This window comes from Sphingomonas jinjuensis, assembly GCF_014197105.1.
GTDB classification, from domain to species: Bacteria; Pseudomonadota; Alphaproteobacteria; order Sphingomonadales; family Sphingomonadaceae; genus Sphingomonas; species Sphingomonas jinjuensis.
Window position 1 is genome coordinate 110,904 of the sequence record NZ_JACIEV010000002.1, and the last position, 54,006, is coordinate 164,909.

At 68.2% G+C, this 54,006-nt stretch carries 68 protein-coding genes, 1 tRNA gene and 1 pseudogene (2 of these 70 running past the window's edge); 17 read left to right on the forward strand and 53 right to left on the reverse strand.

Going from position 1 to position 54,006, the window contains the following annotated elements:
* A protein-coding gene (locus tag GGQ80_RS03815; protein WP_183982574.1) for an SOS response-associated peptidase family protein crosses the window boundary here: on the forward strand, positions 1-303 show its end. It extends 327 nt beyond the left edge of the window; the window shows 303 of its 630 coding nt (coding positions 328-630); the start codon falls outside the window, past its left edge; the stop codon is at positions 301-303.
* A gap of 64 nt (positions 304-367) precedes the next feature.
* Here GGQ80_RS03815 and GGQ80_RS03820 read toward each other — a convergent pair whose 3' ends face one another.
* Complete coding sequence (locus GGQ80_RS03820; protein ID WP_183982575.1) at positions 368-652, reverse strand: hypothetical protein; 285 nt, start codon at positions 650-652, stop codon at positions 368-370.
* Positions 652-1,494 (reverse strand): hypothetical protein, encoded by an 843-nt coding sequence (locus GGQ80_RS03825; RefSeq protein WP_183982576.1) that lies wholly within the window; start codon positions 1,492-1,494, stop codon positions 652-654. Before GGQ80_RS03825 ends, GGQ80_RS03820 begins: the two co-directional genes overlap by 1 nt.
* Positions 1,495-2,110: 616 nt before the next feature.
* On the opposite strand from GGQ80_RS03825, the gene GGQ80_RS03830 reads away from it, so the two are divergent.
* Both GGQ80_RS03830 and GGQ80_RS03835 read left to right on the forward strand, forming a co-directional pair.
* Positions 2,111-2,434 (forward strand): hypothetical protein, encoded by a 324-nt coding sequence (locus GGQ80_RS03830; RefSeq protein ID WP_183982577.1) that lies wholly within the window; start codon positions 2,111-2,113, stop codon positions 2,432-2,434.
* Between the two features lie 297 nt (positions 2,435-2,731).
* Positions 2,732-3,214 carry a helix-turn-helix transcriptional regulator gene (locus GGQ80_RS03835; RefSeq protein ID WP_183982578.1) on the forward strand — a complete coding sequence of 161 codons (483 nt, stop codon included), beginning with the start codon at positions 2,732-2,734 and terminating at the stop codon, positions 3,212-3,214.
* Positions 3,215-4,175: 961 nt separating this feature from the next.
* Here the strand turns inward: GGQ80_RS03835 and GGQ80_RS03840 are convergent.
* The 41 genes from GGQ80_RS03840 to GGQ80_RS04040 all read right to left on the reverse strand — a co-directional run bounded on the left by GGQ80_RS03840 (position 4,176) and on the right by GGQ80_RS04040 (position 34,644).
* Positions 4,176-4,589 carry a hypothetical protein gene (locus GGQ80_RS03840; RefSeq protein ID WP_183982579.1) on the reverse strand — a complete coding sequence of 138 codons (414 nt, stop codon included), beginning with the start codon at positions 4,587-4,589 and terminating at the stop codon, positions 4,176-4,178.
* Positions 4,589-4,969 (reverse strand): hypothetical protein, encoded by a 381-nt coding sequence (locus GGQ80_RS03845; RefSeq protein WP_183982580.1) that lies wholly within the window; start codon positions 4,967-4,969, stop codon positions 4,589-4,591. Before GGQ80_RS03845 ends, GGQ80_RS03840 begins: the two co-directional genes overlap by 1 nt.
* A gap of 118 nt (positions 4,970-5,087) precedes the next feature.
* Positions 5,088-5,450, reverse strand: coding sequence for a tlde1 domain-containing protein (locus tag GGQ80_RS03850; RefSeq protein ID WP_183982581.1), 363 nt, complete (start codon positions 5,448-5,450; stop codon positions 5,088-5,090).
* A gap of 153 nt (positions 5,451-5,603) precedes the next feature.
* Positions 5,604-5,864: a hypothetical protein gene (locus tag GGQ80_RS03855; protein ID WP_183982582.1), complete on the reverse strand. Its 261-nt coding sequence runs from the start codon at positions 5,862-5,864 to the stop codon at positions 5,604-5,606.
* A complete protein-coding gene (locus tag GGQ80_RS03860) occupies positions 5,864-7,180 on the reverse strand; it encodes an SGNH/GDSL hydrolase family protein (protein WP_183982583.1) in 1,317 nt (438 codons plus the stop codon). Before GGQ80_RS03860 ends, GGQ80_RS03855 begins: the two co-directional genes overlap by 1 nt.
* A 1-nt stretch (position 7,181) precedes the next feature.
* Entirely contained in the window at positions 7,182-7,595 is a 414-nt protein-coding gene (locus tag GGQ80_RS03865; RefSeq protein WP_183982584.1) for a hypothetical protein, read from the reverse strand.
* Positions 7,592-7,909: a hypothetical protein gene (locus GGQ80_RS03870; RefSeq protein ID WP_183982585.1), complete on the reverse strand. Its 318-nt coding sequence runs from the start codon at positions 7,907-7,909 to the stop codon at positions 7,592-7,594. The genes GGQ80_RS03865 and GGQ80_RS03870 overlap by 4 nt, the downstream gene beginning before the upstream one ends.
* An 11-nt stretch (positions 7,910-7,920) precedes the next feature.
* A complete protein-coding gene (locus GGQ80_RS03875) occupies positions 7,921-8,259 on the reverse strand; it encodes a hypothetical protein (RefSeq protein ID WP_183982586.1) in 339 nt (112 codons plus the stop codon).
* Positions 8,259-8,885 (reverse strand): hypothetical protein, encoded by a 627-nt coding sequence (locus GGQ80_RS03880; protein WP_183982587.1) that lies wholly within the window; start codon positions 8,883-8,885, stop codon positions 8,259-8,261. Before GGQ80_RS03880 ends, GGQ80_RS03875 begins: the two co-directional genes overlap by 1 nt.
* A 17-nt stretch (positions 8,886-8,902) precedes the next feature.
* Complete coding sequence (locus tag GGQ80_RS03885; protein ID WP_343050816.1) at positions 8,903-9,190, reverse strand: hypothetical protein; 288 nt, start codon at positions 9,188-9,190, stop codon at positions 8,903-8,905.
* Complete coding sequence (locus tag GGQ80_RS03890) at positions 9,187-9,741, reverse strand: DUF4376 domain-containing protein (RefSeq protein ID WP_183982588.1); 555 nt, start codon at positions 9,739-9,741, stop codon at positions 9,187-9,189. Before GGQ80_RS03890 ends, GGQ80_RS03885 begins: the two co-directional genes overlap by 4 nt.
* Positions 9,738-12,245 (reverse strand): hypothetical protein, encoded by a 2,508-nt coding sequence (locus tag GGQ80_RS03895; protein ID WP_221364183.1) that lies wholly within the window; start codon positions 12,243-12,245, stop codon positions 9,738-9,740. The genes GGQ80_RS03890 and GGQ80_RS03895 overlap by 4 nt, the downstream gene beginning before the upstream one ends.
* A 15-nt stretch (positions 12,246-12,260) precedes the next feature.
* Positions 12,261-13,889, reverse strand: coding sequence for a phage tail protein (locus tag GGQ80_RS03900; RefSeq protein WP_183982590.1), 1,629 nt, complete (start codon positions 13,887-13,889; stop codon positions 12,261-12,263).
* A complete protein-coding gene (locus tag GGQ80_RS03905; protein ID WP_183982591.1) occupies positions 13,886-14,287 on the reverse strand; it encodes a DUF6950 family protein in 402 nt (133 codons plus the stop codon). Before GGQ80_RS03905 ends, GGQ80_RS03900 begins: the two co-directional genes overlap by 4 nt.
* A complete protein-coding gene (locus GGQ80_RS03910; RefSeq protein ID WP_183982592.1) occupies positions 14,284-14,874 on the reverse strand; it encodes a hypothetical protein in 591 nt (196 codons plus the stop codon). The genes GGQ80_RS03905 and GGQ80_RS03910 overlap by 4 nt, the downstream gene beginning before the upstream one ends.
* Positions 14,871-15,491 carry a hypothetical protein gene (locus tag GGQ80_RS03915; RefSeq protein WP_221364184.1) on the reverse strand — a complete coding sequence of 207 codons (621 nt, stop codon included), beginning with the start codon at positions 15,489-15,491 and terminating at the stop codon, positions 14,871-14,873. Before GGQ80_RS03915 ends, GGQ80_RS03910 begins: the two co-directional genes overlap by 4 nt.
* Before the next feature lie 17 nt (positions 15,492-15,508).
* Positions 15,509-18,655 (reverse strand): D-alanyl-D-alanine carboxypeptidase family protein, encoded by a 3,147-nt coding sequence (locus GGQ80_RS18710; RefSeq protein WP_183982594.1) that lies wholly within the window; start codon positions 18,653-18,655, stop codon positions 15,509-15,511.
* 152 nt (positions 18,656-18,807) lie between these two features.
* The gene (locus GGQ80_RS03925; RefSeq protein ID WP_183982595.1) at positions 18,808-19,200 is read right to left on the reverse strand and encodes a hypothetical protein; all 393 of its coding nucleotides are present in this window, start codon (positions 19,198-19,200) and stop codon (positions 18,808-18,810) included.
* A gap of 2 nt (positions 19,201-19,202) precedes the next feature.
* Positions 19,203-19,622, reverse strand: a complete 420-nt coding sequence (locus GGQ80_RS03930) for a phage tail tube protein (RefSeq protein ID WP_183982596.1) — start codon at positions 19,620-19,622, stop codon at positions 19,203-19,205.
* Between the two features lie 10 nt (positions 19,623-19,632).
* The gene (locus GGQ80_RS03935) at positions 19,633-20,034 is read right to left on the reverse strand and encodes a hypothetical protein (protein ID WP_183982597.1); all 402 of its coding nucleotides are present in this window, start codon (positions 20,032-20,034) and stop codon (positions 19,633-19,635) included.
* On the reverse strand, positions 20,031-20,576 hold the full coding sequence (locus GGQ80_RS03940; RefSeq protein WP_183982598.1) for a hypothetical protein: 546 nt from the start codon (positions 20,574-20,576) through the stop codon (positions 20,031-20,033). Before GGQ80_RS03940 ends, GGQ80_RS03935 begins: the two co-directional genes overlap by 4 nt.
* Positions 20,573-20,914, reverse strand: coding sequence for a phage head closure protein (locus GGQ80_RS03945; RefSeq protein ID WP_183982599.1), 342 nt, complete (start codon positions 20,912-20,914; stop codon positions 20,573-20,575). Before GGQ80_RS03945 ends, GGQ80_RS03940 begins: the two co-directional genes overlap by 4 nt.
* Complete coding sequence (locus GGQ80_RS03950) at positions 20,911-21,435, reverse strand: head-tail connector protein (protein ID WP_183982600.1); 525 nt, start codon at positions 21,433-21,435, stop codon at positions 20,911-20,913. Before GGQ80_RS03950 ends, GGQ80_RS03945 begins: the two co-directional genes overlap by 4 nt.
* 1 nt (position 21,436) lies before the next feature.
* A complete protein-coding gene (locus GGQ80_RS03955; RefSeq protein WP_183982601.1) occupies positions 21,437-21,637 on the reverse strand; it encodes a hypothetical protein in 201 nt (66 codons plus the stop codon).
* A 79-nt stretch (positions 21,638-21,716) separates the two neighbouring features.
* Positions 21,717-23,000, reverse strand: a complete 1,284-nt coding sequence (locus tag GGQ80_RS03960) for a phage major capsid protein (RefSeq protein ID WP_183982602.1) — start codon at positions 22,998-23,000, stop codon at positions 21,717-21,719.
* A gap of 67 nt (positions 23,001-23,067) precedes the next feature.
* On the reverse strand, positions 23,068-23,685 hold the full coding sequence (locus GGQ80_RS03965) for an HK97 family phage prohead protease (protein WP_183982603.1): 618 nt from the start codon (positions 23,683-23,685) through the stop codon (positions 23,068-23,070).
* Positions 23,663-24,937: a phage portal protein gene (locus GGQ80_RS03970; protein ID WP_183982604.1), complete on the reverse strand. Its 1,275-nt coding sequence runs from the start codon at positions 24,935-24,937 to the stop codon at positions 23,663-23,665. Before GGQ80_RS03970 ends, GGQ80_RS03965 begins: the two co-directional genes overlap by 23 nt.
* Positions 24,934-26,712 (reverse strand): terminase large subunit, encoded by a 1,779-nt coding sequence (locus GGQ80_RS03975; RefSeq protein WP_343050817.1) that lies wholly within the window; start codon positions 26,710-26,712, stop codon positions 24,934-24,936. The genes GGQ80_RS03970 and GGQ80_RS03975 overlap by 4 nt, the downstream gene beginning before the upstream one ends.
* A gap of 2 nt (positions 26,713-26,714) precedes the next feature.
* Complete coding sequence (locus GGQ80_RS03980) at positions 26,715-27,206, reverse strand: P27 family phage terminase small subunit (RefSeq protein WP_183982605.1); 492 nt, start codon at positions 27,204-27,206, stop codon at positions 26,715-26,717.
* Between the two features lie 132 nt (positions 27,207-27,338).
* Positions 27,339-27,665, reverse strand: a complete 327-nt coding sequence (locus tag GGQ80_RS03985; protein ID WP_183982606.1) for an HNH endonuclease — start codon at positions 27,663-27,665, stop codon at positions 27,339-27,341.
* The gene (locus GGQ80_RS03990) at positions 27,665-28,186 is read right to left on the reverse strand and encodes a host-nuclease inhibitor Gam family protein (RefSeq protein ID WP_183982607.1); all 522 of its coding nucleotides are present in this window, start codon (positions 28,184-28,186) and stop codon (positions 27,665-27,667) included. The genes GGQ80_RS03985 and GGQ80_RS03990 overlap by 1 nt, the downstream gene beginning before the upstream one ends.
* Positions 28,183-28,338 (reverse strand): hypothetical protein, encoded by a 156-nt coding sequence (locus tag GGQ80_RS03995; protein ID WP_183982608.1) that lies wholly within the window; start codon positions 28,336-28,338, stop codon positions 28,183-28,185. Before GGQ80_RS03995 ends, GGQ80_RS03990 begins: the two co-directional genes overlap by 4 nt.
* A gap of 4 nt (positions 28,339-28,342) precedes the next feature.
* Positions 28,343-28,570 (reverse strand): hypothetical protein, encoded by a 228-nt coding sequence (locus tag GGQ80_RS04000; RefSeq protein ID WP_183982609.1) that lies wholly within the window; start codon positions 28,568-28,570, stop codon positions 28,343-28,345.
* A 135-nt stretch (positions 28,571-28,705) separates the two neighbouring features.
* A complete protein-coding gene (locus GGQ80_RS04005; RefSeq protein ID WP_183982610.1) occupies positions 28,706-29,356 on the reverse strand; it encodes a hypothetical protein in 651 nt (216 codons plus the stop codon).
* Complete coding sequence (locus GGQ80_RS04010; RefSeq protein WP_183982611.1) at positions 29,340-29,735, reverse strand: LexA family transcriptional regulator; 396 nt, start codon at positions 29,733-29,735, stop codon at positions 29,340-29,342. The genes GGQ80_RS04005 and GGQ80_RS04010 overlap by 17 nt, the downstream gene beginning before the upstream one ends.
* Before the next feature lie 72 nt (positions 29,736-29,807).
* Entirely contained in the window at positions 29,808-30,449 is a 642-nt protein-coding gene (locus GGQ80_RS18885; RefSeq protein ID WP_183982612.1) for a DUF6236 family protein, read from the reverse strand.
* 686 nt (positions 30,450-31,135) lie between these two features.
* On the reverse strand, positions 31,136-31,567 hold the full coding sequence (locus GGQ80_RS04020; RefSeq protein ID WP_183982613.1) for a hypothetical protein: 432 nt from the start codon (positions 31,565-31,567) through the stop codon (positions 31,136-31,138).
* The gene (locus tag GGQ80_RS04025; protein ID WP_183982936.1) at positions 31,564-31,977 is read right to left on the reverse strand and encodes a thermonuclease family protein; all 414 of its coding nucleotides are present in this window, start codon (positions 31,975-31,977) and stop codon (positions 31,564-31,566) included. Before GGQ80_RS04025 ends, GGQ80_RS04020 begins: the two co-directional genes overlap by 4 nt.
* Before the next feature lie 4 nt (positions 31,978-31,981).
* Positions 31,982-33,319: a hypothetical protein gene (locus GGQ80_RS04030; RefSeq protein WP_183982614.1), complete on the reverse strand. Its 1,338-nt coding sequence runs from the start codon at positions 33,317-33,319 to the stop codon at positions 31,982-31,984.
* A complete protein-coding gene (locus GGQ80_RS04035) occupies positions 33,316-34,020 on the reverse strand; it encodes a tetratricopeptide repeat protein (protein ID WP_183982615.1) in 705 nt (234 codons plus the stop codon). The genes GGQ80_RS04030 and GGQ80_RS04035 overlap by 4 nt, the downstream gene beginning before the upstream one ends.
* A gap of 123 nt (positions 34,021-34,143) precedes the next feature.
* On the reverse strand, positions 34,144-34,644 hold the full coding sequence (locus GGQ80_RS04040) for a helix-turn-helix domain-containing protein (RefSeq protein ID WP_183982616.1): 501 nt from the start codon (positions 34,642-34,644) through the stop codon (positions 34,144-34,146).
* Between the two features lie 84 nt (positions 34,645-34,728).
* On the opposite strand from GGQ80_RS04040, the gene GGQ80_RS04045 reads away from it, so the two are divergent.
* The 9 genes and pseudogenes from GGQ80_RS04045 to GGQ80_RS18715 all read left to right on the forward strand — a co-directional run.
* Positions 34,729-34,983, forward strand: coding sequence for a transcriptional regulator (locus GGQ80_RS04045; RefSeq protein ID WP_183982617.1), 255 nt, complete (start codon positions 34,729-34,731; stop codon positions 34,981-34,983).
* 220 nt (positions 34,984-35,203) lie between these two features.
* The gene (locus GGQ80_RS04050) at positions 35,204-35,686 is read left to right on the forward strand and encodes a hypothetical protein (protein ID WP_183982618.1); all 483 of its coding nucleotides are present in this window, start codon (positions 35,204-35,206) and stop codon (positions 35,684-35,686) included.
* A gap of 94 nt (positions 35,687-35,780) precedes the next feature.
* Entirely contained in the window at positions 35,781-36,008 is a 228-nt protein-coding gene (locus GGQ80_RS04055; RefSeq protein ID WP_183982619.1) for a hypothetical protein, read from the forward strand.
* Entirely contained in the window at positions 36,005-36,301 is a 297-nt protein-coding gene (locus GGQ80_RS04060; RefSeq protein ID WP_183982620.1) for a hypothetical protein, read from the forward strand. Before GGQ80_RS04055 ends, GGQ80_RS04060 begins: the two co-directional genes overlap by 4 nt.
* Positions 36,298-36,507 carry a hypothetical protein gene (locus GGQ80_RS04065; protein WP_183982621.1) on the forward strand — a complete coding sequence of 70 codons (210 nt, stop codon included), beginning with the start codon at positions 36,298-36,300 and terminating at the stop codon, positions 36,505-36,507. The genes GGQ80_RS04060 and GGQ80_RS04065 overlap by 4 nt, the downstream gene beginning before the upstream one ends.
* Positions 36,504-36,707: a hypothetical protein gene (locus GGQ80_RS04070; RefSeq protein ID WP_183982622.1), complete on the forward strand. Its 204-nt coding sequence runs from the start codon at positions 36,504-36,506 to the stop codon at positions 36,705-36,707. The genes GGQ80_RS04065 and GGQ80_RS04070 overlap by 4 nt, the downstream gene beginning before the upstream one ends.
* Positions 36,708-36,891: 184 nt before the next feature.
* Positions 36,892-38,430 carry a ParB/RepB/Spo0J family partition protein gene (locus tag GGQ80_RS04075; RefSeq protein WP_183982623.1) on the forward strand — a complete coding sequence of 513 codons (1,539 nt, stop codon included), beginning with the start codon at positions 36,892-36,894 and terminating at the stop codon, positions 38,428-38,430.
* Positions 38,427-38,693 (forward strand): hypothetical protein, encoded by a 267-nt coding sequence (locus GGQ80_RS04080; RefSeq protein ID WP_183982624.1) that lies wholly within the window; start codon positions 38,427-38,429, stop codon positions 38,691-38,693. Before GGQ80_RS04075 ends, GGQ80_RS04080 begins: the two co-directional genes overlap by 4 nt.
* A 106-nt stretch (positions 38,694-38,799) precedes the next feature.
* Positions 38,800-39,807: pseudogene (locus GGQ80_RS18715) on the forward strand (recombinase family protein); the annotation flags it as partial.
* Between the two features lie 162 nt (positions 39,808-39,969).
* Here the strand turns inward: GGQ80_RS18715 and GGQ80_RS18720 are convergent.
* The 5 genes from GGQ80_RS18720 to GGQ80_RS04105 all read right to left on the reverse strand — a co-directional run bounded on the left by GGQ80_RS18720 (position 39,970) and on the right by GGQ80_RS04105 (position 43,798).
* Entirely contained in the window at positions 39,970-40,266 is a 297-nt protein-coding gene (locus GGQ80_RS18720; RefSeq protein ID WP_343050823.1) for a hypothetical protein, read from the reverse strand.
* A gap of 118 nt (positions 40,267-40,384) precedes the next feature.
* Positions 40,385-40,461 (reverse strand) — tRNA-Met (locus tag GGQ80_RS04090).
* Between the two features lie 46 nt (positions 40,462-40,507).
* Positions 40,508-41,014 (reverse strand): 2'-5' RNA ligase family protein, encoded by a 507-nt coding sequence (locus GGQ80_RS04095; RefSeq protein WP_183982938.1) that lies wholly within the window; start codon positions 41,012-41,014, stop codon positions 40,508-40,510.
* Positions 41,011-42,909 (reverse strand): potassium transporter Kup, encoded by a 1,899-nt coding sequence (locus GGQ80_RS04100; RefSeq protein WP_183982939.1) that lies wholly within the window; start codon positions 42,907-42,909, stop codon positions 41,011-41,013. Before GGQ80_RS04100 ends, GGQ80_RS04095 begins: the two co-directional genes overlap by 4 nt.
* A gap of 445 nt (positions 42,910-43,354) precedes the next feature.
* Positions 43,355-43,798, reverse strand: a complete 444-nt coding sequence (locus tag GGQ80_RS04105) for an Lrp/AsnC family transcriptional regulator (RefSeq protein ID WP_183982625.1) — start codon at positions 43,796-43,798, stop codon at positions 43,355-43,357.
* Between the two features lie 126 nt (positions 43,799-43,924).
* Here GGQ80_RS04105 and ald point away from each other — a divergent pair, with 126 nt between their 5' ends.
* Together ald and GGQ80_RS04115 are read left to right on the forward strand one after the other, a co-directional pair.
* Positions 43,925-45,031: an alanine dehydrogenase gene (ald, locus tag GGQ80_RS04110; protein WP_183982626.1), complete on the forward strand. Its 1,107-nt coding sequence runs from the start codon at positions 43,925-43,927 to the stop codon at positions 45,029-45,031.
* Between the two features lie 43 nt (positions 45,032-45,074).
* Positions 45,075-45,296 (forward strand): DUF3072 domain-containing protein, encoded by a 222-nt coding sequence (locus tag GGQ80_RS04115; protein ID WP_183982627.1) that lies wholly within the window; start codon positions 45,075-45,077, stop codon positions 45,294-45,296.
* Between the two features lie 194 nt (positions 45,297-45,490).
* Here GGQ80_RS04115 and GGQ80_RS04120 read toward each other — a convergent pair whose 3' ends face one another.
* Positions 45,491-46,813, reverse strand: coding sequence for an AmpG family muropeptide MFS transporter (locus GGQ80_RS04120; protein WP_183982628.1), 1,323 nt, complete (start codon positions 46,811-46,813; stop codon positions 45,491-45,493).
* A gap of 62 nt (positions 46,814-46,875) precedes the next feature.
* On the reverse strand, positions 46,876-47,304 hold the full coding sequence (locus tag GGQ80_RS04125; protein WP_183982629.1) for a response regulator: 429 nt from the start codon (positions 47,302-47,304) through the stop codon (positions 46,876-46,878).
* Between the two features lie 106 nt (positions 47,305-47,410).
* On the opposite strand from GGQ80_RS04125, the gene GGQ80_RS04130 reads away from it, so the two are divergent.
* Positions 47,411-48,784 (forward strand): pseudouridine synthase, encoded by a 1,374-nt coding sequence (locus tag GGQ80_RS04130; RefSeq protein ID WP_246346849.1) that lies wholly within the window; start codon positions 47,411-47,413, stop codon positions 48,782-48,784.
* Entirely contained in the window at positions 48,781-49,317 is a 537-nt protein-coding gene (gene rsmD / locus GGQ80_RS04135; protein WP_183982630.1) for a 16S rRNA (guanine(966)-N(2))-methyltransferase RsmD, read from the forward strand. The genes GGQ80_RS04130 and rsmD overlap by 4 nt, the downstream gene beginning before the upstream one ends.
* 154 nt (positions 49,318-49,471) lie before the next feature.
* Here the strand turns inward: rsmD and GGQ80_RS04140 are convergent, their stop codons facing one another.
* From GGQ80_RS04140 to GGQ80_RS04150, 3 genes are all read right to left on the reverse strand, one after another.
* Complete coding sequence (locus tag GGQ80_RS04140; RefSeq protein ID WP_183982631.1) at positions 49,472-50,761, reverse strand: MFS transporter; 1,290 nt, start codon at positions 50,759-50,761, stop codon at positions 49,472-49,474.
* A gap of 349 nt (positions 50,762-51,110) precedes the next feature.
* Complete coding sequence (locus GGQ80_RS04145; RefSeq protein WP_425506014.1) at positions 51,111-51,509, reverse strand: GFA family protein; 399 nt, start codon at positions 51,507-51,509, stop codon at positions 51,111-51,113.
* A gap of 92 nt (positions 51,510-51,601) precedes the next feature.
* Positions 51,602-51,913, reverse strand: a complete 312-nt coding sequence (locus GGQ80_RS04150) for a UrcA family protein (RefSeq protein WP_183982633.1) — start codon at positions 51,911-51,913, stop codon at positions 51,602-51,604.
* A 193-nt stretch (positions 51,914-52,106) separates the two neighbouring features.
* On the opposite strand from GGQ80_RS04150, the gene GGQ80_RS04155 reads away from it, so the two are divergent.
* Positions 52,107-54,006, forward strand: partial view of an ATP-dependent helicase gene (locus tag GGQ80_RS04155; RefSeq protein ID WP_343050824.1) — the 5' portion only. It continues 371 nt past the right edge of the window; the window shows 1,900 of its 2,271 coding nt (coding positions 1-1,900); the start codon lies at positions 52,107-52,109; its stop codon lies off the right edge, out of view.

The following is a 54,006-nucleotide window of genomic DNA, read 5'->3' on the forward strand; positions in this document are numbered from 1 at the left end:
CTCGGCGACGGCAAAAAGCCGCTGAAGGGCGAGATGTGGTTCAGCGTGGTCGACCAGCCGGTCTTCGCCGTCGCCGGCTTCTGGCAGCGCACCGTCGCGGGCAACGGCTTCGCGATGGTCACCTGCGACGCCAACGAGCTGGTCGAGCCGATCCACCCCAAGGCGATGATCACGATCCTGCACCCCGACGACTGGTCTACCTGGCTGACGGGATCGTTCGACGAGGTGCGGCGACTGCAGTGTCCCTACCCGGCCGACCAGATGACGGTGCGCGGGCCGGTGTTTCCGACGCGGGGGCGGTGATCGGCACGTTGGCCACTAGGAACACCCTGCCCTAGTTCCGGGCCGCCTCAATTTCCGTCCGCGATCAGGCTTTCCGAAAGGCTGCTACCGCAACACCAGCTGGGAAACCTTGGACCAGCGCCTTGCCCCTGAAAAGAGCTTCGCTACCACCGGGACCGACCGCCGCTCCCGTCGGATCGACCCACAAGACGAACGATGAATCTGCGACTGTGCCGTCGTCGAAACTAACGATCGTTGCTGCGTCTTTCACCGCGATCGCCTTAGCCTCGTAACCGACAGCCTCTGTGTTCCTGATCTCTCGCTCCAGGCCGAACATTGTTAGCCGCTTGTTGAAAGGAATATCGGGCATCAGATCGTACTCCCCCACGGCTCGGCTTTCGCTGCAGCAATGATTGCATCGAGCTCCTTGTTTGAGCAAATGTCACTTACGAGCCTGTCTCGGATACGCTGCAGGACGTCCGCGGGGGTTCCAGTGACGTCTTTAACGCCGGCGATAGTCGCCAAACCGTCCAACTCAGTCCGCTTGTTCGCGGAAGCCAGACCTTTCGCGAAACGAAAAATCCGACTGTTTCCCGCGACGCGATCCTCCCCGGTCGAGCAGGCCTCCTTCGCGAGATTGTACGTCTTTTCTGCCTCGCTGCGTGTGCTCGAGGCAGCCGCTACCACCTCTCCGACCGCTACATCGATAGACGGCGTTATCTCAAGATCGCTGAGGTCGCTGAAGGCAGTCTGAAGTGGGTAATCCGCTGCCGACTTTTTAAGATTCTCTGCAATCCGAGTCTTTACCTTTAGGCGCGCGGTATCCATCGCTGCGACGATCGCTGGCAAGGTTTTCTCGAAGTAAAGGTTTTTGTCGACCGCAAACTTGGTGCCTGCAAACAACGCTGCCGCAGCAGACAGCCGGCTTGCGATCATCTTCTTCGCAATAGCAGCACCGGTCGTTAGACCAAGCACTGCAACATCAAAGCCAAAAGAGGATCCCCTGCCTTCGGACGAAAGCTGCGCTCGAAAGTCTGCGTAACGCGCATCAATTGCGCCCATGTTCGTCTGAACGACCATGTCACGATACTGACGCTGGTCCATCCCACCGCGCTCCGCGTCCTCATCCATAAAAATTGGGATGGTAGTCGCGGGACTGTATTGAGCAGCAAGCGCTACCGCGGTCTTCGTCGGAATGACCCGCTCAGGCACGCCTCGTACAGTTGCACAGCTGGCAAGCGGGACTGCCAACATGGCCAAGCATGCAGATAAAGGTTCCGACCGCATCCCCGATCCCCCGAGTCGCTTCCAGAACAGAGGACCACGCCAGCGGAAACTTAACAACCCAATTTTTTTGATTTGCCTGAAGCTGTGAAGACATCCGCAACTGGAGCACTGAAGAGCTGCAAATCGACAGACACTCGCCGCGTAATAAGCGACACCCGTTCGCCTGGTCAGTAATGTGCGATTGGCTCTATCAAGTTACCCCGCTGGCGGACACGGCGAGCCGGAGACACCCTCCGCCCTGGTCGAGCGAAAGGCGCAGATTTGCGTCGATCGGAGGAACGTCGGCCGGGGTTGATACCCCGACCGATACCCTCATCCGCTTGAGATAATCAGGTCGCGCGCGGCGGTCGCCTTGCTGCTGACGCGATAGCTGACGTCGACTTCCGTCTGGTTAAAGCGGGTGAAGACCGCGCGGATCTCCGGCATGCGCTGAACAACAGCGCGAAGCAGCTGCTGTTAAACAACATTATTTTTGGGAGCCGCGCTCGCCCGTCCGCGTCGCCGCCTCGCGAATTCGTTCTCATTGCGTTCTCAAGCGGTGATGGGTTATCGGCCGATTCGCACCATCGCTCAGGCGCATGAGCACGGCCTCTACGTCGAGGTGACGTGCGCGCGTTGCGGCCGGCGCGCGCTCTTCGATCCCTCTGGCTTCGTCCTGCTGCGCGGCATCTACCAGGCCGATGCCGAGATCGCGGGCTTTCGCTTCCGGTGCGCCGGCGGCGTCGGCGAGAAACCCGGCTGCGGCGGCAAGGGCGCCCGCATCCGCTTCGTCAGCTACCCCCCTGCCCAGCCCCGCGCGCCGAACCCCAAGCCGATCACGCCGACCGACGCCGGCGTACCCGCAGCGGTCGACCCCGCGGCTTGAGCGGCGGCTCACGATCGCGAGCGAAGGCGGCTGATCCATAAGGCTCGCGGATAAAATACGGCATTATGTCGTTTTTTGCTTGCGCGACACGGCGTATTACCGTATTTCAGTCTCACCGGGCCGGATCGTCCGGCCCGGATATTCCGGAGGCTGAAATGATCAACTGGATCATGAAGCGACTGAAAATCCGGATCAAGCTGAGGTTCCACCTCTCAGTGAAGATCGGGTGAGTTACCGGGGCGGGCTTCCAACCCCCGCCCCACCTCACACAGGCAAGAAAACGAGGCCGGAAGAAAGATGGACGCCGACGAATTGAAACGGCGGCGCAACGCGCTCGGTCTGACGCAAGCGGCGTTTGCCGAGCGCCTGGGCGTCCACCGCGACACGATCAACGCACTTGAGCGCAGCGCCCGGCCGATCACCGAACAGATGGCGCTGGCGATCGCCGCGCTCCGGCCGATGCCGCTCGATGCGAAACCCAAGTCCGAAAACGACCTCGAGCGGGTCATCGAGACCGCACTCATCGACGCCGGCATCCGCTACGTCGGCGACCGCGACGGGCAAAACCCTTCGGCGCTGGACTTCCGGCTGCTCGACTTCGATGTCGAGATCGAGGTGAAGCGTTTCTACACCGCCCGCACCGGCGAGCAGATGGCGCGGGCCAGTAACGTCATCGCCGTCCAGGGCGAGAAAGCGGTGCGCTTCTTGGCCGCGGCGATCCGCTCGGGCGACTTCCTAGACTTGGCGGCCGCACATCCGCGACCAGCCACCACGCGTTGATTGCGATATGCTGGTAGGACCAGGGAGCAGCCGATTCTGAACGGCTTCGACCTTTCAGCGTTACGCTATCTTATCGTTCACGTGCCCTATGTGCAGACACCCCTGCTGCGCTATCCATCACAACTCGACGGATGAAGGTACTATGTGACATTGAGTAGATTTAACGCATCACGTAGCCCTTTGGAATTGTTATAGGTTCACCACGCCGACGATCTACCCTGCCACATATCGTCGTATTGAAATCTTTTGCTGGACTCTGTGCAAGCAAGGTGCATAGTTGAATGACGTTTGCAACGGGAGTAGTGCAATGAGAAAGATTCTCCGCTGTGTCACCGCATGTATTGTGCTCGTCAGTGCGCAGTCAGCAACATCGCAGACCGCTCAAACGTGCGCACGGGCGGCTTGGCAACGCTATAATCTAGCACTGGCTAACGGAGCGACAGAAGAGGAGGCGATTGACGCCGGAGAAGAGGCTCGCCGCAATTGCGCGAGCGGTGGCCAGGGTGGTGGTGGCGGTGGCAGTGGCGACTTGAATTATGGAACATTTTGCCATCCTGGCGACTATGAGTGCCGAGCGCCTTTGCCACCTTGCAACGATCCGAAATACACAAAGGCCTGCGAGCCCGGCTGACGCCTGACAAGGTTCCTTCGAATAGATTGATATTACCTGCTTACGGCGGCACTTGAAGGCTAATGGCCTTCATAGTTTCTGCCTATGGCTATAATTTAGATAACAAGCTCGGCCGTCGCCGATTTATCTCGGCGGCGGCCGTGGTGTGTACGATGACTGATATTCATCAACTGCACCGTTCGTAGCCGAAATTTATTGATCCCCTAGCTGTCGATGCCGCGAACGAAGTACAATGTGTCCGCCGCCAACCGCCGCCGCGCATCGCACTTCGCGAGGTCCTCGCGTGCGTCGCGGATCGTTCCCTCAGTATCGGCCGCGGTCGCGGAGCCGTCAGCCTGGCGACGCGCCGGCGTCGGCTGGCACGCGATCATCGTTGCCGTCGGCGGCGTCAGGAAACGGAAAGAGGGATCGATCGAGCAGGTCGATCCCATGCAGGCGCTCAGCGCCAAGGCAGCGGGCAGCGCCCTCAGGTGTCGAAGCAAAGCGTTCCACCGTCGAATGCGAGTTGAGGATGATCGGCTTCAGCGCCGCGGCCCGTTCGGCGTAGGCGCCGATCGCCGCCGCGACACGACGCTCGCCGGCGATCGCCAGCTCGGCAGCCTTGGCCTGAGCCACGAGCTGGCGATCGCGGCCGTCGACCCGCTCCGCCAGCCGACCACGCTCCTCACAGGCGGCGCCGTAGACAAAGACGAGGAAGGCGGTGAGCGCGAAACCTCCCGCGCCCACCAGCAGCTTCCCCCACATCAGCCGATCGCCGCGGTGGTCGTCTTGCGCAGGACGAGGTTGATCAGCGCGACGGCGCCCATCACCCCGGCGACGACGCCGGCCTGGTCGAGATCGGCGGGCAGGCAGCCAAAGAAGGCGAGCACCGCGAAAACGGCGGCAACCACCTGGGTGACGATCGTCTTAGACTGGTACCATTCGATCACGCCGTCGTCGCCGGTGTGGAAGCGCGCGACCAGCGTCACCGCGTTGAGGACGAGCAGGCCGGTCGCGACGATCGCCGCCTGCGTGGCCTGATTAATCGACGCCGGCAGGACGCCGATGGCGGCGAGGGCCGCGCAGGCGAGCGCGACGAGCTGGGCAAGGCCGGTCCTGGTCTTGAGAAGCGCGAGAAAGTCCATGGGGATCTCCGAAGGACGCAGCGCCGCCGACCCGGCGTGAATGCGTCGGGGGTTTCAGGTCGGTGAAAGGTGGAGCGGCCGGATTCGACGAGGCGGCCCCATCGTGAAAAGTCGGCGGCTACGCGACGACGTCGAGCAGCCGGTCGCCCGAGCGCCAGATCTTCTCGCGCAGCGCGCGCGGCAGGATGATGCAGCCTTGGCTGGCGGTGCCGGGGTTGGCGATGCTGTCGCCGTGGATGCGGAACGCCGATCGGCCACGGGTGTCGGTGCCGGGCTCCGGCTCGACCACGATCGTGAAGGGACCGGTGTTGGCGCTGTCCTTCACGTCGGTCAGGCGCCAGCGTCCGCGCGGGATCGGCCCGACGCCCTTCGCATCCTGCATCGCCGGGTTGTTCCTGCCGCGGCCCTTGCCCGCATAGCCCTTGCCGACGAAGACGCCGTCACGCGTCATCTCGCCGGCGGATTGGTCCCACCTCAGCATCGTTCTTTCTCCCGGAGGCGCGCCGTCTCGGCCGCGCGGATCGTCAGCGCTGGCGGTTGCTGCGCTGGTGCCAGCGCCAGGCGCTGACGATGTCGTGGGCGGGCACGATGCACGCGATCAGCGCGCCGGCCGCCATCAGAATGACGCCGCCGGTCACTGGCCCGCCTTACGCGAGCGCTCGAGCAGCAGGTCGAGCTTGCCGTCGATCCGCGCCATCCGGACCTGGAGATCCTGCATCTGTCGATCGCGCTCGTCGACGCGCATCTTCAGCTCGGCGATGTCGCGTGCGTTGATCGCGACCTGGCTCAGCGTCCCGCCGCACGCGTAGATGATGCCGGCGATCGTGACGATCAGTGCGATCGTCGGCGTAAAGTCCCGCCACGACGGCGCGCGGGGTTCGCCCGCAGTCGCCATCAAAGCCTCGGCAGCTTGGCAGCGATCGCCTGCGCGGTACGCATCGCGAGGTAGCCATGCCCGGCGTCGGTCGGGTGCGTCGGGTCGGCGCCGTCGGCGCCGCCGGTCACCCAGTCGGCGTTGCCGTCGCCCTTAGTCGAGCCCGTCCGCCCGGTGCCCGTCACCCAGGCTTCGGCCAGGTTGTCGATGAAGACGACGTTGTTCGGATACAGCGCCGCCGCCGCCTTCTTGCCGTCGCGCGCCGCCAGCCGGTTGGCGTTCGGCGTCCCCGGCGTCATCGGCCCGGTCATGAAGATCAGCACATTGGGCAGCGCGCCGATCACCGCGTCGAGCCAGGCCGACACCGCCGCCTGCATCGTCGCCGCGCTGCCGCCGATCAGGTTCTCGTCGTTGATCCCGCCCATCTCGACGATGACGTCGGGCGCGCGCGCGATCACGTCGGCCTGGACGCGCTGGATGAAGGTGTTGCGCTGACCGCTGGCGTTGGCGACGAAGCCGGTGGCGCCGACGCCCGAGTTGATGCACCCCGGCTGGCCCAGCAGCAGCGCGATCTGCGACCCCACGCCGGGATACAGCGCCGCCGCGGTCGATCCGGTGCCGCCGACGAAGCTGTCGCCGTGAACGATGACGTTCAGGCCGTCGATCGGCGGCGCCGCGCACGGCGGATAGATCGCGGCCGACTTGACCCCGCCGAACTTGAACTGCGGCAGGCCCTCGATCTCGTAGACGCGCATCCGCCGGTTCGCCGCCGAGCCGTCGCCCCAGGTCAGCCGGATGAAGCTGCTCGCGCCGTTCGTCGCCGCATTCATGCCGAGCGAGCCCGTCTGGACATACTGGCCGTCGACACGCAGGCGAAAGCCTTGTGCATTGGCCTGGCCGGGCGCGTAGAAGCAAATCTCCAGGTCGGGCGCGGCCGACTGAAACCGCACGAGGCCGCCGGTGCCGTCGAACTTGTTGGCGCCCGTCCCGCCCGCCGTGCCGTCGCCATTGGTGACGGCATCGGGGATCGCCAGGCTGTATTGCGGATAGGTGGCGTTCACCGGCCGCCAGGTGCCGCGCATCAGCGTGAACTTGTCGAGATCGGTGGCGACGCCGGCGCTGTACGGCGCGAACAGCGTGCCGGTGATCGCCGAGGTGCCGGTCGGCGCGCCGATCGTCGGCGGCGCGGTCATTACCGGGGGCAGCGACAGCCCGGTGCGGCTGATCGAGCGACCCAGCCGGTTGAACAGCGAGGCGCGGACGGTTCGGCTGCGCGCCGTCGGGTCACCGCCGGCGGCCTCGATGTCGGCCGACGTCATTGCACTGGGATTGGGCATGTCATGCTCTCCGAAGAAGGATGCGCCCGTCGACCGGGCTGAGAAGCGCCCTGCCGTCGATCGGCGAAAGCAGGGTGTCGGGGGGCGGCGCGATCGTGACCGGCGCCGATCGCGCCGAGGTCGTGCCGGCACTGTTCGTCGCGGTGTTCTCGAACTCGTAGGATTTGGCGAGTTCGCCGGCCGAGAAGGTCGCCGTCGTCGCCACCGCCGTCGACGTGCCCGCCAGCAGCCAGGCGACAGCGCCGATCGGCGCCGTTGCAGTCCCGTTGACGCCGGTCAGCACCTCGCCGAGTTGCGGGGAGCCGCCGTGGCGGATCGTGGGGATGGTCAGGAACCTGGGCGCCGTCGCCTCGCCCTGGGGCAGGACGACCAGCTCGAACGTCCACCGATCGCGCAGCGTAAGCCTGGTCGTCATTGCGTTACGTCCTCGACGATCTGGATCCGCTGGGTGTCGGTCGACGTGCGTTCGTCGCCTTCGTCGAGCTGCACGTCCCACGCCGCAGCGCCAATCGCCCATCCGCCGAGGCTGGCGCGCAGCCGCTGGGCGGCGCCACCGCCTAAGGTCGCGGGCGTCACGGCGAAGCTGTGGACGATGCCGTCAGCGTCGCGCGCGTCGCTGGTGACGACGATGCCAAGCGCACTCAGATCGACCACATCGCCGGTGACGGCGTCGCGCACGACGAGATAGGCAAGCAGGGTGTCGCCCTGCTTGCGGACAAGATCCGCCAAGGTGGTGCTCCTCAGGTGTAGGTGACGGTGATGAAGCTGGTGCGCGGGCTGTTTGCGGCGTCGCCAAGCGTCTCGACGACAGCGAACGACTCGAGATAGCCTGGCTGCTTGCCGCTGCCGCTCGGGTTCATCACCATGAGAACGCCGCTCACGTCGTCGATCCGGTAGCTGGTGCTGCTCGATCCCTGCGCGGCGACGCCGCCGGGAGCCGACAGCGTCGATCCCGCGGATCGGTTGAGGATCGTAATGTTGCCGCCCCACGCGACGGGTACGCTCGCGCTACGGGCGAGCGATTGCAGGACGATCGGCACCCGCGCGCCCGCGCCGGCCAGCGCCATCCCCGGCAGCATCAGCCGATCGCCCTGGTCAGGCCAGTGACCTCGATGCGGTCGGTCGCCTTCACGACGAAGTAGAGGCAGTCGCGCGCGCCGGCCGCGCTCGACAGCGTGACGGTGGCGGTGTTGCGCCAGGCGCTGCCGAAGGCGAGCTGGCGACCGCCGGTGGCGTCCTGGACGAGCTCGATGAAGCCCGACTGGCCCGGCTTGGCGCGCGACGGATTGCGGAGCGTGCGGTTGCCGCCCAGCGTCACCACGCCGTTGATCATCGCGCCGAGGTCGACCGCGATCGTCGCCTGGTCGATCAGCGCCACCGGTGCCGCCGCGTCCCACACCGCGGTCGTCGTCAGCGCGCGGCTCGCGGTACCGGCGTGGAACTCGGCCGCCGTGGCGCCGGCGAGCAGCGCCGCCGTCCCCAGCCCCAGCGTCAGACGCAGCGCCGCGGCGTCGCCGATCCGGATCGTCAGCGTGTCACCGGCGCCGTCGACGGCGACGCCGAGGCCGCCCTCCCCGCGCAGCGCCGCGGCGATCGCGTCGCGTGCCTGCTCGTCGGAATAGACGCCGAGCTGCCCGCCCGCGGCGAGGAACGCGTCGAGCTGGCGAATGAGGCGCGCGAGCTTGCGCGAAGGGCTTTCGGCCACGGTGGTTCTCCCGAAGGTCAGGCGGTCGGCGCGCGGCCGGTGCATGCGGTTTCGACGTTGCGCCGGCAGTGACCCGGCGCGGCGCCGAGCAGAACGAACAGCCCGTCGATCGCCCAGGCGACCGGCCCCGCCCACCGCGCGCCGCGCTGCTGCCCGCGGCCGACGTAGCTCGAGATCGTTTCGTCGGCCGACGGCGGCAGCGGCGCGAGGCCAGCTGCGTAGAAGGCGCCGACGACCAGCACCTGCGCCAGCTGGTCGAGCGAAATGAGGATCTGGACGAGGACCTCGCCGACGCGCTCGATCACGCCGGCCACCCGCCGTCGACGTCGATCGCCTCGACCGCATCGACGCTGGTCGCCGCACGTACCGCAGTGACCAGCGCCTTGGCGTGGTTCCTCACGGCATTGATCCGGGCCGCGACCGCGATCCCGACACCCAGCGTGCCGGCCGCATCGAGCACCTCTTCCCTCTCCTCGTCGCCGTCGATGAAGGTGAACGCCTGGCGAAAGCCGGTCGCGTTGAAGCTGATCGACGTGAGCGCCAGGACGTGCGCGGCAATGATCAGCTCGCGCGAGCCGGCGTCGGTCTTCGCGCGTCCGCTCGGCGTGTCGGCGCCGGCCGCCGCGACCGCCGCGCTGCGCTGGTCGATCCGCGCCAGCGCCAGCGCCTGCGCCTCGGTCAGCAGCGCGGCCGGCTGCGGGCCGATGGCCGGGTCACCATCAACGTCAGCGGGCTCGCCGCCGTCGTTGAACAGGATCCGCCAGTCGTTGCCCCAGGGCACGACCGCGACGACGACGCGCGGGGCGGTGAAGGCGTCGGGCGACCAGAAGTCGCCGATCTCGGGCAGGTCGATCATGCTTCCTCCACGCCGAGGAGCGTCGTGCCGGCGGCGATCGTCATGGCGACGGTGCCGACGTTCTCGATCGCGAAGCGCACCACGTTGGTGACCCGGCAAATCCCGCTGGTGATGTAGAGGTCGGTCGCCGAGGGCTGTCGCGCCGGAAAATAGGTGCGGAACGTCATCCCCACCGTCGCGCCCGGGCAGGGCACGTCATGCGGTACCGCCTGGCCGGGCTGGATGACTTCCTGCTGATCGGACACGTAGGTCGCGACGACACCGCGCACCGGCGCGGGCGGATTGAAGTTGCCGGCGCTGGGCGGCTGGCCGTCGGGGAAGCGGTTGCCGCTCTTTTCGCTCCTCGGCGAGATCGTGCCGATCTGGTTGCCCATCGCGGCGAAGGCGGCGACGCGCTGATCGGGATCGCTGACCCGGTTGTCGTTGAGCCGCAGCTCGACGTCGCCCTTGCGCCCGATGACGAGGACGCTCGCCCGCGTCTGGCGCAGGCCGCAGTCGACCAGCTCGTTGCGGCTGAACGAGCAGTCGATCGTCGTGTCGTCGTGGAGTAGCACCGCGCCGGTCTCGAGCCCGCCGCGCAGCCAGCGGTTCTCGTCGATCGTGACGCGCCGGTTGGCGTAGCCCTCGAGGTTGCCGAGCAGGATCGCGTCGACATCCTGGTGCTGGTTGCCCCGGTAATCGAGCCCGCACGCGCCGCGCAGCCGCATCGGCTTGCTGACGCGGCGCAAGTGGTTGTCGCGGACGAGGATGTTGTGGTCGCTCTTTTCCGCGCCGATCGTCGCCGGCGTCACCCCGCCGTTGACGTCGAAGCCGAGCACGCCGTCCTCGATCGTGTTGCCCTGCATCAGCACGTCGAGCCCCGCCGAATAGTGGTCCGGCGGCCCGAGGTTCATCGTCATCGCCGAGCCGGTGAAGTCGCGGAAGCGGTTGAACAGCAGCTTGATTGCCGCCGCCTGGTCGCTGCCGGTCGTGCGTAGCGGCTCGACGTCGATCGGCCCCGGCATCCCGGGCAGCGTCATCCGGAGGAAGGTGCAGAACGCCACCCACATGCCCGCGATGCTCTCCGCCGAGATCGCGTTGCGGTTCTGCTTCAGGATGCCGTCGAACAGGCAGCCGACGACGCGCAGGTCGAAGTTCTGCGCCGTGTCGGTGGGCTTGAAGCCGTGCGCGTCGTAGATCGCGTCGCCCTGCCAGCCGTAGAAGCCGCAGTGGTCGAAGGTGAGCCCGGTCACCCCGGCGAAGGCGACCAGGTGGTTGTTTTCGGCGAAGCCAAGCGCCTCGACCGCACCGTAAAAGCCGACCCGCCGCGCGCCGATGTTGGTGAGGTTGTCCTTGGGATCGCCCGACAGGCTGTTGGCCATCAACGCGTAGCCGAGGCCGCGGTTGTAGATCCGGCTGACGCGTGGCCCGTCGCCCTCCAGGAACGTGTCGCTGCGCACGTTGCCGCGCGACGAGATCAGCGCATCGAAGCCGCCGGCCGCCGCCTCGGGGTTGGTCCAGGCGTTGCAAGCGAGGAGATAGTCGCCGCTCTTGTCGAGCCCGCCGAGCCGCGTCCCCGGCAGCCGGATGCGCCGGTAACCATCGTCCATCAGCGAGGCGAGCGCGTTGTTGTGGTCGTCGTCGTTCGACTGGCGCGCATCGTCGAGCGCGATCCCCTCGCGCAGCTTCTGCCGCGCGCTCTTGCCTATCGAAAAGAACAGCCGGTCGAGCCCCGTCGCGGGGTCGGCGCCGACCAGCTTGAAGCTGTGGACGGTCAGCACGTCGCCGGCGTCGGCGCCGACGGTGAGGACGATCGGCGCGGCGCCGCCGGGCGCGCTGAAGTCGATCGGGACCAGGCCCTGACCGTTCAATTCGATGACCGCAGCGTCGTCGTACGCGAAGCCGAACTGGCTGAAGTCGCCAACCGCGGGAAAGCGCGTCTGGCCCTGCGTCGCGGTGATGTCGATCCGGCCGGGGGGCGCCGCGTCCTGGCCACGCGGTCCGGCGCCCGGGCCGATCTGCACCGCCAGCGTTGCCGCGCCGATCTGGAACGTCGCCACCGCCGTGCCGAAGTCCGGCCTCGGCCGCGGCATCCCGCCGACGTCGCCACCTGCCGGTGCGCCGCCGGCGCCGGTCACCGCGGCGAGCACCCAGAACTCGCCCTCGAGCCATACCGCCTTTTCGCCGCCGACCGGCGTCACCTGAAGATCATAGGCGAGGACCGCGTCGCCGCCGATCTCCGCCGGTGCGCCGAGCCCGCGCATCGTCGCCTCGAGGACGCGGATCTGGACCGTCGTGCGAAAGCGCCTGCCCTCCGTCTCGACGCGCAGGATCGTGATCCCCTCGAGCGCGGCGCTGCCCACGGCCTGCAGATCGACTAGCGGCGCACCCGGGGCGCCCGGCGTCGCGCGCACCTGGAGCCGCATCGCCGCCCCGCTCAAGTCGGTCGGCCCGGTGAAGACGATCGTCTTCACCAGGTCCTGATAGCGCCGCCCGCCGAGCGGGAGACGCGCCACCTGGTCCATCGATGTGCTCCGGTTTTAGGGCTGCTGCTCTTCGAGCGCGTGGACGCGCTGGCGCAGGTCGTTGATCTCGGCGGCGTTGCCCTGGCTCGAGGCGCGCGAAGCGAAGGTGTCGAGGTAGGCGTCGTCGGGCGCCGCCTGCTGGACGACGACGGCGCCGTCGGTGCCCTCGTCGCCCGGGTTCCACGCGTAGACCTCGGGCGCGACCTGGCGGAGCGTGAAGGCGGTCTGCCACGACGCGTCGCCCTGGTACGCCTCGATCCGGAAGATCAGCCGCTGCCCCCGCGTTCGGCGCGCCGACGTGTAGGCGATCCAGTCGCCCTCCTCGAGTTCGCAGAACCGCGGCCCCAGCGAGAAGCCGCCGGTCGCGGTCAGCCGCCCCAGCCGCCGCGCGATCTCGGCGCAACGCTGCGCCTGGGTGCCGCTGGTCACGTAGTCGAGCGCCAGCTTGCGTTCGCGCGGGCGCCCATCCTCCAGGATGTCGGCGTGGACCCGGCGCACCGGCGCCGCGTGCTTCTTCCACTGCTGGGCCGGCTCGACGTAGGTGCCGACGACGGTGTTGCACCACTCCTCGTCCGATTCCGACCGGTAGAGGCTAAACGTCACCTTCTTGCCGACGAGGATGTCGTCGTCGGTGATCTCGGCGACGACCGCGCGCGCCTGGCCTGGCTCGATCTCGACCGAGCCCTCGGGCTGGGTGATGATGCCGCCGCACGCCGCGGCGAATTTCAGCTCGACGTCGACCGCGGCCTCGTCGCTGGCGATCGCCGCCGCGACCCGGTAGCGGCGCTCGCTCCCGCCCAGCTTCAGCGCGACCAGCTCGTCGCACAGGTTCGCCGGCGCGGCGACACGCTCGGGCGGTGCCTCGGCCGGGTTCAGCCCACGGCCGACGAGCAGCTGCTCGGGCCGGTCGACCTGGTCGCGCGCGAAGATCCCGCGCACCCAATTGTAGCGGCACACCGCGAGGTTGTCGGTCCAGGTCCAGGTCGCGGGATTGGCCCAGCGCTGCGGCCCCGCGCCGCCGGCGACGGTGTCGTCGAGCCGCGGGTCGTAACAGCGCTTGCCCTTCACCCGCCACTGGAACGACGGGCGCCCGCCCGGCCACACCGGATGCTCCGCCTCGGGATCGTCGGCCTTGTAGGCGACGACGACGTAGGCGACGCCGGCCAGGCGATCGGCCGCCGACCAGCTGCCGTGCGCGACCAGCGTCGGATCCGCCGCGGCGTTGGCGCTGCCGTCGTACCAGCGCACGACCAGCTGGCCGTTGTAGCCCGCGACCGGGCCGTTGCCGGCGAAGGGCACGTAGACGTCGCCGAGGTAGAAACCGACCAGCGCCTCGCAGCGGTGGTCGGCGATCGCGATCGGCAGGACTTCCCAGTCGGTGCCGAACTCGCCGCCGTAGTTGAACCCGTCGAGCAGCGAGCCGCCGACGACGACGTCGCCGAACACCGCCATCCGCGGCTGCTCGCCGAGCTGGAGGTTGGCCGACGACACCTGCCGGTCCTGCTTGGGACCGGTGCCGACGATCAGCTCGGTCGCCGCCGACAGCGTCAGCGACGCGCCGGCCGAGACCAGGAACGGGCTGCCGGTGACGGCGCCGGCGATGATCAGCGCGACGCCGATGACGCCGCGAACGACGGCGCTCATCCCGGCAGGATCGACCAGGCGGCGATCGCGGCGGATCGCGGCAGGCGCTTGAGGCCTCGCGGCCCCGGGCCGACCAGCGTCGCGCCCTCGACCAGCATCAGGCTGACGCCGAAGCGCGCGTCGGCGATGCCGGCAACGTCGCCGCGCGCCGCCAGCGCCGGCGCGATCCGCCGCAGCCGCTCGTCGAGCGCCCGCTCGAGCCCGCCGAGCCGGCCGATCACCACCGCCGCCTCGCGCTCGCTCGCCCAGGCGACCCCCGGCAGCGCGTCGCGCCCGGTCTGCGCGGCGATCGCCGCCAGCACCAGCCCGACGCAGTCGTTGGCGTCCCGCCCCCAGGCGAACGGCACCGCCAGCCGCGCGGCGAGCAGCCGGCCGAGTGCGTCGAGGTCGCGGATCACGACTGCAGCGCCGCGGTCGCCGTCGCGGGCGGCTTGCCGCCCCAGTAAAGCATCTTCTGGCCGGCGTAGGACACGTGCTTCATCCCCCCGTCGGACGGATCGATCAGCCGCTGGTCGGCGTCGCTGCGCTGGCGCGCGCCCCTGCGGCGAAGTCCGCGCGCGGCGCCCTCGATCATCGCTTTGATGACGGCGACGCCGCCGACTTCCTCTTCGGTCACCAGCTGGTCGAGCCGGCCGCGGCGGTGGACGTGGACGTCGAGCAGCCTGGTGCCCGAACCGTCGAAGATCAGCCGGCGCAGCACCACCGCGGCGTCGATCACCTCGTCGGCGTCGAGCAGCGGCAGCAGCGCCGGGTCGACGCCCGACAGCTCGAGCGTGTAGTTCTGCGCAGCGGCGCCGAGCCCCGCGCCGTAGAATTGCGCCTGGCCGCGATCGCCGACGCCGAGGTATTCGTGGCCGTCGATCGCGATCGGCCACGGCCCGCCCCAGACGCGCACCGCCGGCGTGCCGAGGATCTCGACCGCGCCGACGCAGATCGCCGTCCCCGCCTCGATCGCGGCCATCGCCGCGTCGCTGTAGCTCTTCACGCGATCACGTCCTGGATCGCGACGATCGTGCTGCCGCTGGCGTAGACGCCGATCGCCGAACCGGCGAGCTTGGTCTCGCCCGGCACCAGCCGCATCAGGCAGCCCGCGCGGGTGAGCGACACCGCGGCGCCATGCGGCACGATCGGCGGCACCGGCGGCTCCACGGCGAATTGGGCCGATCCGCCGACGCCTGCCTGGACCGTTTCCACCGCCCGCGTCAGCGCCAGGTGGCCTTCCCAGGCGAAACCGACGTAGTCGCCCATCGACACGATCTGCCCGGGCACCAGCCCGCCGAGCGTCAGCAGCGCGAGGCCCTCGCCGGTCACCGCCTGCGCCCAGCTCCCGGGGCGGGGATGGAACGGCCGGCCGCCGCGGTGAGCGAGCGGTAGCTGGCGATCGATGTCGAACGCGACGAACGGCCGCTGCGGCCCGCGCTGAACATCGAGGAAGGCGCGCCACTGCGCCGCTGCCTCCATTCGCATCGCGCTCAACGTGATCCGCATCGCCCAGCGCGGCAGGCCGGCCGAAATCGCGCCGAGCCGGCCACCGGCTTCGGGCGAGAGGTAATCGGTGCGATCGGGATCGAATTGAAGCCCGCTCGCTCCCACGGTCGGCATGATCCGGGGAAAGATAATCATGACGCAAGGTACATCCGGCTCTGCGCGTCCTGGACGGTCGAGACGATCGTCGCCGGCAGCGTCGCCTTCAGCTCCGCGATCGACGCGGCCAGCCGCGCCACCGCCGCCATGTCCGCCCCGCGCGCGTCGATCGAGACGCTGACCGGCGCCGACACCCCGCCGGCGCGCTGCAGGCGATCGGCGGGCGGAATGTCGCGCCAGGCGATCCGGCGACCGCCGACCAGCCCGCCGTCGGCAAACGTGGGCAGTCGGCCGGCGTTGATCGCCTCGACCAGCTCGGGGTGCCGCTGGTACGCCGCCGCGTTGATGACGAACTCGCCCGCCGACAGCCTGGCGAGCACCCGATCCTCGCGCGGACCGCCGGGACCCTCCACGCGGCCACCGCTGGCGTAGGCGACGCGCGCCCCGCCCTTCATCAGCTCGCGATAGGCCTCGGCAACGGTGCGGTTGGGGTTCGGATCGACCAGCGACGACTGGCGACCACCGCCGATCGCGCTGAAGATCGCACCGAAGTCACCGCCGCCGCTGCTGGCGCCAAGCGAGAACCCGCCACCGCCGCCGCCCGTGAACGCGCCGATCACCGACAGGATCAGCTTCTGCGCGGCGATCCGCGCGAGGTCCGCCAGGATCGACGCCGCCATCTTCTCGAAGGCGTCCGCGACGTTCTCGGTGCCCGACAGGACCCCGGTCAGGCCGTCCTCGACCGACTGCAGGCCATTCGCCGCGACGCCCTCGAGCGCCTGGTTCATGTCGCCGACGTTCTTCTGCAGCTGCTGCTGGTACTGGCCGACCGGCCCGGCGAACTGGCGATCGAGCTGCTGGCGCCGCAGCGGCCCCTCGGCGTCGATCTGGCGCAGCTGCGCGCGGCCCTCGCGCTGGTCGTCGGGATCCTCGGAGTCGATCAGGCGCTGCGCCCGCTTGCGCGCGAGCGCCTCGTCGTTTTCGAGCAGGCGCAGCGCGATCGCGCGCCGCCCGCGGTTGGTGGTCTCGAGGTCCGCCTGCAGCTGGAGCAGCGACGCCGACCGGTCGAGTTCGGCGCGTTGCTGCTGCAGCTGGCGGTCGAGCAGCTGCTGGCGCTCGCGCGAGCGCACCTCGGTGGTCTTCAGCGCGGCGTTGGTCGCGTTGACGATCTTGACCGCGTCGGCCTGCGCCTGCGTCCACCGGCGCTGTTCGACGCCCGCGTCGACCGCGCTGTCGAGGCGCTGGCGCTCGACCTCGATCGCGGCGACGTCGAGATCCGCCGCCTCGGCGATGCCGTCGACCTGGTTGCGCTTCAGCCGCAGCGTCTCCTCGTTGGCGCGCGCGAGCAGCTGGTCGTAGGCCTCGGCGTCGCGGGCGCGCTTGTCCGCGGCCGACTGTTCCTGCTTGGCGATCGTGCTCGCCGACGGCCCGGCCTTGCCGAAACCGACGTGGAAGACGCGCTGCGCCGGCTCGTCGAGCAGCTGGCGGATCACGACGCCCTGCCGCCGGAATGCCCGCTTGATCGAATCCTGAGAGATCCCGGGCCCGTAGGCGATGTCGATCGCCTGGCCGCGCTCGTGATCGCTGGTACCGGGTTTCGCAACGGGCCCATCATGCCGGCCAGCAAGTTTGTCGGCATAGATCTGCGCCTGCGTCTCGGTCGAGCGCAGGCCACTGGTGACCCGGCCGCCGATGCTGCGCGCGATCGCCGTCGCCTCGGTCACGGTCACCTCGCGGCCGATCTGGTCGTTGTTGGGGGTGCGGTGGGCCTCGGAGCGACGCTTGTGCTCGGTGGCTAGCGCAGCGTCGCGCTGGGCGTAGATCACCTTCAGCTGACCATCGAGAGCCTCAGCGCTGAGCTTTTCGGCCTTGGCGCGTTCCGTTGCTGCGCGCGCAAGCGTGTCATAACCCCGCTGGATCTTCTCGCTGGGCGACATCTTCGCGACAGCGGCGACCTGATCCAACTGGCTCTGATTAAGTTGGGCATTAGCCGCTGCGATGTCGGCATCAACACGAGCGAGATACTGACGCCGGTTCGCGATCAAGCCAGGCTGGGTTTGTAGCCGGAATTGGAGATTGGGATCACCGCCCCGACCGCTTTTCGCGGCCGCCTGATTTCTCGCCTGTTGCTCCTCGAGCCCCGCCAACTCTGCCGATCGAGCGGCGCGCGCAGCCGTCAAAACCTTGAGCTGAGCCCTTGCGGCAAGTTCTGCCTTCTCAGCTACCGTACGATAGGCGTCCCCCTGGTCTTTCAGCGCCTTCTCGTTGTCGCGTAGCGCAGCTTCGACACCGGTGAGGGTGCGAGCGAACGCCTCTTTGGCCCTGGACGCATTGTCGGTCTCCGCCGCGTCCTTCGTCAGCTTGTCGACGCCATCGCTGAGGGCGTTGTTGCCCTCGATCAGCTTCGCGACAAACGGGACCGCTACAACCACAGCGGCAGTCAGGGCGGCACCCCACGGTCCGCCCAAAGAGGCGAGAACCCCTTTTCCCTCCTGCCCCATGAGGCTCAGCGCCTGGATCACCTGGCCCGATTGCTGCGCGAAGATCTGCATCGGCGGGGTGCCGCTGGAGAACTGGGTCGCAACGTCGTTCATTTGAAAACCGAGCTGCTGGAACGCAACACGCTGCTGACCGGTGATGACGGTCTGCTTGCCCTGGACGACGCCCATCGACCTCAGCTCGCCTTGCACGTTGCCGAGTACCGCAGCCTGCTGGCGCAGCGCGGTCGCGTGGTGCTCGGCCGCCTGGGCGTTCGCCTCCGCGGCGACCGCGAGAACGCGCTCGGCGACACCAGCCTCGCCGGCACGCTGCGACACCGTCGCCGCCGCGGTCGCCACCTGGCGCAGCGCGACCGCCTGGCGCTCGGCGATTGCCGCCTGCTCGGCGGCCTGGCCGGCGTTGAGCACCTGCAGCGCCGCGCCTTTCGTCGGGGCGGACAGCACCGCCTGGGCGTTGGCGCGGATCGCGTCGAAGGTCTTGCGGTACGTCGCCTCGATCTGGCGCGCCGACGCCGGCGCGTTCGAGCCCAGGTCGCCGAACGCGCGCTCGACCTCGGCCTTCACGTCGCCGGCGGCGGCGCCCAGCTCGAGGAGCGCGGAACGCCCCGCCTTGGTGGCGAGCTTCAGCCCGTCGGCGTTGCCGGAAACCTGAAGATAGAGGTCGCGCGTGATGCGTGCTGCCACTCGCCCCTCCTATCGCTGCCGCTTGTTCGCCGCTTCGCGCGCCTCGACCAGCGCCCAGATCTCGTGCGACGTCGCCGTCCAATATTGCTCGGCGGTCCACCCGAAGGCGTCCATCATGACGCCCATTTCGCGGCGCCAGCGCGACGCCTCGTCTACGCTGCCGCCGCCTTCGCTTCCCCCGACGCGGTGCGCCCGCCCGTCGCCGCGTCCATCAGGCACAAGGTCAGCGCGGCGTGCGCGCCCGACAGGCCTTCCTCGAAGATCAGCTCCTCGATCCGGTCGGCGTTTACCGATCGGGTCAGCTCGTCCCCGGCGCCGGCGCGGATCAGCTCGGCGCCGATGATGCCGAGCTGCTCGAGCGTCAGCCCGCCGACGTTGCCCGCCTGGATCAGCGCGAGAGTCGTGGCGCCGGTCTTCTTCTCGATCGTGCGCAGCGCGGCGCGCGACGGGCGCAGCCGGTAGGTGACGCCCGCCAGCTCGAGGTCGTGCTCGCCGCGATCGGCGATCGCCGCCGGCTGGTCCGCCGGCGCGGGTCCCGTCTCCACCGTCAGCCCAGCGTGTCGGTGGTGGCCGGGCCGGCCGCGGCGAGGTCGAAGCTGTACGGCACCGGGCCGTCCTGGCCGAAGGTGCCCTTCCAGTTACCCGCGGTGACCGGGCCGTTGTAGCGCGCGGTCGATCCCTTCGCCGCCTTGGCGAGGATGACGCCGCCGGTCTTGATCGCGTTGTAGACCGCGGTGAGGCCGGCGTCGGGCAGCTTGACGTTGCCGCTGACCGCCAGGGTGACGACGCCGGGGGTGAAGACCTTGGCGGGGCCGTCCTTGTCGGAGATGTCGGTGTCGCTGCTCGCGCGCGCGAAGTCGAACGACTTCTCGCCGGCGATCGTCAGCCAGGTCGTGCCGTTGTCGACGCTGACGGAGATGCGGGTGTCCTTGCCGAACTCGGGCGTCGGCGGGGGATTGCTGGCCATGGGGATCCTTTCAGGAGGGATAGGCGAAGAGGTCGAAGGCGATCAGCCCGGCAAAGGTCACGCCGTCGGCCGCGGCCGTGCTCGCTGCCGAGGACTGCCAGGTGACGCGGTAGGCGGCGCCGTCGATGAGAACGGTCTGGCCGTGGGCGGCGACGCGGACGAGGTGCATTCGCGCGAGCAGGTCGCGGCGGTTGCCCTGGTGGATGGCGTGGACGTCGACGCTGGCGCGATCGAGCTGGCCCTCGTCGTCGACGCGCTCGACGTCGATGTCGCCGATCAGGAAGAACGGCGCCGGCGTGTCCTGCGGGATCGTCGCGTAGACCAGCTCGCGCTGGTCGGGCGGCAGCCGGTCCTGGAGCAGCGCGACGATCGCATCCTGCGCGCCGGTCAGCGTGTCGACGATGACGGTCACGCTGGCCCTCCCGCCCGCGCGAAGGTCCGCGCCCAATATTCAGCGATCTGTCCTTCGGCGTTGGCGGCGAAACCGGCACCGGGCGCATCGATGAAGGGCACGCCGGCGCGCACGCGAACCTTCATCGTGTAGGCTTTGCCGGCGAGGACGGTCGAGCGGCGCATGCCGTTCTTGTTGTTGCCCGACAGGCGCCGTTGCTTGATCCGCCGGGTGACGAGCACCGTCTGCGCCTTGCGGCCGAAATAGACGATGCGGCCGTAAAACGGCCCACCCGCCCTGGCCTTCACCGCGCGACCGTTGAACCGGGACGCATCGCGCCCGCCGGCGAGGAGGCCGATCCTGATCTTCAGCCGCTCGATCAGCAGCCGGATCGACAGGTCGCCGGCGAGTTCGCCGGTGTCCTTCGGCGTCGCCGCCCGCTGCGCGGCAAGCCCCTCGCGCCCGATGATCGCCAGCTCGACGCCCAGCTCGTCGCGCGCCGCCTCGTCGAGCCGGCCGAGCAGCCCGAGGCTTTGCGACAGGCCCTCGAGCGGCTCGGTCATCGCGGCGCCTTCGTGCCCTGGTCGTCGGCGACGATCAGCAGCTCGCGCCGCGTGCCGAACGGATCGTCGATCGAGCGAATGTCGAACAGCCGATCGCCGTGCCGCAGCCGGCACGGCGCATCGATGTCGTCGCGGTGCCACATCCGGACCCGCACCACGGTGACGCCCTCGAGCACCTTGTTCATGACCGATTCCCGCCCGCCGAGCCCGGTCACTTCGGCCCAGGGTCGCGCGATCTCGGTCCATTGCTCGGTGAAGCCGCCCTTGCCGTCCTTCACCTTGGTCGCCCGCAGCGCGACGAGCTGGTGGCGCAGGTCGGGCTGGCTGAGCGGCTTCACGCGACCAGCCGGTAGTTGACGACCAGCGGCTCGATGTCCGCGGGCTTGTTTTCGAACCGGCCGCGGGCGATCGCGAAGATCGCGTGGCGCAAATTGGCCGGCACGTCGGCCGCGCTCGCGCCGAAGCCGACGACGAGGTTGACCGCGATCCGCGACGCACTCGGCGGCCAGCCCGCCGATCGCGTGGCGATCCCGCGCGATAGCCCGGCGCCGGTCAGCTCGACCAGGCTCGCAATGTCCTGGTCGACCCCGGAGGCGTTGCGGAACGTCAGCGCCGCGATCGACTGGACCGGGGCGACGTCGAGCCGCTCGAGGTCGGTGAAGTCGTCGGCCTGGATCCGCACCGTCTGCGTGATCAGGCGAAGCCCGGTCGTCGCCTCGACGTCCTCGCGCGAGGCGGCGGCGATCAGCTCCAGCTCGTAATCGAGCGCGTTGGTGTCGAGCCGCAGGAAGTTGCGCAGCCGCTCGGCGGTGATCGGCTCCGCCGCGGGCGGCACGATCGTGGTCGCGGCCGTCAGCATCTCAGGCAGCGGGCCGCGCGGGCTTGGGCTTGACGACCTTCGGCGCCGGCGGTGCCGGCTGCTCGTCGACCGCCTCGGCAAACGTCGCCTCGACCAACCGCTCGGCTTCCGCGGCATCGACGTCGACGCCGACCTCGAGCAGCTGGCCGCGCACGCGCGAGGTGGCCGGGCCTTCCTGCCCGACCAGCATCCGGATCTTCATGGGGTGATCTCCTCAGCAAGCGCCAGCCACGGCTGGTGCTGGCGGAGGAGGCGGGCCCGGCGGCCCGCCTCCGGGTCGATCAGGCCTGCTTCAGCGCCTTGATCGCGGCGCCGTCGAGCAGGCGGCCGTCGTAGCGGATCAGGCCGGCCATCCCGATCTTGGGCCAGAAGCGCTCGCGCACGGTGCCGATCAGCGGCGAGCCGACCTTGCGGACGGTGTAGCGGCTGAAGTCACCGAACAGGACCGACTTGTTGCCCGTCGCGATCCCCGGCGTGTCGTCGTTGACCGAATAGGGCTTGCCGAGAATGACGTCGGGCGCGTTGGCGCGGATGTCGCCGAGCTGCCAGAGGTAGTTGCCCTGGCCGTCCTTCAGCTTGCGCAGCGCGGCGAGCGAGGTGTCGGCGAACATCCACCGGCACTTGGGGCTGCGGCGATACGCCTGGTTGACCGAGTGCTGCAGGCCGATCAGCTCGTCGCTGGCGATCGCAGTCGCCGAGGCGGCGGTGATGCCGACCGGTGCGGCGACGACGATGCCCTGCGGCTGGCCCGCGCCGGTACCGACGGTCAGCTTGGCGTTGGCACCGCGGCCGAGGCGCTCGCCGAGCTTGCGCGCGATGAACTCCTCGACGTTGAACGCCGAATCCTGGAGCAGCTCGAAGCTGACCTTCAGCCACGGCGTCGCGAAGACGTACGCGCCGATCGTCAGCTGGCCGAACGTCAGATCGCCCGAATTGTCGTCGACCAGGTCCGCGCCCTCGTTGAGCGGCGCCGAGGTGTTGGCGGTGTCGTCGTTGGTCGGCAGATCGTAGGGATTGCCGCCGCTGGTCGTCATCTCGTCGGTGATGCCGGGGTCGTACATTGGACCCCAGTCCTTCATCACCTCGATGATCTTGCCCGCCAGCGTCCGCGGCACGGTGTAGCCGCCCGCCGCCGGCGTGCCCGCCACCTGGGTACGGTTCTCGACGAAGCCGCGGCGCAGCAGCGTGCGCTGCTCGGGCGCGAGCGCGGACACGTCGCCGCCCTCGGCCAGCATCGCCAGGAAGGCGCCGCGATATTCGGCTTGGGCGCGCTCGCCGCCGACGTCGCGGTCGTCGTCGCCGTCGCCGTCGCTGCCGCGGTGCTCGGCGTCGTCGCCGCGCGGGCGCTGGCGCTCGCGGCGCTCCTCGTCCTTGCGCTCGGCGGTCGCCATCCGCTCCTCGCGGGTGATCTTGCCGTCGAGCGCGTCGAGTTCGCCCATGATCGTGTCGTGGCGCGTTTCGAGTTCCGCGGCGCGGGCGTCATCGGTGTTCTTGTTGATCTCGTCGAGCGCCTCGCGGGCCTGCGTCACCAGGCGCCCGCGCTGCTCGTGCAGCTGGGTCAGCATGTCGGGGTGTTCCTCAGTGTCCGCGTCGGGAAAAGCGCCGACGCACGCCTCGGGCGTGGCCCGGTGATCAGTAGAGGCGGCGCGCCGCGTGATCGGTCGCCGCCTTGCGCGCCAGCCGCGCCGAGCCGCCGGCGCGGTCGTGCTCGCGGCGCTCGGCGCGCGCGTGCTCGAGCGACCGCAGCCCGATCTCGGTCTCGGGATATTGCGGAAAGGCGGTGATGGTGACCTCAAGCAGCTCGACCTCCTCGAGCGTGCGGCGAACCGGCTCGACCGTCTCGTCCCACACCTGCCGGCGCGCGATGAAGCCGAACGACATGCCCTTCACGTCGCCGCGCGCGATCAACACCGCCAGGTCGCGCCCGTCGGTCGTGTCGGGCAGGTCGATCTCGACCGCCAGGCCGCGCTCGTCCTCCGCCAGCCGCATCGTGCCGGCGCCGGTGCGGCCGAGCACGCGATCGGTCTGGTGGCTGTAGAGCGCCAGCACGTCGGCCGAACGCAGCGTCGCGGTAAAGGCGCCCGGCGCGATCGTCTCGACCCAGCAGCCGCCGATGTCGGTCTGGGTGTCGAAGACCGCGGCGTAGCCCCGCACGGTGCGGCCATTGGCGCCCGTCGCCAGTTCGCGCACCTCGAGCGGCCGATCGAGGACGCGACGCTCGCGGCCGTCAGGCTGCTTGGGTTTCGGCATCAGCCAGGTCCTTCGTGTCTTCGGTGGCAGGTTCCACCGGCGCGGGCTCCACCGGCTGGCTGCCCAGGGGTACCGTGGCGCCCTGGATGTAGAGCGTGTCGCCGTCGGGCAGCGGCGGCCGATCCTCGAGCGCCCGCGCCTCGTTGGGCGTGATCTGCGCGGTCTGGATCTGGCGCGCGATGCCCTCGACCCGGCTCTTGAAGTCGCCGCGCTGCAGGCCCTCGAGGTTGTGCTTGATCTCGCGCGCGCGCCGGCGCTGGCCGAACAGCTTCAGGTTGAGCTGCTGCTCGAAGATCACCGCCCAGTGGACGACCAGGTGCTTCACCAGCTGCAGGTCCTGCTGCTCGGTGTTGGAAAAGGTGCCCTTCGACAGGTCCTGGAGGAACACCGGCGGCAAGCCATAGAGCCGAGCGATCTCCTGGATCTGGAACAGCCGCGCCTCGGTCATCTGGCCCTTGTCGGGATCGATCCCGACGGGCTTGAGCGAATGGCCGGGAGGCATTCCGAAGAACGCGCGACCCGCCTTGCGCGCCAGCTCGATCGCGCGTTGGATCTGCTCGGTCGCGCGCTTGAACGCGTCGGGACCTTGCGGCAGCGGCCCTTCCAGCGCCATCGGCGGGATGCCGCCACCGGCGAAGAAGCCCGCCGCGAAATCGTTCATCGCGATCGCGAGGCCGATCGACTTCCGGCCGACGTGAATCGGGCCGTACGCCGCCAGCTGATCGGGACGCAGCGCAAAGGTGACGTCGATGACGTCGGCGGCCGGATATTCGTTCGCGCCGATCCGGTAGTAACGGCGACCGCCGCGTCGCCCGACGGTCGTCTGGTTCGGGTCCATCGGCCAGATCGCCACCGGGCGAACGCCGCGGCGCTCGATCCAGCTGACGCCGCGTCCGCCCGTGAAAACCCCCTGCCACATGTACCGGCGCCAGTCGGCGCTGGTCCATTCGTCGTTGGGCGCCTCGTTGAGCAGCATCTGCAGCTCGCCGTCGACGCGCTTGGCCTCGCCGGCCGCGCTGCGGTAAGCGTGCAGCGGCAGCGTCGCCATCATTCGCGACAGGAAGTTCACGGCGTCGAAGACCGCCGGTACCTCGAGCGCCGTCTCGACCGTGACGCGGGGAAGATCGACGCGACCGCCGCCGGCGACGCCCAGAAACGACGCCCACTCGTCCCACGAGGCGGCGCTGGCGATCTCGCCCGGCCGCTCCATCGAACGCTGCTCGCGCTCGCCGCCGAAGGGCCACAGCCTCATGCGGCCTGGACCATGTCGAAGTCGGGATCGTCCCAGGGGGAAGTCGGCATCTCTTCTTCCTCCTTGGCCAGCGCGACGGCGAGCGCCGCGATCAGCGCGACCGGGTTGTCGATCTTCGCTTCCGCGCGGGGCTTGCGCGGATAAACATTGTCCTTGGCATCGGCCTGGGCGACGACGTTGTTCATCTCCCACTCCATCACCGGGCAGCCCGCGTGACGGATCAGCTGCGCCTTGGTGAAGGCGTCGAGCTGTTTCATGGGATCGGAGAAGTTGAGCACCATCGGCCGCACCTCGATGACGGGCGCGCCCTTCTTCACCAGGCGGTTGATCAGCATCGTCGCCTGGGCCGGGTCGTAGGCAATCTGCTCGACGTCGAAGATGTCGCGCGCCTCGTCGATCGCCAGCTCGATCTCTTCGAAGTCGGTGATGTTGCCGATGCTGACGTCGAGCAGACCCTGCTGGTCCCAACCCTGATAGGCGCTGGTGTCCTCGACCGCTTTGCTCGGCAGGAAATAGCGGCCCAGCCGGATGAACGGGTCGTCGGCGGTCGGCCGGTCGCCGAGCGGCAGGATCAGATATTCGAGCGCGGCGATGTCGACCTTCGACGCCAGGTCGAGGCTTAGGATCGCGCGACGACCAGCGAAGCGCTCGAGCGCCGCCGCCTCGGCGAACAGCACCGGGATTGCCGGATCGGCGCACCGGCGCCACGCCTCGATGTCGAAATAGGCCGCCTTCGCCGCGACCCACAGGTTGAGATGCTTGGTCTTGAAGATGCCGCGCTTGCGCGGCGTGTTGATCGCGTCGCGCTGGCGGGCGAGCAGGTAATCGAGGCCGACCGAGATCCCGATGTTGGGATTGGCCTTGCGAAGCGCCGCCTCGCTCTTCCAGTCGTCATCCTCGTCGATCGAATATTCGGCAAAGAAGGTATCGTCGTCGATCGGCGGGCCGCCGTTGTGACCGATGCCGTCGAGCCGCTCGCGCTGCTCGAGGATCATCGCGTAGCACGGCCCGGCCAAGTTCTCGCCGGCGGTGGTGATCAGCAGCTGCAGCGGCTGGTCGCGCGCGCCCATGCCGGTGATCATCGTGTCGACTTGCGCGTCGTCGGCGTGCTCGTGGTATTCGTCGTGGATCGAGCAGCTCGGCGACTGGCCGTCGCCAGGATCGCCGATGATCGTTTCCATCCGCGACCCGTCGTCGGGACGGTGCAGCTGCTTGGCGAGCAGCTCGATCCCGAACTTGGCGCGCAGCGCCGGCAGGCGTTGGACCATCAGCCTGGCGGGGCGAAACACCTCCCACGCCTGCTTCTCGTTGGTCGCACCCGAATAGACTTCGGCGCCGAACTCGTCGTCGGCGCACAGCATGTAGAGCGCGATGCCCGAAGCGATCGCCGATTTGCCGTTCTTGCGCGGCACGACGAGCATCCACCGCCGGAAGCGGCGGGTGCCCTGCTGCGTCCCTGCCTTGTGCAGCCATCCGAAGACGACGCAGATGTTCCAGATTTGCCAGGGCTGGAGGACGAGCTTCTTCTTCTGGCGTGCCCATGGCCCCTTGGTGTGCGGCAGCAGTTCGATGAACCGGCAGGGCCTGCTCGCCCGCGCCTCGTCGAAACGGTACGGAAACTCGTCGCCGGCCGCCGTCACCAGCTCGGCGAGGAAGCGCTTGCACTGCAGCCGGATCTGCTTGCCGGCGAGGATCTTCCCGCTGACGACGTCGGCGGCGTACTGGCGCGCGATCGCGGGATAGTCCCGCGCCGGCAAGCCGGGAAGGGTCGACACGGCTAGAAGTCGCCGAACTCGTTCACCGGCTCCTTCTTGCCGCTCGCGAGCTTCAGCGCGGCCGACGGCGACAGCATCAAGTCGCCCAGCAGCGACTGTGCGTGGCGCATCGCCTCCGACAGCATCGCGACCTCGGGCCGCGCCCGGATCATCTCGGTCACCACCTTCTCACCGTCGACGCGCTTCACCGTCGTGCTGGTGCAGGTGTCGCCGGTGATTTCCAGGACCGCCTGCCAGCGCTGGATCTGCTCGAAGCGCTGCGCCAGCAGCGCCGTGATCTGGGTGAACGCCGGATCGGCCCGCCCCTGCGCCGCCAGCAGATCGGCGATCTCGCGAAACATCAGCTGCGCGTAATCGGACAGGTGGATCGGCGCGACCATCATCGCGCTCGGATGCCCGGCGACCGCGATCTCCTTGCGCGCCGCAGCCGTCAGCCCCAGCGCCGGATCCCGCCTCTTGGGCCCCGCGCCTGGCCGGGCTCCACCGCTCGCCATGGCCATGTCTCCCGGGCGCACATTTTAGGTTTGAATAAGCCCGCACGAAAATTTGGTTCAGCAGCGGTGTCCGGGGGTCGGCCGCGCCAGGGATGGACCCTCCCCCTCCCCGCCGGCCCCGATCGGCGCCGATCAGGCCGCGTCGGGCTTGCCACCGCGCCGGCGCTCGGCATCCTCGCGTCGCGTCTTCGCTCGGTGGCAGGGGCCGCACAGGCCCTGCTTGTTCGATCGGGTGTCGCTGCCGCCCTCGGCCAGCGGGACGATGTGGTCGACCTCCTCGGTCGAGGTCTCGATTCCTCGCGCCAGGCAGGTCCTGCAGAGAGGCTCCTCGGCCACCACCTGGGCTCGCTCGCGCTGCCCGGCCCGGCCGCGCTTGCGGCGGTCGGGCGCACTGATCGCCGGCGCCCACTTCGCACGCGACGGCTTGAGCCCGCCCAGCGCGGGCGGCTGCCAGGCCATCAGCCGGCGATCGTGCCGTCCTGCTTGGCCCGGCCCACGAAGAAGACGTCAGCCCCACTCGCCAGGTCGAAGCCCATCACCCGCAGCCTGTCGCCATGCGTCTTGTGGTCGAGCCCGCCTCGCACCGCCGCCTTGTCGACGGCATAGGTCACCCGGATGTAGGGCTTCGCCCACGCACCAGCCGCCTGCAGCTTGGCCAGCCCATCGTCGGCCACGTCACCAGGCAATGCCAGCCGACGCGCAGCCACCTTGGTCCCGATGTCGCACCCGCCGAGTAGCGCCGACTTGCGCTTGCCCGTCAGCACCTCGCCCTTGTTGCGCGCCCACCAGGGCTCGACCACCGTCACCAGCGCCGCTCGCTCGGCAAGCGGATCCACCAGCAGCGCATCGGCCGTGGCGTTGATCTGCGCGATCGCCTCGGCCCGGTTCTCCTCGATCCGGGCGACGTCGCGATCGAGCACCGCGATCCGCTCCAGGACCGGCACCGCGGCTTCCACCGCGGCGTTGACGCGCAGCTTCATGCCGAGGCCTTTCCGGCAAGGCGAAGCGACGCGATCGTCGCTTCCTGGGCGCGCATCGTGGCGACGATCGCCGCCATCTGGTCGCGCTCGACGACCATCCGGTCGCCGGCCGCCTCGCTGACGGCCGCTTCGAGGTCGTTGAGGTCGATCATTCAGTCACCACGCTGCGCAAAGCCCGTCCGCGCTGATCCAGAGCGGCGGGCGTGAAGGGGGGCGCGACACCCGCCCGCGCACGGCCTGGCGAAGCCTGTCGGCCAGCCGATCAGCCCGTTCGGCGATGTCGCCGTGTTCGCGTTGAGCGCCTCGACCCAGCTCGCCCTCGATGCCCTCGATCTCGTCCGATAAGGCGCGCAGATCAGCGGCGACTGAGGAAGCCTGGGTCATGCGGCTGCTCCGAAAAACACCGAAGCCCGCTCGCCCAGGGGGTGGGGCGGCGGGCTTCAGACGCAGGTGTCGCGGGGTCGATTTGCCGTTTGGCTGACCGTTTTTCGACGTGCCCTTGCGGGAACGTTCCCGCAATTACACGGGTCGCGGCCTCGGCCGGCCACGCAGCAGGATCCACAGCTCGAGCGCATCGACCAGCAGCACTCGCGCCCGCCGATCGCTGACCCGGTGGCTGCGCGCCGCGATCGTCAGCCCGACGTCGGCGACGATGATGTCGACCACCAGCGCGAACCGCTCCACCGATCGCCGCCACTCGTCGTAGCGCAGCTCGCGGATCGCGCCTGCGCTGAGCACGTCACCCGCCAGCTCGGGACGAAAGCTGCAGTCGACGCGATCGAACGCGAACGACGACTTGATCCCCACGTGGTTGCAGATCGCCTCATAGGTCTCGGCGATGTCGAGCGCGGCGATCAGCTGCTCCGACGTGACGGTGCCGCTGGCGTGGAGCCGGGCGAGCGAGCCCGCGCGCTTGCGGGCGCGATCGGCGTGGTACACGGTCTGCGCCGTCCCGCGCCCGCCGCCCCATTCCTCGCGCAGCTGCACCTGCTCCTCGATGCCGGGCAGCAGCCGCGTCGAGGCGAGCTGCAGCTCGTGCCGGCGCGCCTTCCATTCGCTCTTCGAGATGCCCCTGGGCCGGGTGCACGCCGAGGGCTTCGGCCGAGGCTGCTCGAGCACCAGGTGGTGGAAGCGTTGCCGCTCGCGTTCGACGCTATCGATCTTGTCCATGGTCCCCCGGCTCGTTGGCCGAGGGCAAATACTTGAGCGCGCGAAGCCGCGGCAGGTGTTCATCCGGGAACGGCTCGGGCGCGTGCGGCGGCGCCCCGTTCACGCCCCAGCCGAGGTGGTCGAGGATCTCGCCGAGCAGCTCACGGCTGCGCGTCACGTCACGGACGACAATCCCGCGCTGCACCCCGCGCCGCCGCTCGATGATCCCGGCCTTCTCGAGCTGGGCGAGCAGCACCTTTACCCGGGTGACACTAACCTTCAGCTCGCACGAGATCTCGAGCAGGCTGGGACTGCGCCGATCGCGCACCAGCCTCTCCATGATGAACGCCAGCGCCTGATCCCTGCGCCGCGGCGCAGGGACGACGACCCGATGCTCCACGCTGCCATATTCCCCCCGGAAGAGCGAACATAGGGTGAATGGGGAGCTAGAGCTAGCGTCGCTACGCAGGTATCATTCGGGCATCCAGGGGAGCTCCCGATGGAATTCAGTCAGCACCTGAAACGGAACCGGGGTGGCCGATTGCCCTCTGAATGCCGCGCCAACCATCGATGTGACAAAGCTCGTCACCGCACCGGCTACGATCTGATGTTTTTCGGAGCCTGTTGCCCAGCCGCTGACAGCCTGCTCGCCCGCCGACTGCAGAGCAGACGAGATGTTCGCTCGCAGCGAGGTAAGCACCGCCTTGAACCCCCGCTCACCCAACACCCTTTTATAGGCCTCAACCTTCGATAGAAAGTCCTGCATTTCTGCGGCTTTGAGGAAATCTGATCCCTCGGTAATGCGGTCGTAGAGGCGGATCAGGTTTATCCGCAGCTCACGCAATTCGTCGCGCCTGTCCTCCCGGAATCGAAGTATGTCATCCAGCGGAACAGTGCCTTCTGGCATGGGCAGAATTTTCGCAAGTTCAATGACGGTCCCATTGCCGTCGATCAGATGGTCGTTGGAAAGGCGCGGTGATTGCAGGCCTGCAGCCAGCGTCCATCTATTTGGCTCACTCCTTTGCAGCGCATCGAACAGGGTCGCGCGAGCAACCGTCAGACGCTCCGTGTCATCCTGATTGTAATAGACCTGATGGAAATGCTCCAATTCCATGATTGGTGAAACCATCATAGACTTGGTAAGTGGCGATTCGAACCGCCGTGCGATCCCCTCTCCGATAAGAAGCTGTATCTCTGGATCGCGCTCGTAGAAGTCGTTAGGCGCCTCAGGTAGATGGATCTTATCCCAAATGAGCAAAGACTGATATAGCTCGAGACGGCTCGGACGAGTCTTCCCGTGTGTCTGAACTGGCTGGACCTGACCCGGGTTGGAGGGATCAGCCCAGGAGATAATTTCACACGGAGATGATAGCACAACGCCCATCTCACCGTCACTCAACGGCTCGCCGACAGATTTAACGTTGCGCTCGACTGGCAGTGAGTATGCACTGCCTCCAGGCAAACCCGGTAACGGCCCTGACGTCATCTTGATTGTCCTAAGTGCGGTTAAATCGCTTAGTAGAGAAGATCTTTCGATACCTCAATTCGCATACGCGCGGCGGGGATTCCCTGTCTTCGGCCTGCAGCGTCCGAATAGGATCAACGCCGACCTCAACGGAAGATTACGCATCCAGTCAGGCCGAAGCCTAGTCGAGCGTCACGTATATTCAACCCGGGCACCTTCCGCCGATCCTTGCAGGGCGGCGGAGGTACCCTCCGCCGCCGCATCACCAAACGCGTGAATTGCCTCAGGCTTTTCGCGCCGTCGAGACGACCATACCCGCCGCCTACCCGCAGCCATCATGGGGGATTGTCCGAGCTTTGCCGCGACATACCCAAGGGCGTTTGCTGTCGGCCAGCCAACAGCTTCTGCTCCCGCTGCAGAAACACCCTGCTGTGTCGCAGCTCGATGATACGAGTCACCGGCTTCGGTAGGTCGACGTCGATCGGCGGCACGTGCTCTCGATTGTCGAACCTCAGCCAGACCTCGTCGGCGCGCTCGATGGTCCGCGCGATCTGCGTTCCGCGATTGTATGCAAGGTATCCCATCGTCGCCGCGATCACGGCGGCCATGGCGGCCGCGCCGTCGTTTTTCGTAGCCACCGCGACCATAAGACCACCGAGCGCGGTACACATGATCGACAACGCGTAAAGGATGATCGCTCGCTGATCCCGCGCTCGCGCATCTAGCAAGCTGTAGATCGCGGTGTCCGTCATCGACTTGTCGCTCATCGCCTACAAACCTCTAGGCCGTGATAGGATCGCCACCGCAGCGCCACGCCGGCGCGCAGCTGGGCGCAAGAAAGGTCACCGGTCGGCGCCTGGCACCAAGCGACGACCCGTCGATAGCTCATCGGCCCCGCCGGCCGACACCGCAGCCGCGGCCCGGCCACCAGGACGTGACCGTCGGCCGTTCGCCCCCTGCCCCCGCCCAGCATCGCTACCAGCCGATCGCGCGCCTCGATGCCGCTCGCCTTGGGGCAAGGCTGCCGTCGCCGGCAGCGGCCGTCGATCTCGCGCGCCGCGATCCCCGCCAGCCGGATGCGAGGCCCTTCCGCGCACCAGATCGGCCCGTCCCCGTCCCACACCCGCGTCGGCGTGCAGGTGATCGCCGTCGCGGAAAGCAACGCCACGCCGATCATCTGTTCACTCGGCAACGTCCTTCTCTATGTCCTTCCGGGCCTTCTTCAGGCCGCCTTTGTCGATGTCGACCGACACGCCATCCGTGCCGATCTTCACCGCAGCCGCACGGCCGAGCAGATGCCCGAGCGTTGATCCGATCTGATCGTCGCTGCCTCCGTCGTCCTGATGGCTGGACGAGAACAGCCCTCTTGAGAACCGCTCGACCATGAGTTCGGGAAGCCCGAACTCGCCGTTCTTCCGACCCTCCAATTCACCCTCGACTAAGAAGCCGGCGCGTTCTGTATCCAGACGGAAGCGGTGTAGCTCGTTCTCCCAGCGACTGATCTGCTGGTAACGCGAGGTCGCGACACGGAGGATGTACCAAACCAGCGCGCCAGCGCCGAGCGTTTGCACTGCGATGCGCAGCTGTGTGAACAGAAGGTCACGCGTGAGATTGTTGACCTGAATGCTCTTCACCGCCGGCGCCCCTTCGCCGCTGGCGATTGCAGCGATCGTCGCATTGGTCGACGCGAGGAACCGCTGCTCGAACCAAATCAAAGCGACGACTACTACTATCGCTACCGCAGCGATCGCGATCGGCAGAAAGAATGGTTTAGCCGATCGGGCCAGGAGGTTGCCGTCTAATCCAGTGTCCGAAAGGTTAGCCATCTGCGATTGAAGCGCGCGACGAACGTGGGTGTTCGAACGATCGTCGACCCCTTGCAACCGCACATTCAATTGGCTCTCTCGCTCAGCCAGCGCTTTCATCGCATTTTCGTGCTCTCTGACAAGCTCAGCGGTTTTGCGCTCCAGCGCTGCTGACGCTTGATCTTCGAGTTGGCCGCGGTAGCCATCGAGATCGCGCTGTCGTTCCGCGGTATGCTCTACGACCCTGCCGGCAGCCGCCGCGACCTGCGCCAGCAACTTCTGAGTGACGTCCACGGGTGGCCTTGGATCGGAATTGAGCTCAGGCGGCCCCAGTTCCAACTCAGCTGCGATCGCCGCGAGGATTGCCTCACGATGATATCTCGGCCCCTCGATCTTGAGACCATCAACGAAGGGTGCTGGCGCACGATGCCATCGTGTACCGATATTCGGCATAGCAAACCACGTCTCGGCGCGGTGAAACTCGAAAACAAAAGAATTGGACTGATCTTTGATAGACAGGTTTTCGATGTAGTAAGTTGCCTCCGTGTAGGTTGACCTTCCTTCCCAGTTGGCCCCATCGTTCGGTCCGATCGAAATGTTTTCATCTTGCGCCGTAAAGGTGACAAGCGTCGCCGGATCGATCTCCCTGATGGCATCGACCAGCTGCAATAGCGCGCCATCGCTGGCGCGCTGAATCTCGTAAGCGACGCTCATGACCCGGACTTCGCCACTGCGCCGGCGATCGCGGCGAAGATCAGCACGATGAACAGCACGATGTAGCCCACCTGATCGGACTCAGCCTTGGCCTGCTCCTTGTCGGCCTCCGTCCGCAATGCGAGCGCCGGCCTCTGGTAGGAAGGATCCATCGTCTGGATCTCGGCCACCGCCTCGTCCAATCGCTCCCGCAGGATCGGCGCCAGCTCGCCGATGCCGCCAAGGTCGAGCAGTTGCCGGCAAATCAGCACCGTCACGTCGAGCACGTGGCGATTGAGCGGATCCCACGCATGAGCTTGCTGAAGCGCGTCGCTCAGCACCGCCGACGTGCGGACATAGGTTTCGCGCACCCCCGCGACCGCGGCATGGTCGACGTAGTGTTGCCGCGCCATTCCATAGATCGCGTCGCAAATCTTGCCCAGCTCGTTGGCAGCAGCAGCCGCCGCCGTCGACTTGTCGTCGTCGGACGCGCTACCGATAGCGTTGCCGTACGCGACCAGCGATTCGTTGACCCGCAGCTGCGCGATTGATGAGAGCCACCCCGCGGCAGTCCCCTTCCCCAACCACGCCTCGCTACAGCCAGGATCAACCTCTAGCACCCTGTTGTAGTAGGCAATCGCCTCTTCATTGTTGCCCGCCAGAACTGCCGTCCTCGCCATTCCTAGCAAGTTCTGGATGTTACCCCCACGATCATCACTCATTAAGACCCCCCGTCAATTAAGGGTCACCCTAAAGACGAGTCGCTCGGGAGGCTACCCGATTCATGAACACCAGGGTTTTGATGGATAGCCCTGCGTGCCATCTGGCTTGCAGGGTCTGCGAAGTCAGTTGCGCTGTGCTTGTGGGCGCTGTTCACCGTCGGTGGAGCGATCTTCGCCAGGCGAGGATTGCCCATCGGCGTCATCATTCTCAACGTAGCGAAGCCGACCTTTTATCTGCCCAAGCCCGGTGGGCAGCAGCGTGGCAAGCTCATCAGCTAGCTCGTCCGTCGTCAGCTTCAGCCCCTCGACCGACAGCAGAAGACCCCGGAACATCGCCGCCAGCGCCGGCTGGCTGGGCAGCACGACGGGCAGGCTGACGATCTGCGTCGTCGGCGCCGGCGGCGGCGGCGGCGCGTTGGCGTCTGGATCGTCGGTCAGACCTTCAAGGTAATCGGGCGTCGTATGCAAAATGCGCGCGATCTTATGCAGATGCGTCGATGAGCGAGAACGTCCGGTGATCAATCCGGCGATGGCCCCCTGCGTCATCGGCACCCGGCGTGCCAGTTCCGACTGGCTCATGCCGAGCGCATCTAGCCGTTCCCTGATCCGCTGACCGATGATCATCGGCGAAGGTCTATCGGATTACCAATAGCGGCATACCGCAATCTGCCGCTTGACCGATCTATTGGAATTCCTTTAGCTCGTATCATGGGCATTGAGACACAGCTTGATTCTCCGCTCGCGAGAGCGGTCCGGCTTGCCGGATCGCAATCGGCGTTCGCCAGGCTGGTCGGGCGCAGCCAAGCAACTGTCTACACTTGGCTTTCCCAGGGTAAGCTGCTGCCGGCCGAGCTGGTGCTCGCGGTGGAAGCCGCCACCGGCGTCTCCCGCAACGACCTTCGCCCCGACCTCTACCCCCGCGAATCGGCGGCCTCGACCGCCGGCCTCGAGGTCGCGCGATGACCCTTCACCCGAATCGCAGCCGCACGGGCGGCGATCGCCGGCGGCATCTCGTTGTGATGGCGTTGTCGCCGGCGCCAACCTTCCCCCCTCCCTGCCGCTCGCAGACCGGCCGGGCTCCGCACCTGTGCACCGGACGGAGGACCAGTCTGCGGTGCGACGTGCCACGAGTCGGTGTCGGCGGTCAGCGACCGTCGGCACCGGCTTTTCGTGCAGGTGCCGCATGACGCTCGAACGCGACCCGCTGACGATGGAGAACGAGCTCAACCTCGTCCTGGGCGAGATCGGGATGGAGCGTGCCGCCGCGATCACCGGCCGCGCCCCCGGTTACTTGCGCAACCTCTCGCACCCCGATCGCCGCGAGCAGCTGACCGCGCGCGACATGTTCCTGCTCGACATCGAGCACGATGCGCGCTTCGGCCGCGGCTATCCCTTGTTCGAGGCGCTCGGCCGCCAGCTGCAGACCGCCCGCGCCGCACGCTTCGCCGATTCGGCGGCGATCGCCCACCATTCGGCTGACCTGGCGCGCGAGAATGGCGAGGCGATCGGCGCGCTGATCGCCGCCGGCTTCGCACCCGGCGACGACAAGGCACTGGCCGAGGCGCTGCGCCAGGTCGAGGACGTCCACCGCGTCGCCTCGGCGGCGATGGCGACGATCCACGCCGCGCTCGGCCGCACCGCCGATCCGCCACCGGTCCCGCCCTGACGCTCAACCTTTCCCGCTGACCACCACCGATCACCCGCACCGGCTTGCCGATCCCCATCGGCGAGGCGGTGTCCTGCTGCCCGAGAACGCCCGCGTGTCCAACCGATCCGACCTCAACGCCTACCGCGACCAATTCGCGACGCTCGACGCGGCCGTCGAGCGGATCGCCGGCACCGTCCCGTCGCCGACGGCGAGGCACCAGCTGAACAAGGCGGTCGCGATGATCCGCGCCGCCGACCATTTCGTGAAAGGCGCCCTGCACGCCACCGGCCGGGCCGACGTCGATCCGCTCGAGCCGCTGGCTGTGGAGCGCGCGTCGTGACGCCGGGCACCTACCTGCGCCAGTCGCGCGAGGAAGCCGCGATGACCCTGCGCGACCTGGCGTTGTGCCTCGACAGCGAGCCCGCGATCAGCTGCCAGTCGCGCGAGCAATGGCTGCGCCGGATTGAGGAGGGCATCGACCCGCTCGGCTGCACAACGGCCAATGCGCTACTCAGCGTGCGCGCGCTTCGCCTCGATCCCGAGCTGCTGGCGCTGCTGATGGATCGCGCCGCCGGCGTCGACCTCGCCGTCCGCCTCGTGCCGTCATTCCAACCCGCGGGATCCGCGTCGTGAACGCCCCGCCGCTCCCCGTGCCGACGCAGCTGCGCCGGATGAGCCGGTTCCTCGTCGTCCTCGGCCTGGTCAACGGCTTCGCCCTCGCCTTCGCGCTCGGCGGCAACCTGCGCGTCGCGGTCGCGGCGCTGGCGATCAACAATTTCGGCCTGGTCATCGTCGTGACGATGATCCGCGGGCTCCTCAATCGGAGGACCTTCCTGTGAAGCACCACGACTTCCCGCCGCGCGCCGAGTGGCACGCGCTCGACTGCCGCTGCCGCGCCTGCGTCCCCGATCCGATCGACGACGCCGACTGGCAAGTCGTCGGCGCCGCCGCGATCCTCGCGACGATCGTCGTCAGCCTGGCGATGCTCGCGATCGATCCCGCGGGCACGATCGCGACCTGGACGTCGACCTTCCGGTGATCGCCAACCCGCGCCAGATCGACCTCGAGGACTGCATCGCCGCTGCCAAGTCGGGGGACCGGCCGGAAGCGGTCCCCCTCCCCGTTCCCGACGCACCCGCTGGTGACACAGCGGGTGTGAGCGCACCCGAAAGCCGCTCGTCGAGATCTGCGCTCGCGGCATTTCAGCCGGAGCATGTCGTCCCATGACACCCACCCCCGCCGTTGAGAAGGGCCTGACCCGCCGTATCCTGACCCTCGCCGCCGGTCGCGCCACCAAGGCCGACTTCGAGGCGCAGCGCGCCCCCGCCTATCCGCCCGCCCGCACCTCGCTGGCGGCGACGGCGGTGCGGATCGTGCCGTCCGCGCCGCTGCTCTTCCCGCTCGCCACGCTGCTCCGCGCGCCGGAGAACGTCCGCCATGTCCGCAGCGACGAGGACGTCAGCCCGCTCGCCGAGGACATCGCCGCGCACGGCCTGCTCCAGTCGCTGATCGGCTACCAGCGCTTCATCGACGATGTCGCCGACAAGGTGATGATCGTCGGCGGCGGGCGGCGGCTTCAGGCGCTGCAGCGGCTGTGGGACGAAGGACTGCTCGACGGCGCCTGGAAGGTCCCCGTCCTGATCCGCGACGTCGACGAGGCGGTCGAGCTGAGCCTGGCGGAGAACCTGCAGCAGCGGACGATGTCCCCCGTCGACGAGTTCTTCGCCTTCAAGAAGCTGATGGATCGCGGCGACACCTCGCCGGCCGAGCTGGCGAAGCGCTTCGGCTTCAGCGAGCGCGTGGTGAAGCAGCGGCTTCGCCTGGCGCAGCTCGCCACGCCGGTCCTCGATGCGCTGGCGGACGGCCGAATCACGCTCGACGCCGCGATGGCCTACGCCAGCTCGCAGGACCAGGTCCTGCAGCAGGAGGTGTTCGAGGACGAGGATCGCCGCGGCAGCACGGCGCACGCCACCGATCGCATCCGCTTCTCGCTGGCGATGAAGACCTACAAGACCGACGACCCGCTGTTCCAGTTCGTCGGCGCGGAGGCGTACGAACGTCGCGGCGGCGGCTATGAAGACGATCTCTTCGCCGAAAAGACCGGCGCCCAGCAGCTCGCCACGCCCTTCGCGCTCGAGACGGCCGCGCGCGAGATGATCGAGTTCCAGATGCTCCGTCGCCTGCCCGAGTTCCAGCGCAGCGAGGATCTGTCGCCGTCGATCAGCGGCTTCGTCGTCGCCGCCAGCCTGCGGGTCCACGACACCGTCGGCAACGCGATCGGCGTCACGACGCCGCCCGGTTATGTGAAGGTCGAGAGCGTCGAGTGGCGCAAGCCCTGGGCGGAGATCCGCCGCAGCCGCACCGACGTGAAGATCCTGGTCGGCATCGATGACAGCGGCCAGCTGTCGCTCGATCCCCGCGTCATGTTCGTCGAGAAGCGCCAGCGCCGCGCCGTCGAGCAGCAGCGCCCCGCCTCCCCCGGCTCGGCCGAGACCGAGCAGCAGCGCCAGCTGCGGATCCGCCGCCAGGTCGTCGAGCGCAACGCCCGACACGCCGCCGCCGGGCCGTTCACCGGCACGTTCCTCGAGAACCGCGTCTTCTGGCCCGAGCCGCACAACGACCGCAGCCGCGCCTTCGTCCATGAGGACGGCAACGGCTGGCTGGTGTCGGCCGAGATCTTCGTCACCGACGATGCAATCGCCGCCCACCGGGCCCAGGCCGAGGCGGAATACGACGCAGCGCTTGCGACGACGCCCGCATGAGTGCCACCCTTCACGAGACAGCGCCGGCCGGAGGATTGGATCGGACGGTTGCTGAGGATGCGTCGCCGCCGACGGCGTGGAGCCCGCCGCTCGCCGGCGACGCATCCGATCCTGCCAAGCCGCCCGCCGAGCGGACCGAACAGCTGCTGGCGATCGTCGTCCGCGGCTTCCCCAACGGCGGCACCTGCCTCGAGGCGGCGGTGCGCGCGGGCATTGAGCTGGGCTGGGCGGCACGGCACCGGCTGGGCGCGAACGCGACATGATCGCCGGCCAGCCATTGCCCGCGGCGATCGCCGCCCTCGTCGACGCGATTGCCCGCGACATGGCGGCGGAGGATGTTCGGCGCGCCTTAGACCACCGGAGTCGCCAATGCCCCGTGCCGCCATCTACGCCCGCTTCTCGACCGACAAGCAAAGCGCCACCTCGGCCGAGGACCAGATCCGCGACTGCCGCCAGCGCGCCGATCGCGAGGGCTGGGACGTCGTCGAGGTCTACACCGATCTCGCCATCTCGGGCGCCAACAACCGTCGGCCCGGGATGACGCAGATGCTTGCCGACGCCGCGGTCGGCTCGTTCGACATCGTGATGGTCGAGGACCTCGATCGCGCCGCGCGCGATCTCGAGGACATCGCCGGCATCTACAAGCGGCTGAGCTTCGCCAACGTCCGCCTGTATGCGCTCAGCGTCGGCGACGTCACCGAGCTGCACATCGGCCTGAAGGGCACGATGGACAGCCTCGAGCTGAAGAAGCTGGCGGAAAAGATCCGCCGCGGCCAGCGCGGCGCGGTGTCGCGCGGGCGCGTGCCCGGCGGGCTCGCCTACGGCTACGAGGTGGTGCCGACGATCGCCAGCGACGGCACGCTTGATCGCGGCCATCGCCGGGTGAACGAGGAACAGGCCGCGGTCATCCGCCGGATCTACGACGAGTATCTCGCCGGCCGCAGCCCCAAGGCGATCGCCCACGGCCTCAACGCCGATCGCATTCAGTCGCCGCGCGGCGGCGAATGGCGCGCCTCGTCGATCGCGGGCTCGAAGGCGCGGGGCATCGGCCTGCTCCACAACCCGATCTACGCGGGTCGCCTCGTCTACAATCGCGTGCGGATGGTCCGCGATCCCGAGACGCGGCGCCGGCTCTCGCGCACCAACGCCGGGACCGAGCGCGTGCTAACCGAAATGCCGCACCTACGGATCGTGTCCGAGGAGCAGTGGCAGCGCGTCCAGGACGAACGCGACCTGCGCTCGATCGGCCCGAGCGGCCAGCAGCGCCGGCCGCGCTACCTGCTGTCGGGCCTCATCCGCTGCGGCGGCTGTGGCGGCGCGATGATCCTGGTCGCGTCCCATCGCTACGGCTGCGCACGCCACCGCGAGGCCGGGACCTGCGACGTCGCGCAGCGGATCGCGCGCGAAGAACTGGAAGAGCGCGTCCTCGCCGGCATCACAGAGCAGCTGCTGAAGCCGGAGGCCGTCAGCCACCTGGTCAACCGCTACCACAAGGCCAGCGAGGCGCAGATGAAGGAAGAGCGCAAGCGCAGCGAAGCGCTAGACCGGCGCATCGCCATGCTCGACAAGGCAATCGAGCGCCTGGTCACCGCGATTGCCGAGGGCGGCATCGACTTCGCCGAGATCCGCGAGGCGATGGCCGCTCGCAAGGCCGAGCGCGAGGATCTCCGCCGGCAGCGTGACGAGCTGGCGGCAACACCGGTGATCGCGATGAACCCGCACCTGGTCGCGGAGTATCGCCAGCGGGTGCGGCGGCTGGCGCTGATGCTGGGGTCCAACACCCCGAACGCCCACGAAGTCTTCGCGCGGCTGCGGGATCTGATCGGCTCGGTACACCTCACCCCCGCCAACGACGGCGCTTGGTCGATCGAGCTTCACACGTCGCTGAGTGGGGTCATCGCGATGACGACACATGATCCAGGCCGCCAGAGGCGTCTTGGCCGGATGATACCGGTGGTAGCGGAGGAGGGACTTGAACCCCCGACACGCGGATTATGATTCCGCTGCTCTAACCAGCTGAGCTACTCCGCCCCAAGGGCTTGTGAGGCGCGGCCTATATGGGCGCTTTTTGGGCCGGTCAAGCGAACATGTGACGCGACAGCGGCTCCCACGGCCCACCGCGATACCACCATGTCGCCAGCCCGGCGATCTCGACCGCGCGCGGCCGGAAATCGCGCGACAGCGCGCCCAGCAGCACCTTGGCCGCCGCCGGTTGGACCTTGTTCTGGATGGTGACGTGCGGTCGCCAGCCGCCGGCGTCCTGCGGCGTCAGCAGCCCGACGAACGCCTCCGCCAGGCGCGCACGGATGCCGATCAGCGCCGGGCACTCGATCTTGTAGGCGACGCCTCGCCCCAGCGAGATCAGCCCGGCGACCCGCGCGTCGGGCGCCCGGACCCCGCGCGTTTCCTCATTCAACCGATGCTTCAGCTCCGCCTCGATCGACGGCGGCAGGTGATGGAACATCGTGAGATGCGCCGCCAACACGTTGCGCTCGGGCGGGAAATAGGCCGCTCGCTCCGAATCGAACCAGCCCTGGTCGCGCCGTCCGAACAGCGCGGTGACGATGATGGGGGCGTTGCTCAGATCTCGACCTGACTACCTAGCTCCACGACCCGGTTGGTCGGCAGGCGAAAGAACTCCATCGCGCTCTCGGCGTTGCGCAGCATCCAGGAAAACAGCTTCTCGCGCCACAGCATCATGCCCGGCCGCTCCGACGCCAGCAGCGTCTGGCGCGACAGGAAGAAGCTGGTGTCCATCATCTTAAACTCGGCGCCGCAGCTTTTGATCGGCTTCAACGCCGCGGGTACGTCGACCTCGTCCATGAAGCCGTAGCGCAGGATCAGGCGATAGAAGCCCTCGCCCATCTCATCCTGTTTGGCGCGCTCCTCCTCGGGCCAATAGGGCTGGTCCATGATCTTGACCGTCAGCAGGATCACCCGCTCGTGCAGCACCTTGTTGTGCTTCAGATTGTGGAGCAGCGCCTGCGGCACGCCATCGGCGGCGCTGGTCATGAACACCGCGGTGCCCGGCACCCGGCTCGCCGACGAGGCGGCGGAGTGGATGAACACCTTCAGCGGCATCGCCGCCTCGTGCAGCCGCTCGATCATCAGCTTCCGACCCTTCGACCAGGTCGTCAGCAGCGTGAAGATCAGAAAGCCGACGAGCAGCGGCACCCAGCCGCCGTCGGGCACCTTCGTCAGGTTCGCCGAGAGATAGGCGCCGTCGACCAGGAAGAAGAGCGCCAGCAGCGGGATGGCGGCATAGCGCGGCCACTTCCACAACCGGGTCAGCGCGACGCCGAGCAGGCAGGTGTCGATCGTCATCGCCCCGGTCACCGCGATACCGTACGCGCTGGTCAGGTTCGACGAGGTGCGGAAGAACAGCACCAGCAACAGCACCATCGCCATCAGCATCCAGTTGACGAGCGGGATGTAGATCTGGCCGGCGGTCGACGCGCTGGTATGCTCGATGCGCAGCCGCGGCACGAAGCCGAGCTGGATCGCCTGCTGCGTGACCGAAAAGGCGCCCGAGATCACCGCCTGCGACGCGATCACCGCGGCGGCGGTCGCCAGGATCACGAGCGGAAAGCGCAGGCTTTCGGGCGCCAGCATGTAGAACGGGCTCGCAAGCGCCGCATCGCCCATGCGGACCAGCAGCGCGCCCTGCCCCATATAGTTGCACATCAGCGCCGGCAGGACGAAGAACAGCCACGACACCGCGATCGGTCGCCGTCCGAAATGGCCCATGTCGGCGTACAGCGCCTCGGCGCCGGTCACCGCCAGCACCACCGATCCCAGTGCCAGGAACGCACGGACCGGATCGATCAGGAAGAATTCGAACGCGTAGTGCGGCGACAGCGCCCACAGCACGCTCGGCGTCTCGATCACGCTCAGCACGCCCAGCACCGCGATCACCGCGAAATAGGTCAGCATGATCGGGCCGAAGAACAGGCCGACCCGCGCCGTCCCGCTCTTCTGGATGGTGAACAGGAACACCAGGATCGCCACCGCGACCGGCAACACCAGCCCCGCCAGCGAGGGCGCGGCGACCGCCAGCCCCTCGACTGCCGACAGCACCGACACCGCTGGCGTGATCATACTGTCGCCATAGAACAGCGCGGTCGCAAACACGCCGAGCAGGATGATCCCCGTTGACCAGCGCTTGGTCTTGGTCCGTCCCGACACCAGCGCCAGCAGCGCCAGGCTGCCGCCCTCGCCCTTGTTGTCGGCGCGCATGATTATGGCGACGTACTTCAGCGTCACGACGATCATCATCGACCAGAACATCAGGCTGATGACGCCCATGATGTGCGCCGTGTCGACCGCCAGCTTGTGATGCCCGGCAAAGGTTTCGCGGAACGCGTAGAGCGGGCTGGTGCCGATGTCGCCGAACACGATGCCGATCGCCCCGACCGCCAGCTTGGCCAGCCCGTCCTGCGCGTGCCCGCCGCCGTGCGCCGACGCGACGGCATGGTTCAGCGACTCGTCGGGAGCGCCGAAGTTCTCTGCCGTCACAGGTGGGTGTTCCGGCAGGTCGGCCGGCAATGGAATGCCATGGTTGGAGTCCGCGCTCGCCCCTAATCGCGTGTGGGGCCGGATTAGCACGCCGATATTGCCCCAGCAACGCCGGGTTCAAGAGGCCGTCATCGACGTGTCATGCGATGGGGGGGGCTCAGGCAATCCTCCCCCGCCAGGGGGAGGTGGCAGCGAAGCTGTCGGAGGGGGAGGTAAGCGAGCACCAACGTTTAACGGCTCCGCCCCCTCCGTCACGCCTTCGGCGCGCACACATCTTCCGCCCCTCCGTTCGTGCTGAGGAGGCGCGGGGCGACGTCGAAACGCCGTCTCGAAGCACAGGTGGCTTGGCCCCCCCTTCGAGACGAGGCTTCGACGTCGCTCAGCGCCTCCTCACCACGAACGGCAAGGATCAAGGCCGCCGGATCACCTCGCGAATCACGAAATGCGACGCCAGCCGGGTCACCCCCGGCAACCGCGACAGGATCTCGCGATGGATTCGCTCGAAGCTATCCCCCTCGCGCGCCTCGACGTGCAGCAGATAATCCGCCTCGCCGCTCATCAGGAAGCAATCGCGCACCTGCGGAACGTCGACGATCTCGCGCTCGAACGCCGCCATCGTCTCTTCGCGCTGGTCCTTCAGCGTGACGTTGACCAGCACCACGAACGGCTTGCCCCGCGCCGCCGGCGACAGCACCGCGCGATAGCCGGCGATCAGGCCCGCCTCGCGCAACGCCGCCACCCGCCGATGCGCCGCACTCGCCGAAAGCCCCACCCGCTCCCCCAGCGCCGCACTGGTCAGGTCGGAATCATGCGCCAGCTGGGCGAGAATCTTGCGATCGAAGTCATCGAGCATAACGATCCCGCCTACCACGCCACGCACGCAAGATCATCCCGTCGCATTGCCTTGGCGCGGCGCACATCGCGAACACCTCCCGCCGCCGATGCGCTACACGCGGGCCAACAATTCAGGAGAGTTCCCATGAAGGTCGGCGTTCCCAAGGAAATCAAGAACCACGAGTATCGCGTCGGCCTGACCCCGCCGTCGGTCGCCGAATTGGTCGCCGCCGGTCATGAGGTCGTCGTCGAGACCAACGCCGGTGCCGGCATCGATTTCGAGGACCAGGACTATATCGACGCCGGCGCCTCGATCCTGCCCGACGCCAAGTCGGTCTTCGCCGCCGCCGACATGATCGTGAAGGTCAAGGAGCCGCAGGCGAGCGAGATCGCGATGCTCGAATCACGCCACCTGCTCTTCACCTATCTCCACCTCGCCGCCGACAAGCCGCAGGCCGAGGGGCTGATGAAGTCGGGCGCAACCTGCATCGCCTATGAAACCGTCACCGCGGCGCGCGGCGGCCTGCCGCTGCTCAAGCCGATGAGCGAAGTCGCCGGCCGCATGTCGGTCCAGGTCGGCGCGCATTACCTCGAAAAGGAACAGGGCGGTCGCGGCGTCCTGCTCGGCGGCGTCCCCGGCGTGGCGCCGGCGAAGGTCGCGATCCTCGGCGGCGGCGTCTCGGGCGTCAACGCCGCGCAGATGGCGGTCGGCATGCGCGCCGACGTCACCATCTACGACATCTCGAACGATCGCCTGGCCGAGCTGGACATGTTCTTCAGCTCGCAGATCAAGACCGCCTACGCCTCGAAGGCGGCGATCGCCGCGGCGGTGAAGAACGCTCACCTCGTCATCGGCGCGGTCCTTGTCCCCGGCGCCGCCGCGCCCAAGCTCGTGACCCGCGAGATGATCGGCACGATGAAGCGCGGCGCGGTGATGGTCGACATCGCGATCGACCAGGGCGGCTGCTTCGAGACCAGCCACGCCACCACCCACGAGGATCCGGTCTTCGAGGTCGATGGCGTGATCCACTATTGCGTCGCCAACATGCCCGGCGCGGTCGCGCGCACCAGCACCTTCGCGCTCAACAACGCGACGCTGCCCTTCGCGGTGAAGCTGGCGAACCTCGGCGCCGAGGCCGCGATGAAGGCCGACCCGCACCTTGCCGCCGGCCTCAATGTCTTCAAGGGCCAGATCACGCACCAGGCCGTCGCCGAGGCGCTCGACCTGCCGTTCACCGCCTGGAACGGATAAGGAACGTGGGAGTTGGGGTCTTCGAAACAGGAGACCCCACCCCATGACCGACCAGCACATGAATCCGAAGGACCACCCCACAGGCAATGCCGAGAAGGATCCCGACGACTGGACCACCGGCGACGAGCCGATGACCGGCGCCCAGGCCAGCTATCTGAAAACGTTGAGCGAGGAAGCGCACGAGGAATTCGATGATGGCCTGACCAAGGCCGCAGCCTCGAAGCGCATCGACGAACTCCAGGCCAAGACCGGCCGCGGACAGTAACCTCCACCTCCGTCACCCCGGCGAAAGCCGGGGCCCATCTCGCCGCGGGCGACTGACCCGAGACTCAAGCTGAGTCGCCCACCGCACGATGGGTCCCGGGTCGAGCCCGGGATGTCGCGTGGGGATAGGATCGTGCGCCTCGGCCATCCGTCACCCCCACGAACGCCGGGGACCAAGACCCGGCCAGACGCCCCTCAATCCCCGTCCCTTACATCCCCCTCGCCCGCGACACCCGCGGACCCGATCGAGCGATCGACCAGCCCGCTCGCGCTCATCCACCAGAACAATAGCACCCCCGGCACCGCCGCCGCCGTGGTCAGCCAATAGAAGTCGACATAGCCCATCGCATCGACCAGCCGCCCCGTCGTCGTCGCGGTCAGCACGCGCCCCACCACGCTCGCCCCGGCCGAGATCAGCGCATATTGCGCCGCCGTGAAGCGCAGGTCGCATAGCGCCGAGAAATAGGCGATCACCGTCACCCCGCCGATCCCGCTCGCGGCATTCTCGAACGCCATCGCGCCCGCCAGCCCCAGGTTGGAATGCCCCGCCCCCGCCAGTAGCGCGAAGCTCGCGTTGCTCACCGCCATCAGCACCAGCGAGATCAGCACCGAGCGCTTCAACCCCAGCCGCGAATACAGCACGCCGCCAATGAACAGCCCGACCCAGAACGCCCAGAAGCCGACGCCGACGTCGTAGAGCGCGATCTCGTCGTTGGTGAACTTCAGGTCGTCGAGCATCAGCCGCAATGCCTGCTGCCCCAGCGTGTCACCGATCTTGTGGACCAGGATGAACAGCAGGATCACGAAGGCGCCGTGGCGGCGGAAGAACTCCTGGAACGGTCCGGCAATCGACGCGATCATCTCGCTCGTGGTCCGCCGCGACGTCGGCTCGCGATGCCGCTTGGGCTCGCCGCGAACCAGCGCGACGATCATCGCCGGCACCGCGAAGACCAGGCAGGCCAGGTACGCGACGTGCCAGTTGCTCCGCGCCGCCACCGCCAGCGCCAGCGACCCCGCCGCGACCGAGCCAATCTTCCAGCCATATTGCGTCATGCCGCTGCCGACGCCCATCTGGTACGGCTCGAGCGTCTCGATGCGATAGGCATCGATCACGATGTCGTAGGTCGCGCCGGCGAAGCCGACCAGGATCGCCGCCGTCGCGGTATAGCTAATCGCCGACTTGGGATCGACCAGCGCCAGGTTCGTCACCGCCGCGATCACCAGCACGCCGGCGAGCAGGATCCACGACACCCGCTGCCCCAGCCGCCCGATCACCGGCAAGCGAACGCCGTCGACCATCCACGCCCACAGCGGCTTCAGATTATAGACCAGGAACGCCAGGCTGAACGCGGTGATCGTCGACTTGTTGAGCCCGTCCTGCTTCAGCCGCGTCGTCAGCGTCGCGCCGATCATCGTGAACGCCAGGCCCGACGAGATACCCATGAAGAACACCGCGAGCGGCCCACGCTCCACATAGGGCCGCACCCCGTCCCACCACGTCACCCGCTCCGCCTGCATTCACTCGACCCCGCGCCAAAGCGGCGGTTCTAGCGGGAATTTCGATGGCGGCTAGAGCCCCGTCAATCGCCGCCGAACAACCGGAACCCGGCCGGCGGCTTCTTCGCCTTGCCGCCGTCGATCCGCGTCTCGATCGCCTCGATCGCGCCCAGCAGGTCGCGTTGCGCGTGGGGCTTGGTCAGGCAGCCGTCCGCGACCTCCGCCGCCTCGACCGGGCAGTTGCCGGTCACGAACAGCACCGCGACGCCCGCCGCCTTCGCCGCGCGCGCCACGTCCAGCCCCGATCCGTCAGCCAGGCTGACGTCGACCAGCACCAGGTGCACCTCGGCGTCGCTCTCGATCACCGCCACCGCCTCGGCCACCCGATCGACCGTCGCGACGATCTCGAAGCCCTCGGACGACAGGAAATGCTCGGTGTCGAACGCGATCAGCGGTTCGTCCTCGACGACCAGGAGGCGCGTGATCGATCGTTTGCGCTTGCCGAAGATCATGGATGTGGGGCCAATCGAAGAATCGCTACGCGAGCGACAACGCGTGTCGCGCCGGCATGGCGCAAAATATTTCGCGGCCAAGTCAATTCTTGGCTACAGCCGCGCCATGCCCAGCAAAGACGACGACCAGACCCCGCGCACGGGCGAGCGCATCGCCAAGATGCTCGCCCGCGCAGGCATCGCCTCGCGCCGCGAAGTCGAGCGGATGATCGACGACGGCCGCGTCGCGATCGACGGCGTCGCGATCACGACGCCCGCGACGATCCTCACCTCGCTCGCCGGTGTCGCGGTCGACGGCCGCCCCGTCGCCGCGCCCGAGGAAGCGCGCCTCTTCGTCTATCACAAGCCGACCGGCCTTCTGGTTACCGAGCGCGATCCCGCCGGTCGACCGACGATCTACGACCGCCTACCCGGCGGCCTGCCCCGCCTCGTCCCTGTCGGCCGCCTCGACCTCAATACCGAAGGCTTGCTGCTGCTCACCACCGACGGCGGATTGAAGCGCAAGCTCGAGCTGCCCGCCAACGGCGTCGAGCGCACCTATCGCGCCCGCGTCTACGGCCACATCACCCAGCCCGAGCTCGAAACGCTGATGGACGGCATCGAGATCGACGGCATCCGCTACGGCGCGATCGACGCCAACCTCGAGCGCCGCACCGGCACCAACGCCTGGATCGAGCTGACGCTGACCGAGGGCAAGAATCGCGAGGTCCGCCGCGTCCTCGAATATCTCGGCCTCCAGGTCGGCCGCCTGATCCGCACCCGCTACGGCCCCTTCATCCTCGCCGACATGCCCGTCGGCACCATCGGCGAGGTCCACAGCGGCGACATCGCCCATTTCGAATACCAGCTCGCCAGAAAGCAGAAGCCCGACGCGCTCATCGCCGTGCTGCCGATGCAAAATCCTCCCCGAGCTCGTCTCGGGGAGGGGGACCATTCGGCGCAGTCGAATGGTGGAGGGGCCGGCGCGCCCCGCGCCGCGCGCGGCACCCGCACGCCCTCCCACGGCGACCGCTCCTTCCCGGCCCGCGGCGACCGACCCTCGTCCGCCCGTGGGCCACGTCCTTCGACAAGCTCAGGACGAACGGAGCAAGAGAGAGCGACGCGCGGCGAACGCTCCCCTGCTGCTCGCCCCGGGCACTCCCCTACGGCTCGCCCCGGCCACCCCTCCTCCGTTCGCGCCGGCCACACCTCCTCCGTTCGTCCTGAGCTTGTCGAAGGACCGGTCCAGCAACGACTACCTCGCGGCTCACAGCCTTCAAGCGCTGCACGCACTGCCACCAGCGCCCCCCGCCAACAAGTCGACCGCGCGCCCCAGCGCCCCACCCGCGACGGTCGCGCCCAGCCCGCGGCGAAGCGCGGCGACTATGTCGAGGGTCGCCCCACGGGTGACGCGCCGACGCCCCGCCCCCCGCGCCCGCAGCGCAAGCCCGGCTGGGCGCGCGCCAAGCCCAAGGCCGGGCCCGGAAAGCCGCGTAAATGAGGGTTATCGCCGGTCAATGGCGCGGCCGCCCGCTGGTCGCGCCCAAGGGCGACGCCACCCGCCCCACTGCCGATCGTACGCGTGAAGCGCTGTTCTCGATGCTGGCGAGCCGCCTCGGCAGCTTCGACGGGCTGGCGGTCGCCGATCTGTTCGCGGGCTCCGGCGCGCTAGGCATCGAGGCGCTGTCGCGGGGCGCCGCAACCTGCCTGTTCGTCGAGCATGATCGCGCTGCGCTCGATGCGCTGAAGGCCAATCTCGCCAAGCTCGACGCCAAGGGCGACGTCCGCGCCACTTCGGTGATGGCGCTCGGCCCAGCGCCGCAACCGCTCGACCTTGTGATGATGGACCCGCCCTACGGCAGCGGCGCCGGCAGCGTCGCGCTCGACAAGCTCGGCCGCCTCGGCTGGATCGGCCCCGCGACCTGGATCAGCATCGAAACCGCCAAGCCGGAGGAGATCGACGTCGCCCGCTTCACCATCGACGCCACCCGCGTCCACGGCAAGGCCCGGCTGACGCTGCTGCGGCAAGCGTAAACCTCCCTCTCCCATTGGGAGAGGGAAGGGGCCCGCTCGGCGAAGCCGAGTGGGAAGGGTGAGGATCGAGATCAGCCTTCCCCCAAGCGGGTCGCCTGCGGCAACATGGATCCCGGCTCAAGGCCGGGATGACGAGGTGTCGCAACGAGGCGAATCAAGGCTCCAGCAGCACCACCCCCACCTCACGCCGCCGCCCCAGCATCACCAACGCCACCAGGCTCATCAGCGACATCACCGCCAGATACGCGCCCACCAGCATCAAGCCATGCGGCCCCCGCGTCGCCAGCGCCTGCGCCACCACCGGGGTCAGTCCGCCGCCGATGATCCCCGCCATGTTGAACGCCAGGCTGACGCCCGTGTAGCGCACCCGCGCCGGAAACAGGCTTGGCAGCCAGGCGCCCAGCGGCCCGTAGACGAACCCCATCACGAATAGCGCGAACGCCAAACACGCGAAGATCGCCACCAGCGATCCCGATCCCAGCGCTGGCGCCAGCAATAGCCCGGCGACCACCGCGCCGACGCAGCCGCGCGCAAGGACATGCGCAGCGCTCGTCCGATCCGCCCACACCCCCGACAGTGCAATGCCGACCGCCATGAACAGAATCGCCCCCAGCTGCATCGTCAGCATCGTCTGCCGGTCGATCCCCAGCACCGTCGTCGCATAGCCCAGCGCGAAGGCGGTCGCGAGATAATAGACCGCGAAGCATGCCACCGCGCCGAAGGTGCCGCCCAGCGCGCTACGCCAATGCTCGCGCAGCAGCTCGCCCATCGGCACCGCCGGCGGCGGCCCCTCCTCCAGCACCTTCGCGAAGGCGGGCGTCTCAGCGATCTTCAGCCGTACCCACAGCCCCAGCCCGACCAGCACGATCGACAGCAGGAACGGCACGCGCCAGCCCCAGGCAATAAAATCGGCGGGCGTCATCGTCAGCCCCAGCACCAGGAACAGGCCGTTGGCGGCGATGAAGCCGATCGGCGCGCCCAGCTGCGGCACCATCCCGTACCGCCCGCGCCAGCCCTCGGGCGCATTCTCCACCGCCAGCAACGCCGCCCCGCCCCACTCGCCGCCGAGGCCGAAACCCTGGCCGAACCGCAGCACGCACAGCAGCACTGGCGCCAGCCAGCCGACGCTGGCGTAGGTCGGCAGGAATGCGATCGCCAGCGTCGAACCGCCCATCAGCATCAGGCTGGCGACCAGCGTCGACTTGCGCCCGATCCGGTCGCCGTAATGGCCGAACGCCCATGCCCCCACCGGCCGCGCGACGAAGGCGACCGCCAAACTGGCATAGGCCGACAGCAGCTGGATCGCGGGGTCGCCCGCCGGAAAGAACAACGGCCCGAACACCAGCGCCGCCGCGGTCGCATAGATGTAGAAATCATAGAATTCGACCGAGGTGCCGACGAGGCTGGCGATCAGGATCCGGCGCGGCGAAGCGGTTGGCGTCATCCCCTATCCCTCAAACCTGCCGCCCGATATTGCAAGCCGTGCGCGCCGTCGCCCGGTTGCCCGCTGCTCTCTAACCCCGGGCTCGAACCACCGGCCCGTATTTTCCCGCATTTGCTACAGCGCAGACATGCGCCCGCAACAAATCGCCGTCAAAAGGATGTCCGTCGCCATCCTCCCCCGGAGGCGACTGACGGTGCATCCCCCTCCGCACCGTTTCCCTGGACTGCGGGGCGGCGCTTCAAACACGCCGCCCCGATTTTTATCCGGGCCCCGATTTTTATCCGGGCCCCGATTTTTATCCGGGCCCCGATTTTTATCCGGGCCCCGATTTTTATCCGGGCCTCGATTTTTATCCGGGAAAGCGCGCGAAGCGCGGCAGGCTCGCGACATCGTCGATCCATGCCGGCGCGTCGTCCATCTGGATCGACGCCTGCGGCGGCAACAGGTCGGGATCGTCGAGCGTCGCCGACTGGATGTCGATCTGGCCGGGGAACACCGCGTCGCTCAGGAAGAACAGCCCCGTGCCGCAGCGCCCGCAGAATTGCCGGTGCGTGCCGGGCGATGATTCGTAATCGACCGGCTCGCCGCTGATCGTCACCCGCTCTTTCGGGAACAGCGCCCAGCCGACGAACGTCGCCCCCGCCGAGCGCCGGCAGTCGCTGCAATGACATAGCGCGTGATGCGCCGGCTCGCCCGAGGCTGTGTAGCGGATCGCGCCGCACAGGCATCCGCCGGTCAATTCGCTCATCATCGCCCTCCCGGAATCTTCCCCTTTTGTTCTCATACTGCCGGGGATTTGGCAAGGGGCCGGCGATGCGTCGCCGACCCCCGCGCCGGTCGTCAGTTCGCGGCCGTATCCATCGCGGTCCGGCTGCCCGCCAGCCGGGCGATCGCCGCATCGCCGTTGTCGCTCATTTCGCGGCGGCAGCGCTGGGCATCGGCATAGTCGGCCGCAGCGGACGAGACGGGGCGGCATGCGAAAGCGGCGGCGCGGCGCACGCGCTTCATCATCCGCGCACGATCGGCGGGCTGGCCGAGATCGAGGCCGGCGCGCGAGACATGGACGCTCACCATCTCGCGCTCGGCGAGCACCGGCGTGGCGGCGGACGTGACGATGACGGCCGCGATCGCGGCCCGAAGCAGGCTGTTCATGACGGTTCTCCTGATGGCTGCGGCAAGCTCGACGCGATCCGCCGCGCCTCTGCCGGGCCGGCTCTTGCCCGCGCGCTCGCCGGCAGCGCCCCGCTAGCTGCGCCATGCGTCAGCCCCGCGTCGATTGTGCGTCGTTCGTGTTGCACGCGCTCCAGCCTTGCCCGCGCCGCCGCCGTTCCCTACCTGTTCGGGGGTGACCGACACCCAACTCGCTGATCCGCCGTACCTGCGCAACCTCAACCCGCCCCAGCGCGAGGCGGTGTTGACCACCGACGGCCCCGTCTTGATGCTGGCCGGCGCCGGCACCGGCAAGACCGCCGCCCTCACCGCCCGGCTCGCCCACCTGCTCTATACCCGCAAGGCATATCCGTCGGAAATCCTGGCGGTCACCTTCACCAACAAGGCCGCGCGCGAGATGCGCGAGCGCGTCGGCCGCCTCGTCGGTGACGCGGTCGAAGGCATGCCCTGGCTCGGCACCTTCCACTCGATCGGCGCCAAGATGCTGCGCCGCCATGCCGAGCTGGTCGGCCTGCAATCGAACTTCACCATCCTCGACACCGACGACCAGCTGCGCCTGCTCAAGCAGCTCGTCATCGCCGCCGACCTCGACGAAAAGCGCTTTCCCGCGCGCAGCCTCGCCGGGCTGATCGACGAGTGGAAGAACAAGGGCCTCACCCCGCGCGACATCGATGCGGGCGAGAGCGAACGCTACGCCAACGGCCGCGGCGGCGAGCTGTACCAGCAATATCAGGACCGATTGCGCGCGGTGAACGCCTGCGATTTCGGCGACCTCCTCCTCCACGCTCTCACGATCCTGCGCACCCACCGCGACGTGCTCGAGCAATATCAGCAGCGCTTCCGCTACATCATGGTCGACGAGTATCAGGACACCAACGCCGTCCAGTATCTCTGGCTACGCCTCCTCGCGCAGGAGCGGCGCAACATCGCCTGCGTCGGCGACGACGACCAGTCGATCTACTCCTGGCGCGGCGCGCAGGTGGAGAATATCCTGAAGTTCGAGAAGGACTTCCCCGGCGCCAAGGTGATCCGCCTCGAACAGAACTACCGTTCCACCCCGCACATCCTCGGCGCGGCGGGCGGCGTCATCGCCAACAATACCGGCCGCCTCGGCAAGCAGCTGTGGACCGAGCTCGACGCCGGCGAGAAGGTTCGCGTCCTCGGCGTCTGGGACGGCCCCGAGGAAGCCCGCCGCGTCGGCGACGAGATCGAGGCGGCGCAGCGTATCGGCACCAGCCTCGACGACATCGCCATCCTCGTCCGCGCCCAGCACCAGACCCGCGAGTTCGAGGACCGCTTCATCGCGATCGGCCTGCCCTATCGCATCGTCGGCGGCTATCGCTTCTACGAGCGTGCCGAGATCCGCGACGCCCTCGCCTATCTGCGCATCGTCAACCAGCCCGCCGACGACCTCGCCTTCGAGCGCATCGTCAACGTCCCCAAGCGCGGTCTCGGCGACAAGGCGCTGGCCAAGATCCACCAGCTCGCCCGCATCGAGCAGATGCCGCTCACCCTCGCCGCCGCGCGCATCCTCGACACCGACGAACTCACGCCCCAGGCACGCCGCGCGCTCGGCAACCTCGTCGGCGACATCGCCCGCTGGCGCGACATGGCGCGCGAGCTGCCCCATGCCGAACTCGCCCGCCAGCTGCTCGACGAAAGCGGCTACACCGCGATGTGGCAGGCGGAGAAGAGCGCCGAGGCCGCCGGTCGGCTCGAGAACCTCACCGAGCTCGTCCGCGCGATGGAGGAATATGAATCGCTCGGCGCGTTCCTCGAACACGTCAGCCTGGTGATGGACCGCGACGGCGACACCCGCCAGCCGGAGGTCACGATCATGACCATCCACGCCGCCAAGGGGCTGGAATTCGACACCGTCTTCCTCGCCGGCTGGGAAGAAGGCCTGTTCCCGTCACAGCGCTCGATGGACGAGGGCGGCACCCGCGCGCTCGAGGAGGAACGCCGCCTCGCCTATGTCGCGATCACCCGCGCCCGCCGCCGCGCGACCATCCTCCACGCCGCCAACCGCCGCATCTACGGCCAGTGGACCAGCAGCCTGCCCTCGCGCTTCGTCG

Coding starts and splice junctions, on each gene's coding strand:
- GGQ80_RS03820 (WP_183982575.1), bottom strand. CDS start 652: ATGCCCGATATTCCTTTCAACAAGCGGCTAACAATGTTCGGCCTGGAG.
- GGQ80_RS03830 (WP_183982577.1), top strand. CDS start 2,111: ATGGGTTATCGGCCGATTCGCACCATCGCTCAGGCGCATGAGCACGGC.
- GGQ80_RS03835 (WP_183982578.1), top strand. CDS start 2,732: ATGGACGCCGACGAATTGAAACGGCGGCGCAACGCGCTCGGTCTGACG.
- GGQ80_RS03840 (WP_183982579.1), bottom strand. CDS start 4,589: ATGTGGGGGAAGCTGCTGGTGGGCGCGGGAGGTTTCGCGCTCACCGCC.
- GGQ80_RS03845 (WP_183982580.1), bottom strand. CDS start 4,969: ATGGACTTTCTCGCGCTTCTCAAGACCAGGACCGGCCTTGCCCAGCTC.
- GGQ80_RS03850 (WP_183982581.1), bottom strand. CDS start 5,450: ATGCTGAGGTGGGACCAATCCGCCGGCGAGATGACGCGTGACGGCGTC.
- GGQ80_RS03855 (WP_183982582.1), bottom strand. CDS start 5,864: ATGGCGACTGCGGGCGAACCCCGCGCGCCGTCGTGGCGGGACTTTACG.
- GGQ80_RS03860 (WP_183982583.1), bottom strand. CDS start 7,180: ATGCCCAATCCCAGTGCAATGACGTCGGCCGACATCGAGGCCGCCGGC.
- GGQ80_RS03865 (WP_183982584.1), bottom strand. CDS start 7,595: ATGACGACCAGGCTTACGCTGCGCGATCGGTGGACGTTCGAGCTGGTC.
- GGQ80_RS03875 (WP_183982586.1), bottom strand. CDS start 8,259: ATGCTGCCGGGGATGGCGCTGGCCGGCGCGGGCGCGCGGGTGCCGATC.
- GGQ80_RS03890 (WP_183982588.1), bottom strand. CDS start 9,741: ATGATCGACCTGCCCGAGATCGGCGACTTCTGGTCGCCCGACGCCTTC.
- GGQ80_RS03895 (WP_221364183.1), bottom strand. CDS start 12,245: ATGGACCAGGTGGCGCGTCTCCCGCTCGGCGGGCGGCGCTATCAGGAC.
- GGQ80_RS03900 (WP_183982590.1), bottom strand. CDS start 13,889: ATGAGCGCCGTCGTTCGCGGCGTCATCGGCGTCGCGCTGATCATCGCC.
- GGQ80_RS03915 (WP_221364184.1), bottom strand. CDS start 15,491: ATGCCGACCGTGGGAGCGAGCGGGCTTCAATTCGATCCCGATCGCACC.
- GGQ80_RS03930 (WP_183982596.1), bottom strand. CDS start 19,622: ATGGCCAGCAATCCCCCGCCGACGCCCGAGTTCGGCAAGGACACCCGC.
- GGQ80_RS03940 (WP_183982598.1), bottom strand. CDS start 20,576: ATGACCGAGCCGCTCGAGGGCCTGTCGCAAAGCCTCGGGCTGCTCGGC.
- GGQ80_RS03950 (WP_183982600.1), bottom strand. CDS start 21,435: ATGCTGACGGCCGCGACCACGATCGTGCCGCCCGCGGCGGAGCCGATC.
- GGQ80_RS03955 (WP_183982601.1), bottom strand. CDS start 21,637: ATGAAGATCCGGATGCTGGTCGGGCAGGAAGGCCCGGCCACCTCGCGC.
- GGQ80_RS03960 (WP_183982602.1), bottom strand. CDS start 23,000: ATGCTGACCCAGCTGCACGAGCAGCGCGGGCGCCTGGTGACGCAGGCC.
- GGQ80_RS03965 (WP_183982603.1), bottom strand. CDS start 23,685: ATGCCGAAACCCAAGCAGCCTGACGGCCGCGAGCGTCGCGTCCTCGAT.
- GGQ80_RS03970 (WP_183982604.1), bottom strand. CDS start 24,937: ATGAGGCTGTGGCCCTTCGGCGGCGAGCGCGAGCAGCGTTCGATGGAG.
- GGQ80_RS03980 (WP_183982605.1), bottom strand. CDS start 27,206: ATGGCGAGCGGTGGAGCCCGGCCAGGCGCGGGGCCCAAGAGGCGGGAT.
- GGQ80_RS03985 (WP_183982606.1), bottom strand. CDS start 27,665: ATGGCCTGGCAGCCGCCCGCGCTGGGCGGGCTCAAGCCGTCGCGTGCG.
- GGQ80_RS03990 (WP_183982607.1), bottom strand. CDS start 28,186: ATGAAGCTGCGCGTCAACGCCGCGGTGGAAGCCGCGGTGCCGGTCCTG.
- GGQ80_RS03995 (WP_183982608.1), bottom strand. CDS start 28,338: ATGATCGACCTCAACGACCTCGAAGCGGCCGTCAGCGAGGCGGCCGGC.
- GGQ80_RS04000 (WP_183982609.1), bottom strand. CDS start 28,570: ATGACCCAGGCTTCCTCAGTCGCCGCTGATCTGCGCGCCTTATCGGAC.
- GGQ80_RS04005 (WP_183982610.1), bottom strand. CDS start 29,356: ATGGACAAGATCGATAGCGTCGAACGCGAGCGGCAACGCTTCCACCAC.
- GGQ80_RS18885 (WP_183982612.1), bottom strand. CDS start 30,449: ATGGAATTGGAGCATTTCCATCAGGTCTATTACAATCAGGATGACACG.
- GGQ80_RS04020 (WP_183982613.1), bottom strand. CDS start 31,567: ATGAGCGACAAGTCGATGACGGACACCGCGATCTACAGCTTGCTAGAT.
- GGQ80_RS04025 (WP_183982936.1), bottom strand. CDS start 31,977: ATGATCGGCGTGGCGTTGCTTTCCGCGACGGCGATCACCTGCACGCCG.
- GGQ80_RS04030 (WP_183982614.1), bottom strand. CDS start 33,319: ATGAGCGTCGCTTACGAGATTCAGCGCGCCAGCGATGGCGCGCTATTG.
- GGQ80_RS04035 (WP_183982615.1), bottom strand. CDS start 34,020: ATGAGTGATGATCGTGGGGGTAACATCCAGAACTTGCTAGGAATGGCG.
- GGQ80_RS04040 (WP_183982616.1), bottom strand. CDS start 34,644: ATGATCATCGGTCAGCGGATCAGGGAACGGCTAGATGCGCTCGGCATG.
- GGQ80_RS04045 (WP_183982617.1), top strand. CDS start 34,729: ATGGGCATTGAGACACAGCTTGATTCTCCGCTCGCGAGAGCGGTCCGG.
- GGQ80_RS04050 (WP_183982618.1), top strand. CDS start 35,204: ATGACGCTCGAACGCGACCCGCTGACGATGGAGAACGAGCTCAACCTC.
- GGQ80_RS04075 (WP_183982623.1), top strand. CDS start 36,892: ATGACACCCACCCCCGCCGTTGAGAAGGGCCTGACCCGCCGTATCCTG.
- GGQ80_RS04080 (WP_183982624.1), top strand. CDS start 38,427: ATGAGTGCCACCCTTCACGAGACAGCGCCGGCCGGAGGATTGGATCGG.
- GGQ80_RS04105 (WP_183982625.1), bottom strand. CDS start 43,798: ATGCTCGATGACTTCGATCGCAAGATTCTCGCCCAGCTGGCGCATGAT.
- ald (WP_183982626.1), top strand. CDS start 43,925: ATGAAGGTCGGCGTTCCCAAGGAAATCAAGAACCACGAGTATCGCGTC.
- GGQ80_RS04115 (WP_183982627.1), top strand. CDS start 45,075: ATGACCGACCAGCACATGAATCCGAAGGACCACCCCACAGGCAATGCC.
- GGQ80_RS04120 (WP_183982628.1), bottom strand. CDS start 46,813: ATGCAGGCGGAGCGGGTGACGTGGTGGGACGGGGTGCGGCCCTATGTG.
- GGQ80_RS04125 (WP_183982629.1), bottom strand. CDS start 47,304: ATGATCTTCGGCAAGCGCAAACGATCGATCACGCGCCTCCTGGTCGTC.
- GGQ80_RS04130 (WP_246346849.1), top strand. CDS start 47,411: ATGCCCAGCAAAGACGACGACCAGACCCCGCGCACGGGCGAGCGCATC.
- rsmD (WP_183982630.1), top strand. CDS start 48,781: ATGAGGGTTATCGCCGGTCAATGGCGCGGCCGCCCGCTGGTCGCGCCC.
- GGQ80_RS04140 (WP_183982631.1), bottom strand. CDS start 50,761: ATGACGCCAACCGCTTCGCCGCGCCGGATCCTGATCGCCAGCCTCGTC.
- GGQ80_RS04145 (WP_425506014.1), bottom strand. CDS start 51,509: ATGAGCGAATTGACCGGCGGATGCCTGTGCGGCGCGATCCGCTACACA.
- GGQ80_RS04150 (WP_183982633.1), bottom strand. CDS start 51,913: ATGAACAGCCTGCTTCGGGCCGCGATCGCGGCCGTCATCGTCACGTCC.